This is a genomic window from Virgibacillus xinjiangensis, from assembly GCF_042643145.1.
Classification (GTDB): Bacteria; Bacillota; Bacilli; order Bacillales; family Amphibacillaceae; genus Virgibacillus_O; species Virgibacillus_O xinjiangensis.
On the sequence record NZ_JBHRSA010000055.1, the window covers coordinates 1 to 45,781 of the forward strand.

47 protein-coding genes and 1 riboswitch are annotated in these 45,781 nt (G+C 46.2%); of the genes, 7 read left to right on the top strand and 40 right to left on the bottom strand.

The window, feature by feature from the left end:
- Window positions 1-100 precede the first annotated feature (100 nt).
- From ACFOGI_RS14795 to ACFOGI_RS14810, 4 genes are all read right to left on the bottom strand, one after another.
- Window positions 101-262, bottom strand: coding sequence for a hypothetical protein (locus ACFOGI_RS14795; RefSeq protein ID WP_390274193.1), 162 nt, complete (start codon window positions 260-262; stop codon window positions 101-103).
- A gap of 176 nt (window positions 263-438) precedes the next feature.
- Window positions 439-921, bottom strand: coding sequence for a VanZ family protein (locus tag ACFOGI_RS14800; protein ID WP_390274194.1), 483 nt, complete (start codon window positions 919-921; stop codon window positions 439-441).
- 101 nt (window positions 922-1,022) lie between these two features.
- Window positions 1,023-1,355 (bottom strand): helix-turn-helix domain-containing protein, encoded by a 333-nt coding sequence (locus ACFOGI_RS14805; protein ID WP_390274196.1) that lies wholly within the window; start codon window positions 1,353-1,355, stop codon window positions 1,023-1,025.
- Between the two features lie 72 nt (window positions 1,356-1,427).
- Window positions 1,428-1,556 (bottom strand): anti-repressor SinI family protein, encoded by a 129-nt coding sequence (locus tag ACFOGI_RS14810; protein WP_390274198.1) that lies wholly within the window; start codon window positions 1,554-1,556, stop codon window positions 1,428-1,430.
- 22 nt (window positions 1,557-1,578) lie between these two features.
- A riboswitch (cyclic di-GMP riboswitch) is annotated at window positions 1,579-1,662 on the bottom strand.
- A 290-nt stretch (window positions 1,663-1,952) separates the two neighbouring features.
- Between ACFOGI_RS14810 and ACFOGI_RS14815 the strand changes: the two genes are divergently transcribed.
- On the top strand, window positions 1,953-2,903 hold the full coding sequence (locus ACFOGI_RS14815; protein ID WP_390274201.1) for an LCP family glycopolymer transferase: 951 nt from the start codon (window positions 1,953-1,955) through the stop codon (window positions 2,901-2,903).
- A gap of 116 nt (window positions 2,904-3,019) precedes the next feature.
- Window positions 3,020-5,038 (top strand): penicillin-binding transpeptidase domain-containing protein, encoded by a 2,019-nt coding sequence (locus ACFOGI_RS14820; RefSeq protein ID WP_390274203.1) that lies wholly within the window; start codon window positions 3,020-3,022, stop codon window positions 5,036-5,038.
- Between the two features lie 65 nt (window positions 5,039-5,103).
- Here the strand turns inward: ACFOGI_RS14820 and ACFOGI_RS14825 are convergent, their stop codons facing one another.
- The 7 genes from ACFOGI_RS14825 to ACFOGI_RS14855 all read right to left on the bottom strand — a co-directional run bounded on the left by ACFOGI_RS14825 (window position 5,104) and on the right by ACFOGI_RS14855 (window position 10,730).
- Complete coding sequence (locus ACFOGI_RS14825) at window positions 5,104-5,574, bottom strand: IDEAL domain-containing protein (RefSeq protein WP_390274205.1); 471 nt, start codon at window positions 5,572-5,574, stop codon at window positions 5,104-5,106.
- A gap of 162 nt (window positions 5,575-5,736) precedes the next feature.
- Window positions 5,737-6,180, bottom strand: a complete 444-nt coding sequence (locus tag ACFOGI_RS14830) for an IDEAL domain-containing protein (protein WP_390274207.1) — start codon at window positions 6,178-6,180, stop codon at window positions 5,737-5,739.
- 122 nt (window positions 6,181-6,302) lie between these two features.
- Window positions 6,303-7,346 carry a hypothetical protein gene (locus ACFOGI_RS14835; RefSeq protein ID WP_390274209.1) on the bottom strand — a complete coding sequence of 348 codons (1,044 nt, stop codon included), beginning with the start codon at window positions 7,344-7,346 and terminating at the stop codon, window positions 6,303-6,305.
- A 99-nt stretch (window positions 7,347-7,445) separates the two neighbouring features.
- Window positions 7,446-7,805: a DUF779 domain-containing protein gene (locus ACFOGI_RS14840; protein ID WP_390274212.1), complete on the bottom strand. Its 360-nt coding sequence runs from the start codon at window positions 7,803-7,805 to the stop codon at window positions 7,446-7,448.
- Between the two features lie 41 nt (window positions 7,806-7,846).
- Entirely contained in the window at window positions 7,847-9,367 is a 1,521-nt protein-coding gene (exaC, locus tag ACFOGI_RS14845; RefSeq protein ID WP_390274214.1) for an acetaldehyde dehydrogenase ExaC, read from the bottom strand.
- Window positions 9,368-9,590: 223 nt separating this feature from the next.
- Entirely contained in the window at window positions 9,591-9,773 is a 183-nt protein-coding gene (locus ACFOGI_RS14850; protein ID WP_390274217.1) for a cold-shock protein, read from the bottom strand.
- Window positions 9,774-9,851: 78 nt separating this feature from the next.
- On the bottom strand, window positions 9,852-10,730 hold the full coding sequence (locus ACFOGI_RS14855; RefSeq protein WP_390274220.1) for a LysR substrate-binding domain-containing protein: 879 nt from the start codon (window positions 10,728-10,730) through the stop codon (window positions 9,852-9,854).
- 150 nt (window positions 10,731-10,880) lie between these two features.
- Between ACFOGI_RS14855 and ACFOGI_RS14860 the strand changes: the two genes are divergently transcribed.
- Complete coding sequence (locus ACFOGI_RS14860; RefSeq protein ID WP_390274222.1) at window positions 10,881-11,894, top strand: YeiH family protein; 1,014 nt, start codon at window positions 10,881-10,883, stop codon at window positions 11,892-11,894.
- 271 nt (window positions 11,895-12,165) lie between these two features.
- Here the strand turns inward: ACFOGI_RS14860 and ACFOGI_RS14865 are convergent, their stop codons facing one another.
- The 10 genes from ACFOGI_RS14865 to putP all read right to left on the bottom strand — a co-directional run bounded on the left by ACFOGI_RS14865 (window position 12,166) and on the right by putP (window position 20,906).
- On the bottom strand, window positions 12,166-12,897 hold the full coding sequence (locus ACFOGI_RS14865; RefSeq protein ID WP_390274224.1) for a Cof-type HAD-IIB family hydrolase: 732 nt from the start codon (window positions 12,895-12,897) through the stop codon (window positions 12,166-12,168).
- 142 nt (window positions 12,898-13,039) lie between these two features.
- Window positions 13,040-13,981: a 5-oxoprolinase subunit C family protein gene (locus ACFOGI_RS14870; protein ID WP_390274226.1), complete on the bottom strand. Its 942-nt coding sequence runs from the start codon at window positions 13,979-13,981 to the stop codon at window positions 13,040-13,042.
- Window positions 13,982-14,032: 51 nt separating this feature from the next.
- Window positions 14,033-14,797 carry a LamB/YcsF family protein gene (locus tag ACFOGI_RS14875; RefSeq protein ID WP_390274228.1) on the bottom strand — a complete coding sequence of 255 codons (765 nt, stop codon included), beginning with the start codon at window positions 14,795-14,797 and terminating at the stop codon, window positions 14,033-14,035.
- Window positions 14,784-15,518, bottom strand: a complete 735-nt coding sequence (gene pxpB, locus ACFOGI_RS14880; RefSeq protein ID WP_390274230.1) for a 5-oxoprolinase subunit PxpB — start codon at window positions 15,516-15,518, stop codon at window positions 14,784-14,786. Before pxpB ends, ACFOGI_RS14875 begins: the two co-directional genes overlap by 14 nt.
- A 104-nt stretch (window positions 15,519-15,622) precedes the next feature.
- Complete coding sequence (locus ACFOGI_RS14885; RefSeq protein ID WP_390274297.1) at window positions 15,623-16,789, bottom strand: CynX/NimT family MFS transporter; 1,167 nt, start codon at window positions 16,787-16,789, stop codon at window positions 15,623-15,625.
- A gap of 140 nt (window positions 16,790-16,929) precedes the next feature.
- Entirely contained in the window at window positions 16,930-17,394 is a 465-nt protein-coding gene (locus ACFOGI_RS14890; RefSeq protein ID WP_390274232.1) for a ferritin family protein, read from the bottom strand.
- Between the two features lie 306 nt (window positions 17,395-17,700).
- Window positions 17,701-17,796, bottom strand: coding sequence for a putative holin-like toxin (locus ACFOGI_RS14895; protein ID WP_390274234.1), 96 nt, complete (start codon window positions 17,794-17,796; stop codon window positions 17,701-17,703).
- Between the two features lie 172 nt (window positions 17,797-17,968).
- Complete coding sequence (locus ACFOGI_RS14900; protein WP_390274236.1) at window positions 17,969-18,217, bottom strand: hypothetical protein; 249 nt, start codon at window positions 18,215-18,217, stop codon at window positions 17,969-17,971.
- A gap of 213 nt (window positions 18,218-18,430) precedes the next feature.
- Window positions 18,431-19,390, bottom strand: coding sequence for an agmatinase family protein (locus ACFOGI_RS14905; RefSeq protein ID WP_390274237.1), 960 nt, complete (start codon window positions 19,388-19,390; stop codon window positions 18,431-18,433).
- Window positions 19,391-19,406: 16 nt separating this feature from the next.
- Window positions 19,407-20,906: a sodium/proline symporter PutP gene (gene putP, locus ACFOGI_RS14910; protein ID WP_390274240.1), complete on the bottom strand. Its 1,500-nt coding sequence runs from the start codon at window positions 20,904-20,906 to the stop codon at window positions 19,407-19,409.
- A 375-nt stretch (window positions 20,907-21,281) separates the two neighbouring features.
- On the opposite strand from putP, the gene ACFOGI_RS14915 reads away from it, so the two are divergent.
- Genes ACFOGI_RS14915 through ACFOGI_RS14925 form a run of 3 tightly spaced genes read left to right on the top strand, consistent with a single transcriptional unit; the run spans window position 21,282 to window position 26,296 of the window.
- On the top strand, window positions 21,282-22,937 hold the full coding sequence (locus ACFOGI_RS14915; RefSeq protein ID WP_390274243.1) for a serine hydrolase: 1,656 nt from the start codon (window positions 21,282-21,284) through the stop codon (window positions 22,935-22,937).
- A gap of 14 nt (window positions 22,938-22,951) precedes the next feature.
- Window positions 22,952-25,027 carry a glycoside hydrolase family 3 protein gene (locus ACFOGI_RS14920; RefSeq protein ID WP_390274245.1) on the top strand — a complete coding sequence of 692 codons (2,076 nt, stop codon included), beginning with the start codon at window positions 22,952-22,954 and terminating at the stop codon, window positions 25,025-25,027.
- 12 nt (window positions 25,028-25,039) lie between these two features.
- Window positions 25,040-26,296 (top strand): exo-beta-N-acetylmuramidase NamZ family protein, encoded by a 1,257-nt coding sequence (locus tag ACFOGI_RS14925; protein ID WP_390274248.1) that lies wholly within the window; start codon window positions 25,040-25,042, stop codon window positions 26,294-26,296.
- 371 nt (window positions 26,297-26,667) lie between these two features.
- On the opposite strand, the gene ACFOGI_RS14930 is transcribed toward ACFOGI_RS14925, so the two are convergent.
- The 8 genes from ACFOGI_RS14930 to ftsW all read right to left on the bottom strand — a co-directional run bounded on the left by ACFOGI_RS14930 (window position 26,668) and on the right by ftsW (window position 34,778).
- The gene (locus tag ACFOGI_RS14930) at window positions 26,668-27,510 is read right to left on the bottom strand and encodes a carbohydrate ABC transporter permease (RefSeq protein WP_390274250.1); all 843 of its coding nucleotides are present in this window, start codon (window positions 27,508-27,510) and stop codon (window positions 26,668-26,670) included.
- A 42-nt stretch (window positions 27,511-27,552) separates the two neighbouring features.
- Window positions 27,553-28,446 carry a carbohydrate ABC transporter permease gene (locus ACFOGI_RS14935; RefSeq protein ID WP_390274253.1) on the bottom strand — a complete coding sequence of 298 codons (894 nt, stop codon included), beginning with the start codon at window positions 28,444-28,446 and terminating at the stop codon, window positions 27,553-27,555.
- 82 nt (window positions 28,447-28,528) lie between these two features.
- Window positions 28,529-29,836 carry an ABC transporter substrate-binding protein gene (locus ACFOGI_RS14940; RefSeq protein ID WP_390274300.1) on the bottom strand — a complete coding sequence of 436 codons (1,308 nt, stop codon included), beginning with the start codon at window positions 29,834-29,836 and terminating at the stop codon, window positions 28,529-28,531.
- Between the two features lie 135 nt (window positions 29,837-29,971).
- Window positions 29,972-30,871, bottom strand: coding sequence for an N-acetylmuramic acid 6-phosphate etherase (gene murQ / locus ACFOGI_RS14945; RefSeq protein WP_390274256.1), 900 nt, complete (start codon window positions 30,869-30,871; stop codon window positions 29,972-29,974).
- A gap of 177 nt (window positions 30,872-31,048) precedes the next feature.
- Complete coding sequence (locus ACFOGI_RS14950) at window positions 31,049-31,909, bottom strand: MurR/RpiR family transcriptional regulator (RefSeq protein ID WP_390274259.1); 861 nt, start codon at window positions 31,907-31,909, stop codon at window positions 31,049-31,051.
- Between the two features lie 9 nt (window positions 31,910-31,918).
- Window positions 31,919-32,896, bottom strand: a complete 978-nt coding sequence (locus ACFOGI_RS14955; RefSeq protein ID WP_390274262.1) for an N-acetylglucosamine kinase — start codon at window positions 32,894-32,896, stop codon at window positions 31,919-31,921.
- Window positions 32,897-33,015: 119 nt separating this feature from the next.
- Complete coding sequence (locus ACFOGI_RS14960) at window positions 33,016-33,483, bottom strand: flavodoxin (RefSeq protein WP_390274265.1); 468 nt, start codon at window positions 33,481-33,483, stop codon at window positions 33,016-33,018.
- A 173-nt stretch (window positions 33,484-33,656) separates the two neighbouring features.
- The gene (ftsW, locus tag ACFOGI_RS14965) at window positions 33,657-34,778 is read right to left on the bottom strand and encodes a putative lipid II flippase FtsW (protein ID WP_390274267.1); all 1,122 of its coding nucleotides are present in this window, start codon (window positions 34,776-34,778) and stop codon (window positions 33,657-33,659) included.
- A gap of 303 nt (window positions 34,779-35,081) precedes the next feature.
- Here ftsW and ACFOGI_RS14970 point away from each other — a divergent pair, with 303 nt between their 5' ends.
- Window positions 35,082-37,136, top strand: coding sequence for a thioredoxin domain-containing protein (locus tag ACFOGI_RS14970; protein ID WP_390274270.1), 2,055 nt, complete (start codon window positions 35,082-35,084; stop codon window positions 37,134-37,136).
- A gap of 162 nt (window positions 37,137-37,298) precedes the next feature.
- Here the strand turns inward: ACFOGI_RS14970 and ACFOGI_RS14975 are convergent, their stop codons facing one another.
- The 11 genes from ACFOGI_RS14975 to ACFOGI_RS15025 form a co-directional block, all read right to left on the bottom strand.
- Window positions 37,299-38,216 carry a type II secretion system F family protein gene (locus ACFOGI_RS14975; RefSeq protein WP_390274273.1) on the bottom strand — a complete coding sequence of 306 codons (918 nt, stop codon included), beginning with the start codon at window positions 38,214-38,216 and terminating at the stop codon, window positions 37,299-37,301.
- 3 nt (window positions 38,217-38,219) lie between these two features.
- A complete protein-coding gene (locus ACFOGI_RS14980; RefSeq protein ID WP_390274275.1) occupies window positions 38,220-39,146 on the bottom strand; it encodes a type II secretion system F family protein in 927 nt (308 codons plus the stop codon).
- Between the two features lie 6 nt (window positions 39,147-39,152).
- Entirely contained in the window at window positions 39,153-40,553 is a 1,401-nt protein-coding gene (locus ACFOGI_RS14985; protein WP_390274277.1) for a CpaF family protein, read from the bottom strand.
- Window positions 40,537-41,367 carry an AAA family ATPase gene (locus tag ACFOGI_RS14990; RefSeq protein ID WP_390274280.1) on the bottom strand — a complete coding sequence of 277 codons (831 nt, stop codon included), beginning with the start codon at window positions 41,365-41,367 and terminating at the stop codon, window positions 40,537-40,539. The genes ACFOGI_RS14985 and ACFOGI_RS14990 overlap by 17 nt, the downstream gene beginning before the upstream one ends.
- A 17-nt stretch (window positions 41,368-41,384) precedes the next feature.
- Window positions 41,385-42,368 carry a Flp pilus assembly protein CpaB gene (gene cpaB / locus ACFOGI_RS14995; RefSeq protein ID WP_390274282.1) on the bottom strand — a complete coding sequence of 328 codons (984 nt, stop codon included), beginning with the start codon at window positions 42,366-42,368 and terminating at the stop codon, window positions 41,385-41,387.
- 9 nt (window positions 42,369-42,377) lie between these two features.
- Window positions 42,378-43,289, bottom strand: a complete 912-nt coding sequence (locus tag ACFOGI_RS15000) for a pilus assembly protein TadG-related protein (protein WP_390274284.1) — start codon at window positions 43,287-43,289, stop codon at window positions 42,378-42,380.
- A 9-nt stretch (window positions 43,290-43,298) separates the two neighbouring features.
- Window positions 43,299-43,649: a TadE/TadG family type IV pilus assembly protein gene (locus tag ACFOGI_RS15005; RefSeq protein ID WP_390274287.1), complete on the bottom strand. Its 351-nt coding sequence runs from the start codon at window positions 43,647-43,649 to the stop codon at window positions 43,299-43,301.
- Between the two features lie 23 nt (window positions 43,650-43,672).
- Window positions 43,673-44,179 carry an A24 family peptidase gene (locus ACFOGI_RS15010; protein WP_390274289.1) on the bottom strand — a complete coding sequence of 169 codons (507 nt, stop codon included), beginning with the start codon at window positions 44,177-44,179 and terminating at the stop codon, window positions 43,673-43,675.
- A gap of 128 nt (window positions 44,180-44,307) precedes the next feature.
- Window positions 44,308-44,502, bottom strand: coding sequence for a Flp family type IVb pilin (locus ACFOGI_RS15015; protein ID WP_390274291.1), 195 nt, complete (start codon window positions 44,500-44,502; stop codon window positions 44,308-44,310).
- 81 nt (window positions 44,503-44,583) lie between these two features.
- Entirely contained in the window at window positions 44,584-44,778 is a 195-nt protein-coding gene (locus ACFOGI_RS15020; RefSeq protein ID WP_390274293.1) for a Flp family type IVb pilin, read from the bottom strand.
- Window positions 44,779-44,804: 26 nt separating this feature from the next.
- Window positions 44,805-45,194 carry a DUF192 domain-containing protein gene (locus ACFOGI_RS15025; protein ID WP_390274295.1) on the bottom strand — a complete coding sequence of 130 codons (390 nt, stop codon included), beginning with the start codon at window positions 45,192-45,194 and terminating at the stop codon, window positions 44,805-44,807.
- Window positions 45,195-45,781 lie beyond the last annotated feature (587 nt).

The following is a 45,781-nucleotide window of genomic DNA, read 5'->3' on the forward strand; positions in this document are numbered from 1 at the left end:
GTGAAGAAAATGAATTTCAGAAAAATGAACAAAAAAATAAGGCTGTCGAGAACTTTCTCGACAGCCTGAGACTGCATGTAAACATGCAGTCTTTTTGGCGTTATTTTACAGCATTCTGCGGGCGGATGGAGTTTTCTTCCCCCGGATTGCTCAATTCCCTGATCAACGTTTGAACCAGTTCTTGGGATGATTTGATTTTTGAGTTTTCTGTTTCATCAATGACTTTTTTCAGTAGATGTTTATATCTTTCCTGTTCTCCCATTTCACTTTCCCACCTTTGCATCAAGTAACGTTCACGTCGGTGATATTCAGATAAATAGAATCATATCATATTCTTCGGAAAAATAGGGCGGTATTTGTCTTTTTCTACACTTTTTACATGTATTTAATGAAAATCACACATTATCTCTTCAAAGTATTGGAGTTTTTGTCAGCTATTTATCTCTTCCACCTCGTAAATACAAGTAAACAGACAGCAGCCAAAAGTGCGCCGAAGCTGTCCAGAACCACATCACCGAAATAAGGGGTACGGTTAGGTGTAAAGCCTTGATGAACCTCATCTGCTACAGCATATGCAACAGTCAGGAAAAAGGATAGGGCAAGGTTTGTCCGCGATTTTAATCCAGGTGCTTTCCTCAGTGCTGCATAAAAAGCGCACATCAACAGAAAGAACACGCCGACATGGGCACCTTTGCGAATAAAAAACTCAATGAAGCCCTCTATCCCCAAGGTCTCAACACTGACAACCGACTGATGATAACGGAAAGAAATCCAGTCAACCAAAGGTTCCAGGAAAGATAGATCAACAGGAAAACTGCCAAGCAATGGTTTGATATCTTGGTTCTGATATGGAGTTGCGGATGAACGGAAAATGACTGCCATCCAGCCGATAGGCAGCAGCCAATAGAGATAATTTTTCATCATTCTCACCAAACTTTCAGGATAAGACTATTATAAAGTAAAAATGGTGGTAGTATATATGGCAATACCAACAAAAAAACCGCATGCCGATCGCATGACGGTTATTGCTTGTTTCTCCACTTATTGAATTCAAGATACTCCTTGAACTGTTCCTTCGTGACCCCGGAATCCATGGCTTCTCTCACAATGGAAATCCATTCATCATCCAGATTTGCTTCCTCGTATGTATGATCTTTTTTATCATTTTGTATGAGTTCATTTACCGGAACATCAAGAACGTTACTGATTTTTTCAATAAACTGGATCGATGGATTGGTTTGAATATTCCTTTCGATCGAGCTGAGATAGGACTTTGCGACATTGGCCCTTTCTGCCAATTCGGAAAGTGACAGCTTTTTTTCCTGTCGTAATGCTTTAATTTTGTCACCGATCACGTTCTCTCACCCGCTTTCACCCGGATTATACCACAACTAAGTGAGAGATTCTATATAAAGCACATGGTAATACTAATTCTCTCTCTCAGCCTGCTGCAGGAACGCCCGGAATTGGTCTGTACTCAATCCCTGCAGTTTTGCTTCCTTGATCAATTCCAGCCATTCTTGATCGATTGCAGTGTCCTCCATTACCTTTTCCATTATCCGTCCCCCATTTTCATGTCCAGGAAATCCGGCCGTCATGGCATCATGCTTTAGACCCGTGACTTTGCGCCCCCATCTTTCAATAGGTTTGCCACTTTTCTGGTTACTCGGCTTATTTATATGACTATTATACTATATGAATACCGGGTTCTGGGTGTCTTGTTTTGTCGGACTCGAACTAGTTTTGTAAAGATGAAGAAAGCATTTAATATACATATATACGGAAATACTTCCTAGATTAGCCCTGACAGATATATCATCACAGCTCTGCCCATCAATGAAAATCAATGATAAAGCATAGACGGATGACAGTCAGTTGGGCTATAATTTAAATAAGAACAATTAATTTTCAGCAAATTAGTCTGATGTCGTTACTGGTTTGCACAGGAGAGAATGTTTGTGAATACAAGAAAAGAAAAAAAGCAGCATAAAAAACGGCGGAAATGGCCGTTCTGGCTGGGTGGTATCCTGCTTGCATTGATTCTGCTCGCCGGGGGCTACGCCTTTTATCTCTATAATCAGCTAGGAAATACTGTAGCTACCATGCATAACCCGCTGGAAAGGGACAGCGATCCGGAACGGCAAGAAGAATTGAAGCGCCTCTTTGCTGACAAAGACGCAGTGAATGCCCTCCTGCTCGGTGTCGATGAACGAGACGGGGACAGTGGCCGATCGGATACAATGATCCTCCTTTCTGCCAATCCCAATACCGACTCCATGAAAATGCTGAGCATCCCAAGAGACACTTACGTCAATATTCCAGGACGCGGCATGGATAAGATCAATCATGCCTATGCCTTTGGTGGGGTGGCATTATCGGTGCAAACCGTCGAGGAGGCCTTCGATATTCCCGTCCATTACTATGCAAGAGTCAATATGGAAGGTTTCCAACAAGGGATTGATGCCATCGGCGGGGTAACCGTACGGAATGACATGGCTTTCTCCCAAGGGGGAACCAACTTCCCTGAAGGTGAAATACAGTTGAACGGACAGGAAGCACTGGAATACATCCGCATGCGCAAAAACGATCCGCGCGGCGACCTTGGAAGAAATGAAAGGCAGCGCCAGGTAATCACTGCGGCCATGCAACAGGCTGCCAGCTTCTCCAGTATCGGCAAAGTTGATGACATCCTCAGCATCCTTGGCTCCAATGTCCAGACTGATATGGATATGGACACGATGCAAAGATTATTCACCGACTATCGTGGAGCCCTGACCAACCAGGAAACCTTGGAAATCAGCGGCAACGGCCAAACCATTAACGGTGTTTGGTATCTAGTGGTGCCTAATTCTGAATTTGACCGGATATCAACAGAAATACAAGGTCATATGGAAGCACGATAGCAGTTATAGAGAAGTCACCTGATTCGCCTCAGTGTGACTTTTTCTCTATGGCCCTTTTATGTAAATGAGCAAAATATATTACAATAGATTTATAAAATAGATAGTGGGGGTCTAAGATGAAAAAGTTTGCAATACTAGCAACCATGATGTTAATTGTATTTCTTACTGCCTGTTCGGAAGACCAAGTCTCCCCGAATGAACGTTTCGATGAATATGTACAACAGTGGAATAGCCTGGAGTTCAACGGGATGTATGCCATGCACACCACCGAAACACGGGAGAGCTATGGTGAAGAAGAATCCACATCACGTATGGAAAAAATTTATCAAGATCTGAATGTCAATGAACTCTCTGTGAATTATGAGGCATTATCGGATGAGGAAGTGGATGCGGCATTCTCTGAAGGTATGGCCACGATCCCATACCAAGTAGAGATGGAAACCATAGCCGGCCCGGTTGTCTTCGAAAATGAAGCAACACTGGTACAGGAGGGGGAGGAAAGCGAAGAGGAAGCCAACTGGTATGTCGAATGGCACCCAGGGTTCATTTTCCCTGAACTGGAAAGCGGAGGTGAAATCAGCATACAAACAGTAGACCCGGAGCGCGGCGAAATCCTCGACCGCAATGATATGCCGCTGGCCTTGAATGATGTCGTATATAACATAGGAATCGTACCGGAACGTCTGGGAGAGAATGCCGAACAGGCAAAAGAAGAAGCAGCTGACCTGCTTCAAATGTCGGTGGAAGAAATAAACCAGGCGCTTGATGCTTCCTGGGTCCAGCCAACAACGTTCGTTCCGTTGAAAGAAATTCCCCGGGAAGATGAGCAGCTGCTTCAAGAAGTGGTCGAAATGGATGGGTTCACGTATCAAGAGTCGACCGGAAGAGTATATCCTGCAGGCGAAGCCGCCGCCCATTTGACGGGATATCTGCGGCAAGTGAACGCAGAAGACCTGGAAGAAGATGAAGAAGGAGAGTACAGTGCCAGTGATATGATCGGAAGTCGTGGTCTGGAAAGCCTGTATGAAGATAAACTCAGGGGCGAAAGAGGAGTAAAGATCCTCGCATTGAATGGTGAAGAAGAAACCGTGATCGCTGAACAGGAAGTACAGCACGGAGAAGACGTCAAACTTACTATTGATATCAATATGCAGGAAAAAGTATTCAACTCTTATGATGGAGACGCAGGAACCTCGGCCTTGTTAGACCCTAAAACAGGCGAGACCCTTGCGCTCGTCAGCAGCCCTTCCTTCGACCCGAACGAATTGATGTATCATTCGACAAACTCTCTTTGGGAGGAACTCCAGGAAGATGAACGTCAGCCATTGCTCAATCGTTTTTCTGCTACTTATGCACCAGGCTCGGTCATCAAACCGGTAACAGCAGCAATTGGTATGCAGCATGGTACCCTAGATCCTCAGGAAGGGATTGAAATAGATGGACTTACATGGAGCAATGGCGAAGGATGGGGTGAATATGAGGTCACCCGTGTATCTGAATCGGATGGACCAGTAGATTTGAAAGATGCTCTCGTCCGCTCCGACAATATCTATTTTGCCATGGAAGCTCTTGAAATGGGTGCTGATGCGCTTGTTGCAGGGTTGGAAAATTTCGGTTTCTCTGAAGACATTCCCTATGAGTATCCGATAGAAGCATCCAGTATTTCGAATGATGGAACGATTGAAGATGATGTCCTGCTCGCAAATACCAGCTATGGACAAGGCGAGATGGAAATGAGCGCCTTGCATTTGGCAGCCACATATACTCCTCTTATGAATGAAGGGAACATGATGAAGCCGGTATTGCTTGCAGACGAAGATACAGGTCAAGTCTGGGAAGAATCATTAATGACAGCCGAGCAGACAGATATCATCAATGACGCGTTAAGGGCTGTGGTTACAGAGGGGACGGCCGCTCCTGCTCAGGAATCTGACTTTCCATTATCCGGCAAGACCGGGACAGCTGAGTTGAAGCTCACAGAAGATGACCAGGATAGCGGTGTCAACAGCTGGTTTGTTGCCTATCCAAGCGATGATCAAGACTTAGTGCTTGCCATGATGGTGGAACAGACACAGGATAAAGAAAGTGGCTATGCCGTCAAAAAAGCGACAGAGCTCCTCAATGAAATAAAGTAGATCACCAAACCTAAAGAACCTGCCAGCCTGGCTACCAGGCTGGCAGGTTCTTTCATTACCGTCCTTCATCCGAGGATATCGCTATAATTTTCTTTCAGCAAGTTGCTCAGTTCCATAAAAGACCGTTCATCATGATTATCAAGTGACAAGTCAATCAAACGTAAAATATTATCCTTTTCCAGCAAACGGATAAGCTTTTCATTCTCCTGTTTCCGTGCTTGCTCCACTAATCCTGGTTTCTCGTAATAGTCTTTCACCAGGCTGTTCAACTGGGGCAGGAATTCCGGGATGGAGATCAATTCTGTCATGGTGAGGCTCAGGACATCTTCCCCTCTCTGAAAGGCATAAATATCCTTTGTATTCTCTATCCGTTTAGTCTGGCGGTTTATACGTATTTCGTTGGCATGTATAGGTATGAAGATGTATTCCATCCCGTCTATGGTCACCGTTATATCTGCTGCAGCAAGCATTACATGTATATGACGGGGAAAGGATTTAATAAAACGAGCTTTTGGAAAATCTACCATGACATTCATCTACCCACCTCACTTGTTTAATAGTAGGTCGTTCTTTTTGAAGAACTCCTATAACCCTAGTATAACCGCTTTTATTGTATATTAAAAGATTGTGACATAATTTTCAAAATAAATTGTAATAAAAAAGCATTTCCCGGTTGTATAAGGAAATGCTCCATTCATCTATAGTTGTTTGACCAGCTCATTGAATGCTTCTTCATCATGTTCATCAAGTGCCTTGTCAATCATCCGCATGATATTTTGCCTTTCGAGCTCCTGAATGATCAGGGACGTATCATCTTTCTTCTCTTTCTTGCTGGCAGTCCGTTCTTTACGATAATATGGTTCGACGATGGTATTCAACTGCATCTGAAAATCAGGAAGGGAAATCAACTCTGCCAGCGTCATATAAACGACATCTTTACCATGCTGAAAAGCGAACCTGTCATCTGTATTCACGACTTTCCGCGTTTTCCGACTCAGCCGGATTTCCTTAGCTTCTACCGGAATAAATTGATATACCTGTTTTTTAATCAGCACCGAGAAATATTGATAGGCAAGGATCACGCGGACAACATCTTTCTCAGCCTTAATATAATAAGGCTTGAGCATTTTAACAGTTACCATCCATTCCACCCCCTAATTTTATATCTAAATTTTCAGTTAATTAATTTTACATTATATTCAAATAAATGGCAAGAAAAAATTATAGGTTTTTTAAAAAATAAACGGATATCTTCTCCTTCAGCCTACGTAATTACTTTTTCCGTAAGAAATGAGGCAATATGCCTGCACTCCGTTTCCGTGAATCGGAAGGATCTCTCTACTTCTTCCAGATGAGCACCAGCCTGTTTCAAATCTTTGATTCCTTCTTTCATAAACGATTTATACCGCTGATTCACCTCTTGTATAGCATCTGCATATTTCTCATCCGTCCCAGGAGCCACTGCTTCCTTATACAGATCAATAATCAGCTCCCCTTCTCGTTCAGGAAAAAATTCATGCGGATCTGTGCTGTCAAACAGGCAAAATTCCAGTTCCCTCACCATCACCATATCGATGCTCCCGGGGTCGAAGCTGCAATGGTAGAATTCCACGTCATATCCTTTGGAACTGCATGCTTCTCCGATTTTTTTCATGAAAGTCGACTTCCCTGTTCCCGCACGGCCTTTTACATGATACACAGTGCTGATGTTTTCAATCAAATGCGGTATTTCGTTGACCACTCCTTCCGGCGTATTGGTTCCAAACAGACGATGTGGCGGATCTGTACGTTTTGGTTTATCAGGAATGCCATCCAGAAGTTTGGAAATGTAGGAAACTGCCAGCTGGTCCGCTTTTTCGAAATCCATCTCACCGATATAGATTTCCTCCAGCTCGTCATGTATTTCAAGTCCCTTTTTGAACTTTTGGTAAGCCAACTGTACAGCTTCCTCATACTTACTCTTATTTTCCATATAATCGTCCGTCAAATAGAGTTTGTCTTTCTGGAACAGACTCAAATCGATCTCTATAGCACCTGGGAGTTCCGGAGTGGACAGCACATCGTTAACGACAGCGAGTGATTTCCCCCTCATAATGATACCATCAAGATACTTGCTTCCCTTGGCACTCAGGAGCACTTCCGCCCCCTCATCATAATGGGAAATCAATTGTTTCAACACAGCAGTCTTCAGTGTTTCCGAAGGATGTTTCAGAATGATGACTTGCTTCAGTCCTTCTGTGTTGAAAGGCATGTAGTTCACAAAACCTTCCGCAGTGTTTCCGCTTACATAATATCTCAGCTTTGACAAGGTGACACATCCTTTTTCTTATGGATATGTTTATTTTATGTGTAGTTCAATATATGGGTGAATAGTAGTAGTCATGCCTGTTTTCTTCAGATGTATCGATTATTTAGCGGAAAGCTCTTTCTTTTCTTCTTCCGTAAATACTCTTGACCTTGTCAAAAAACGCTTGCCTTCCGGTCCCTCTAGGGAAAACATGCCTCCCCTGCCATCTATGGCATCGATGATCAACTGGGTATGCTTCCAGTATTCATACTGATCCTTCGAAATATAGAAGGGGGTGCCACCGATCTCTCCTAGCAAAAAATCGGAATCGCCTGTCCTGAACTCACCCCTTGGATAACACATGGGCGAACTGCCGTCACAGCAGCCGCCCGATTGATGGAACATCAATGGACCATGTATCTCCTTCAGCGAGCGGATCAATTCCAATGCTTCATCAGTCGCAGTGACACGCTGTACCATCTACATCGTCCTTTCTCTATTCTATGATTCTTCCTCAGCCTTTAGAATAGACCTGCTGCTCCTTCACTATAGCTGATCAACAGGTTTTTGGTCTGCTGGTAGTGGCTGAGCATCATCTGATGGTTCTCACGGCCGATTCCTGATTTCTTATACCCTCCGAAAGCAGCATGGGCAGGATATTGATGGTAACAGTTGGTCCATACTCTGCCGGCTTCGATTCCGCGGCCGAAACGGTAGGCAGTGTTGATATTACGTGTCCAAATGCCTGCTCCAAGCCCATACAAGGTATCGTTTGCGACTTCCATTGCCTCTTCTTTATCCTTGAAAGTCGTCACCGACAACACCGGACCGAAAATCTCCTCTTGGAAGATCCGCATTTTGTTATGGCCTTTAAAGATGGTCGGTTCGACATAGTAACCGTTCTCCAGTTCTCCTTCAAGTTTGTTTACATTCCCGCCGACAAGCACTTCCGCTCCCTCCTGCTTGCCGATATCCAGATAAGAGGATATTTTTTCCAGCTGTTCCTGGGATGCTTGAGCCCCCATCATTGTCTCCGTATCCAACGGGTGGCCAATTTTTATTTGTTTCACCCGGTCGATGACACGGTCGATGAACTTGTCGTAGATGGACTCATGGACAAGAGCGCGAGAAGGACAGGTGCATACTTCCCCTTGGTTGAGGGCAAACATGACAAAGCCTTCGATGGCCTTATCCAGGAAACCATCATCTTCATCCATGACATCCTCAAAGAAGATATTCGGTGATTTTCCACCAAGTTCCAAAGTAACTGGAATAATATTCTCAGAAGCATACTGCATGATCAGCCGTCCAGTTGTCGTCTCCCCGGTGAAGGCGACTTTGGAAATCCCAGGATTTGTTGCTAAAGGCTTCCCTGCTTCCACACCAAAGCCATTGACGATATTAAGCACACCAGGCGGCAGCAAGTCTTTGATCAGTTCGAGAAGTACGTGGATGGATGCTGGTGTCTGTTCGGCCGGCTTCAATACGACACAGTTCCCTGTCGCAAGCGCGGGAGCAAGCTTCCATGTCGCCATCAGTAACGGGAAGTTCCATGGAATAATCTGACCGACCACTCCAAGCGGTTCATGGAAATGGTATGCTACTGTATCATCATCTATTTGGCTGATTCCGCCTTCCTGCGATCGGATGGCACCGGCAAAATAACGATAATGGTCCACCGCGAGCGGCAAATCGGCTGCCAAAGTCTCCCTTACCGCCTTTCCATTATCCCAGGTTTCTGCAACCGCCAGGGTCTCGAGATTTTCCTCGATTCTATCAGCGATTTTATTCAGGATATTGGCCCGCTCGGCAACCGATGTTTTTCCCCATGATTCCTTTGCCGCATTGGCAGCATCGACTGCAGCCTGTACATCTTCTTTATTTGAGCGGGCGATCTGGCAGAACACCTCGCCATTGACTGGGCTCACATTATCAAAATACTTTCCACTTGCCGGCGGCCGGTATTCTCCACCGATGAAGTTATCATACTTTTCTTTGAAACTTACAACAGATCCTTCTGCGTTAGGGTTAGCATACCTCATTAATTTCTCCTCCTCGTTTAATGCAATCGCTTACATTATGATGATGAAGAACAGGTTGTATATCTATTATAAGTATATAAACCATTTTCGGATAATTGCAAGAATTATGCTTTCCACTAAGCAATGGAATTCAAAATAAATGGCGCTGGTTTATTCCCAGCGCCTCTTGTAAAAAATATAGTCAATCACTTTTCATGTTTCTTCCATTGTGGTGACCGGACATCTATTTTACTTCTGGAAGCACGCGTACTTCCTGTTCCATCGTTGACTTGCAAAGTGGGCATGCCGGTTTTTCTGCAAAACTGTACGACTCACGCATCCATCCTTGACAGTCATCACTGGTACATGACCAGACATTTGTTTCCACTTCTGCAACTGGCTCCTTAGGTCCTCGAGAAAATGACAATATCGCATCTCCTTTCCTGGTACTCTTTCAATTATACTCCTTTCTCATCCATAAAGAAAGGTGCTCCGGCAAAACAGACTATTCACCCAGCATTCTTACCTCATCTTCAAACACCTGCAATGCCTTCGGGTGAAATTCCTGCTCATTTTTAATGAGACTGAACTGACGCCTAAATGGTAATCCCTCCATATCCAATCTATGCAGCCGCTGTTGCTGTAATTCCTTTTTAATGGCTAGTTCGGATAGGAAGGTGATACCCATCCCTTCTTCAACGGCTTCTTTGATCGATTGGGTACTGCCAAAAGTGAGAGCCCGTTCAGGAGAAATCTGCAGGAAGGAGAATAGTTCCTCCGCCATTCTCCTAGTTCCTGACCCCTCTTCCCTGATCAGCCATGTTTCTTTTTCCAACTCTACCGGGGAATACTGCTTCCTTATCAGTTCTGGCCTATTGCCGACGACAATAAACATCCGGTCCTGAGCGAACGGCTCTACTTCTATCTTGGGCCGGTCTATTTCTCCTTCCACCAGAGCAATATCAATCTCACGCTTTTCAAGCGTGCGTGTTACTGTGTCCGTATTTCCTATCATAACGTCCGGGAGAATATCCGGATATTTATCCTGCAGCCTCTTTAATATGAGTGGCACCAGATATTCACCGATGGTATAACTTGCCCCTATCTTCAATTCTCCACCTGGTTGATTCTTCAAATCAGAAACCAGGATTTCCATTTGTTCATATTTCCTCAGAATATCCACCGCATACTGATAGATGATTTCCCCCGCCTTATTCAATTGGACAAATTTGTTGCTCCGTTCCAGGAGACGTACACCATATTCCTTCTCTAAAGCGGATATATATTGGCTTACGGCTGGCTGGGACATGTGCAGCACTTCGGCAGCCCGGGAAAAACTCTTGCGGTCAGCAACTTCCTTAAACACAACCAGCGACTGATCCATCTGGCTTCGCCTCCATTCTCTTTCAACCACATCAATCATAAGCAATACTTATTATCACTATCATTATAATTTATTTTTCTTATACTCCATACCGTTTTATACTTAGGACTATTGGAGAAGTTGATAAGGGAGATAGAGAGGAATGTTGGAATGTTACAGCAAGAGAAAACTTATGAACAAAGAATGGTTACAGGAATAGGTTTCACCTTCATTATAGCCCTTTTCGGCTATCTGTTGGCAATGCTGCCAGGATTCAGCCGTGTGGGACCACTGGCCTGTGCAATTCTCCTAGCTATCATCTACCGGCAGTTATTCGGTTATCCCGAGAAGTTTCGTTCCGGTATCCATTTTTCGACCAAATATCTACTCAGGACTGCGATCATTCTATATGGATTGAAATTGAACATCGATGTGATTTTTGAAGACGGACTAGGTCTCCTCTTGAAGGGGGCAGCAGGCATTGTGTTCTCTATCCTCTTGACGGTTTACCTGGCGAAGAAATTCAAGGCCAACACGGAGCTTGCCTTGTTGCTTGGTGCGGGCACGGGAATATGCGGGGCAGCTGCTATTGCCGCAGTATCGCCGATTGTCAAGGCAAAGGATGAAGATACGGCGATTGGAATTGGAATCATTGCACTGGTCGGTACGGTGTTTTCAGTCATTTATGCCGTAATCATGCCATTTCTGCCACTTACAGAGGTGGAATTCGGAGTGTGGGCAGGCCTCAGCCTGCATGAGCTGGCACATGTAGCCTTAGCTGCGGAACCGGCAGGAGAAGAAGCCCTTGCCATGGCCCTCCTTGCTAAACTCGGCAGGGTATTGCTCCTTGTTCCACTATGTTTCATTCTCATGTATTGGATGCGTCATAGAAAGGATAGAACGGAGGATGGCACCGCTAAGGTCAGCTTTCCTTGGTTCCTGCTCGGCTTCATTGCCATGAGTTTTTTTGGGAGCTTCGTACTGGGAAGTCATATACCAGTTACAGAAAGTATCATGAACCTGGTGGATATCCTGACCACTTTCATTCTTACCGCTGCCATGGTTGGGCTTGGATTGAATGTCAGCTTGAAGGATGTCAGGGACAAAGCTCTCAGGCCATTGCTCGCCATGCTGATCACTTCGGTAGTGTTGTCGGTTCTAATGTACAGTCTGGTGCAGCTATAAGTATCGTTTCCTAGGTTGAAAAATACCGTCGCGTGCTCCTGGCACCGCTCTGGAAATTCCACTACGCTTTCTATTTCCTGCCCCACAGGAAGCGACCTTTGCTTCCGAGGAGACTGGGCCCATGGAAAGCGAAGTGTTTGTCGCAGCGATCGCCTATCGTTCAGCTAAGCATCCACCTATACAACTAACGCTTAAAAGTGGCGGGAAATAGTTGCGGGATTGTTGAGAGAAAAACCAGCTCCACCTTTATTGGCGGAACTGGTTTTCTTTCTTACAGAGCAAATTTTTCAATAGCTTTTGCCACACCATCCAATTCATTCGTATCTGTTATGAAATCTGCAGCCTTTTTAATCGCTTCTTGGGCATTCCCCATGGCGACTCCTACTCCAGCTTCCTGGATCATCTTCATGTCATTCAGACTATCACCGACAGCCAGGACGTTTTCCATCTCAATCCCTATCTCGCTGCAGACAAATTGAAGTGCCTTTGCCTTGCTTACTCCCTGTGGATTGACTTCGATATTCGTCGGCAATGAATTGGTCATTTCCAGCCCATCCATAAACGAGAGTTCCTTGACCATTTTATCCAAGGTCGCCTCATCAAATGAATTACAGCCGAATTTGAGCCATTCATAATCATAAAAGTTCTCCGGCCTTTCTGCTCGGAAGACACGTTCTGTGGAGATCATCCACATGTCCAACTGGAGACTCTCGCCAATTTCCCACATTTTCTCGATTTTCTCTGTTTCCAACAGATGCTGCTTCAGCAACTCTTTCTCCACTGTCCAGATCTGCCCGCCATTGGCAGTAATCAGATAAGACTCCAATTTCAATGATTCTGCGTATGGATAGCAGGTGATGAATCCTCTCCCTGTACTGAGAACGACATGAATATCTTTCTCCAACGCTTGTTTGATTGCACTTTTTACTGATTCTGTCACCTCGTGCTCATGGGTCAGCAACGTGCCGTCCATATCCAGGGCGATGAGTTTAATATCCGGCATAATTAGCTCCTCCTCGATGTTCGGTTCCTATTTTTCTTCCTATTAATGACCTTTCATGCAATGCTTGAGATTTTATTTGAACCTCTCATGGCAGCAAGAACGCACGGCCAAAGCATTGCGTAAATATAATCGGCTTATCTCGTTATATGTATTGACTGAAAAGATACAGCTCATGTAAAAATTCTCTCATTCTCCGGAGTCGCTCCTGGGCATCTTCAACCGATATGGAATAGAAGCTGATTTCCCCACCAGGAGCCAATTGGGCAACGTTAGGGATATCTGCACTGGTTATTGTACCGATACGTGGATAGCCTCCGGTTGTTTGTCGGTCAGCCATTAAGATGATCGGCTGCCCATTGCCAGGGACCTGGATGCCTCCAAACGGCACGGCATCCGACCAAATCTCAGCATCCTCTCGGACCTTTATCTGCTCAGAACGCAGCCTATATCCCATCCGGTTGGAATTGGCCTCCACTCGATGGATCGTATGGAAAAACGTCTCCCTGCCAGCACTTGTAAAAGCCTCTGTATGAGGACCTTCGATGACTGCTGTCCGAATGGAATTTCCATAAACAGGGATATGCTTTCGGGCCAATCCGATGCCTTGTTCGCGAGGTTGCGGATATCCATTAAGCTTATCCATTTTCTTCAACAGGCTACCTATTCCGATGTTCCCATCTACCGAACTGCTCCCGAGGTATTCAGGAGCATCAAAACCGCCAGAAACCGCAATATAAGCCCTGGAACCTGATCGGTATTTGCCAAAAGACAATCGATCTCCTTCTTTCATTCTTCGGGTGGACCACATTTCGGTTGGGCGACCGTTCAGCTGTGCTCCAAGGTCGGCGCCTGTAATCACTATGGTAATATCCGTACATGCAATCAATTCGGGCCCCAACAGTGTCACTTCCAATGCAGCCGTTCCAGGAGGATTCCCTGCTAAAATATTGGCGATCTGCAATGCGAATGGATCCATCGCCCCTCCTGGCGGTACACCATAACGCTGAAAACCTGTCCTCCCTAAATCCTGGAAGGTTGTGTACATTCCAGGTTTGACCACTTTGAATATCTCCCTGCTCTGCATTGCAGTTCCTCCTTTGCTATAGCTTCCGACGTTAAAAGAGAGCGCCACCTGTCAGGGAGAGCCAGGGCTTGCTACCTTTATTTCCTTCTCATGAAGCGATCTCCACAGACCGTGGACAAAATGAACGGCATGGGGGCCATCCCCATGTACACAAACAGTATCCGCTTCCAGTGTTACCATCTCCCCGTTCACTGCCTCTACTACTCCTTCATTTACCATCCGCTCCACCTGTTGTACTGCTGCCTGCTGATCGGTGATCAATGCATCCGGCCTGTTCCTTGGTGTGAGGCTACCGTCTGCTAGATACGTGCGATCAGCGAACGCTTCCGAGACAGTCTTCAATCCAGCCTCATTCCCTGCGCGGATGAGTTCACTTCCAGGCAGACCATACAAGATAAGATCGGAATCCACGTCATATACTGCTTGGACTATCGCCTCAGCCAAACTCCGGTTGCGAGCTGCTTGGTTATACATGGCCCCATGCGGTTTGACATGTTTCAATGGAACATGGTTAACATGACAGAAGGCTTGCAAGGCTCCGATTTGCTGAATTAGCATCCGGTATATTTCGCCTGGAGAGTATTCTATCGCTCTCCTGCCAAACCCGGCAATGTCAGGATAGCCGGGGTGAGCCCCGACAGCCACTTTTTTCTCTTTTGCGAGCTTTATCGTCCTGTCCATCACATCCGCATCCCCTGCATGTCCTCCACAGGCGATATTTGCAGAAGTAATATAATCCATCAATTCTTCGTCGGCACCGATGGTATAAGGTCCAAAGCTTTCTCCCACATCACAATTCAGATCAATCCGTAGCATTTCCTTCACTCCCCTCTGTATGCACTACATATGTGCCCATTTCTACTTGTTCTTCCACTTGCTTGAATTCCAACGCTGAAATGCTGAAAAATTTCACCCGATCTCCTGCTTGAAGGAAGAAACCCTGTTTTCCCTTTTCTAATTGGAATAATTTCAATGGCGTCTTACCGATCAGGTTCCAGCCACCTGGTGAAGCTATGGGATAAACGCCAGTCTGTCCATGTGCAATTCCTACCGACCCTGGATCGATCTTCGGCCTCGGTTCTTGCAGTCTTGGCGTTGCAATGCGCTGATCAAGACCACCAAGATATGGAAAGCCAGGGAGAAAGCCGAGCATATAGATAAGGTATTCTGGCTGCTGATGAATCTCTATGACCTCTTCCGGCTGCAATCCATTCTCCCTTGCTACCCGGTAGAGATCCGGCCCAGAGTCACCTCCATATTGAACCGGTACATGGATCAGACGGGACTCTATCCCAGCTTCTGGGATTTCACCCGCTCCCACTTCTGCAATATTTTGCTTCATTTCCCGGTAACCGATGTAATGGGGATCATAATAGACTGTTACTGATTGATAAGCAGGAACCCATTCAATCACACCACGGATGGCAGCTTCCTCCAGTTTTCTGCAAAATCCGCGGATATTCGCATTCATTTCTTCTGATATCTCACCTGGAAAGCCGACCCTTACAGCAGAATCACCTACAGCTTGGATTCTCATCTTCACACCCTCTTTTACTCTTCAACATAATAAAATAGTATCATAGTTTTCAGAACAGATACGAGCATATCGATGAAGATTCGGAAAAGGGTTCAATGGAGGTACTATGCGTTGTCCAGTACATACCTATCCCTACCTGCTCCCATACCGAAGAGCATGATGGCAGTAGTTACCCCGATCAATGTCAGCAGCGGATAATTCCAACTTCCTGTCAGGTCATAGAGATAACCTATCAATATCGGACCGACTGCCGCCAACACATAGCCGATCGACTGTGCCATGCCTGACAACTCTGCAGCATTTCGCGCCGTCTTGGACCTCATACCGAGAAAAGCCAAGGCCAGTGCGAAGCTTCCACTGAGTGCTATCCCGATAAGAATGGTACAGATTACCATCACTGTATAAGAACTGCCGACCATCAACCCTCCATAGCCGACAGCAGAGATAGAACAAAGCACAATTACGACACCACGTTGTGATTTGAACTTTCCCGCAATTACCGGCACCAAGAAACTTGATGGCAGGCCGACAAATTGCATGAAAGACAGCATCCACCCTGCTGTTGCCATGCTAACTCCGTAGGCATGCAGGATTTCAGGCAGCCAAGAAATCGTCACATAGAAAAGAAAAGACTGGAACCCCATAAATCCAGCCACCTGCCAGGCAAGCGGTGATTTCCACATGCGATTATCCGAAAGATCAACGGCACTCATGGTCATCTCTTTGCCTGCTTTATCTTTCCGCGCTATGTAAATCCACAGGAAAATTCCTATGATGGCAGGAGTGGCCCATACCAGTAATGCAGTCTGCCAACCAAGTCCTAACCCAGTTGCAAGTGGGATACTAAGACCGGAAGCTGTAGCAGCAAATATCCCCATGGCGGTTGAGTAAATGCTCGTCATCAAGGCAACCTTTGCCGGAAACTTCTCCTTGATCACACCAGGCAAGAGGACATTGCATATGGCAATACCTATCCCGATCAATAAGGTACCGATAAAAACAAATAACATGAATGAAACCGAGCGGATGCTTATGCCGACAAACAGGACGAATAACCCTAACAGCAGGGTACGCTCATTGGTGAACCTATTTCCAAGTTTCGGAGCCACCGGGGAAATGATTGCGAATGCTACAAGCGGAAGGCTTGTCAACAAACCGGCACTCCAGTTGGAAAGCCCTAAGTCATCGCGGATCACTCCCATCAACGGTCCGACCGAAGTGATTGCTGGACGTAAATTGAACGCCACCATAATAATGCCAAGAAACAGCATGAACCGATATAAATCTACTTTTTTCTCATGACCATCCTCTATTTCCAAGCTACCGACTCCTTTCTCAACACTAAATATTAATATAGCACAAGGCTACACAAATGAAAAAAGGATGACATCATCAGCCATCCCTAACCGTTCTATAGATCACGATACATAAACCCAAAGCGTGTCGCATGTTCCATTTCGTCTGTCATTGCATGGAAAAACACGTCCCTGACTCTTCCATCCTGTGTAAGCAGGTAATTATCCCTGTAAAACTCATAAGCTTCTATTTCATCTTCGAATGCTTCACGTATACCTTCCTTGAATCCGGATATCTGCTTTTTTCTCGTTCGGTATTTGGGGCTTTTGCCTGATAATGCCCTATAAAGGTCGACAAACATTTCCAAATGCAGCCTCTCGTCCTCCAGTACATGTTCCACCTTTTCCTGTGCCATTCTGCTCGGGGCTGTTTTCCTGAGTCTTTCATAGAAGTCGATGGCTCTGCTTTCTCCTTCCATGGCCCTCAGCAATGCCTCCAACAGCTCTGTCTGCTGTCCATTTGCACGCATATATGCCTCATATCCACTATGATAATATGACGGATGCATGTAATAATACATATTCATTCTCCTTTCACATACACATAGTTACTATATGAGCAGCAAGGATATCTGTTCATCTACCCACTTGCCAGAAGAATGGCCTATTGCCCAGGAAATAAAATGACAATAGCCAGCTTTTTTCGCCATGCTGTGCAGACATATATCTTTTATTCTTGAAAAAGAACAGAATATGGTATAATGTAGGTAAAAAGATGCATAAAATAAACGGGCCACAGATGCAGCTGCGGCCCCCGAGATAAGCGGTTCCTTGAGAGGAATCGGCAGTCAGTCTGATAGGCCCCTGACGTTACCAATACACAGGGCCTATTTTTTATTGATCATTCGAATCACCAGTGTCAACAAGGCAATCAGGAAAGTACCAAAGGTGAACATCAGCGTGATTACTTCGAACGTGTTCAACTGTATCACCCCCTCCCCTATCACGAAGGGTTGGCCGACAACTCCCTAGGAACATTACCATGTGGCAAGTATATCATAAAAACACATAAAATAGAACGTTTGTTCCCTTTCAATCCATTCACCTGATCCTTATCGGTCTTTAAGCATAAAAAAAAAGCCTGCATATGCACGCTTAACCGACTCTCCAAAAGAGACAATTTCTGATCCTCCTCCTTAGCAGAGGTTCCACCCTATCAAATTTCATTTCCAGTTTATCTATATCCTTGTATAAACTGTCCAAATCACTTCCTGCATGCTTCACCTTTGCTTCCAAATCATTCAATAGTTCGTTCATCTGCTTGCTGTTCGTTTTTATCTGTTCTATCTCTTGCGACATTCTATTGCAATTGTGAAGCAGGTCTTCTATGTTTTCTCTATTCAAATTGACCCTCCTCATCCCCCATCAACTTATTTAAGATTATCACAAACTTACTTTTTGTAACAAGGGCATTTTGCATTATCTTACCCGATAAAATAGGTAAATGTGACCGATATTTACAAGAAAATCACTTCAAGTTTCAGGTGATGATAAGGGGCCTGCCTGCAACCGTAAAAAGAGGGCACCCTGTTATGAGGTGCCCTCTTTTCCTCTATTTTATTTGTTTTGATCGTGAAGGATGTTTCCTGCCAATGCATACAGTACGGCATAGGTAACAAAGTGGGAAGAGTTGTCATTCGTGTCCTGCTGTGGGTAGACTTCCACATAATCCATCCCACGGATACCCAACTTGGCAAATTCATGGACGAGTTCTAGCAGTTCAAATGAAGTGAGGCCGTTGCCATCGACCGGCCCGCCTGGATTGAATGCGAAATCCAACACATCACTGCAGATACTCAGATATACTGCTTCTGTACCTTCACTGGCGATATCATACGCTTTTTTCGCCAGGTCCTCCAATTGGTTCGAGTTGCCCGCTTTCCGGACATCCCTGACCGAAATGGTAGTGGCCCCTACTTCTTCTGCGTATTTGCCAGTTTCCGGTTTGTTTCTCGGTCCATGTATGCCCATATGCACGATGCTTTCATTTCTCACACTTTCACTTTCATAAATGCGATGGAATGGGGTGCTCCTTGCATAGAGGTCCCCTTCGTAATCCGGATGGTTGTCATAATGGGCATCAAGATGGATGATTCCCACCTGGCCATCCACTTCTTCACTCAACGCCTTGACAATCGGATACGTAATGCCATGGTCTCCCCCGAAGGCCACCGGGAATTTACCAGTTTTCCAAACATTGGAGGCGAAGCTTTCAATCCTGCGCATGGTCTCGACTGTGTCAGCAGGAACAACGTCAACATCACCTAAATCACCCAATTTATAGTGTTCCAGTACATCCATGCCGTCCAATTCCGGCAGATAGCCGGAATAACGGGCGGAACTCAGCCGAATGACTTTCGGGCCAAGTTCGGCGCCTGTATAATCACCCCATGTCACTGCACCTTCCCATGGTACTCCATATATAAGGACATCTCTATCTTCTAAATTATTATCCGATATGCTCACTTTTTTTCCGCCAAGATAGCAAGGCGTATTTCCATAGATTTTTTCGGTCATTTCTATCACTCCTTGATTATTTAACGCCGGCAACTTTGTCGTATTCATCTTGGATTTCTTTTGTAGGCCCTTTTCCAAGCAGGCTTACCAATACAATGACAAGGCTGGAAAGTACAAATCCTGGTACCATTTCATACAACGCCGATCCGGTCAGCGGCCAGAGGAACACTGTAACACCACCGACAATCAAACCGGCAACCGCTCCATTACGTGATGTTCTCCGCCAGAACAGGGAAAACAAAATGGCTGGCCCGAAAGTAGCCCCGAATCCTGCCCACGCATAAGAAACAAGATCAAGTACTGAGCTGGTTTCATTCCATGCGAGCATCAATGCAGCCACTGCAATGACCAGAACAGAAATTCGTCCTACCCATACTAATTCCTTATCACTTGCCTGCTTACGGAAATACCGCCGGTAGAAATCCTCCGATAAAGCACTGGAAGAAACAAGCAGTTGGGAATCGACAGTACTCATGATTGCAGCCAGAACTGCTGCAAGGAGAATACCCGCAATCCACGGATTATAAACGACTTGGACAAGCTGGATGAATACCTGCTCTGAGTCAGCCAGTGGTTCGTTAAAGGTTACTATTCCCAGCATACCAACAATCAACGCCCCGTACAAGGGAATTACCAGGCCTAGAGCTACACTGATCAACCTTGCTTTTCTTACTTCTTTATGGGACTTGATTGCCATAAAACGTGCCAGAATATGTGGCTGCCCGAAATAGCCAAGCCCCCATGCCAGAGCAGAAATAATGCCGACTGCGCCGATAGCTCCAGCAGGCTGCCACAACCCTCCATCCGCCCCGTCGTAGGAAGTGGCTGCGAATGCATCAACAAGGCTGCCGCTGATGGAACCGAGCTGGTTAAAGAGTTCTCCGAATCCGCCGATTTGCACAATGCCGTAGATGGATGTGAATAATAAGGCGGCAGACATCAAGACACCCTGAATCAAGTCGGTGATACTTACTGCCAAGAATCCTCCAAGAAATGTATAACCAACGATGATGATAGCACCGACCGTCAATGCGATATGATAATCAATCTCAAAGGTCCCTTGAAACAACTTCGCACCCGCTACAAGACCAGATGCAGTATAGAAAAGGAAAAATGATAAAATAAATACAGCAGAAATCACTCGTAACAGATGAGAGTTATCCCGATATCGGTTTTCCAAAAACTGCGGCAATGTGATCGAATCATTGGAGTAAGCTGTATAGATTCGGAGCCGTTTTGCTACGTATTGCCAATTGATCATTGCACCGACTGCCAGACCAATAGCGATCCACAAGCTCCACTGTCCAAGACCAGCAGCATATGCAGCACCAGGCAGTCCTATCAGGAGCCAGCCGCTGAAGTCACTCGCAGACGCAGAGAAAGCGGCTGTCCAGCTTCCCAGTCTCCGTCCGCCCAATACATAATCAGATAATGTATTGGTCATACGATAGGTGATAATCCCGATGGCAATCATCATGATCAAATAGAAAGCAAACGTAATTAATGTCGGGTTCATGAATCATCACGCTCCCTCTCTGTAAAAAAGGTGATCAATGCCCATACAACCAGCAAGGGCATTGGGACGATAAACCAGAAAGCAGACCAAAAGTCAATTGTCACTTGTTCCATAAGACCCCTCCTATTTTTCTATCTTTGATTAAAGCGCTTTCTTACCTATACATATTACCATTACATAGGAAAAATTAATACTAATAATTAATAATTGTCAGTCTTCTGCACCATTCCTTATGCCCTACTATGTAAAATAAAATTACATTAATTGGTATCTTTGTACGATAGACTATTTTACCTATAACGATTATCTTTATATTAATGTAAACGAATTCATAGAAGATTCAGTCTATGAAACTACTAAACAAGGAGGCTATATATGTTTAGGAAAATCGCCAATTCAATGCTTACATTCCTTTTCGCCCTTGCCTTGATGGCTGGGAGTATCGTTCCCGTGACAGCAGGAAAGGATGTACACCCTCGCTTTCAATGGGGAAAGCCTGGTCCTTCTTCTTCTGTCGTTCATCCCGGGTCTATACGCGGAGCAGGCATGCTGAAAGGGCCGCTACAAGAGATTGACCCTGTCATCGAAAGACATATCGAACAGGGGACGATGCCCGGTGCAGTGACACTGGTTGCCAGGAAAGGCCATATTGTACAGCATGAAGCATATGGACATGCTTACCTCTATGAAGATGACCAAGGCAATCAGACAGACGACCCCCTCCCCATGAAGAAAGACAGCATCTTCGACCTAGCTTCAATCAGCAAGATTTTCACCTCTACCGCAGCGATGATCCTGTATGAACAAGGTGCATTTGAATTGGACGACCCCGTTGCCGAGCATCTTCCCGAATTTGCCGCTAACGGGAAAGAAGATGTCACCATCAGACAGCTCATGACCCACACATCCGGCTTCACCCCATGGATACCACTTTATACGATTGGAGACAGTCGTGAAGATAGGATCCAGCATGTTCTGCACTATCCATTGGAAAACGCTCCTGGCACCACCTACACTTATAGTGATTTGAATATGATCACCCTTGGTGTGTTAGTAGAAGAACTGTCCAATCAACGTCTGGACCAATTCGTCCGTGAACGTATTACCAGCCCGCTTGGTATGACCGACACGATGTACAACCCTCCGGCAGAATTACACGACAGGATAGCTGCCACGGAATATCAACCAGGAATAGGGCGAGGACTTGTCCATGGAGAAGTACATGATGAGAGTGCTTGGTCGCTTGATGGTGTTGCTGGACATGCAGGTGTATTTTCTACTGCAACAGACCTGGCTAAATTCGCCCATATGTTTCTTCAAGATGGAAGCTATGGAGGAAAGCAGATACTTCAGCCTGAAACGGTCGAACTTCTTACCGAAAATCAAATACCCGAGTTCCCTGGTAACGAACATGGGCTTGGTTGGGAGTTGATGCAGGGCTGGTATATGGATGGGTTATCCGATTCCCAAACGATTGGGCATACTGGGTATACAGGAACTTCCCTGGTAATCAGTCAACAAAATGATACGATTGCTATTCTGTTGACAAACCGAGTGCACCCTTCCCGGAACACGGTATCCACTAATCCTGCCAGACAAGATTTTGCCGGTCTGGTCGCTGATTCCATCCCAGTCGATATTCCGAAAGGGACAGACAGCTGGTTCTCCGGGTATGGTGATGATTTAAGTCGGACATTGACCGCTGAAATGGATGTTCAGGGAGACGCCACCCTGACTTTCAATACGTGGTACAACATTGAGAATCATTATGATTACGGGAAGGTTGAATTCTCCAAAGATGGGGTGAACTGGGAAGAACTGGACGGACCGTATACCGGTGCCAGTGATCACTGGTTGCATAAAGAGTTTCATCTTCCACATGATACCAATCATATCCGTTTCACCTATCAGACAGATGGTGGCGCAAATGGACGCGGCTGGTACCTCAACAATTTGCAGATAACGGATGTTTCCGGCAATCCCATCCCATATAACATCAACACCAATGAATGGACACAACGTGACTACTAATAAGGAGGAAGCATATGAAATCTGCACGAACGTCTGCATTTCTTACCCTGGCATCGGCAGTATTATTGATGGCTCCATTTGGAACAGCCATTGAACCAGCCAAAGCAGCAGACAGCCAGGCTGCCAATAAGTTGATGATCCTTCAAAATGTTCCCGAAGCAAGTGTAGAGGTAGAAGATGGCCAAATTGATCTGACAGCATTGAATATACAGGAAGATGGCCACTTCACTTCCGTTTCCGAAAATCTTGCCTGGCAGTCCAAAAATGAGAATGTCGCTACGGTGGACAAGGACGGGACGGTCACCTTCACCGGGCAGAACGGGCGAAGTTTTATCACGGTCAGTGATGGTTCCTCCACTGACAGGATTGCCGTTCATACAAAACCATCTGGACAGATGGTAATCAAGCAGAAGGGCAGCGATTATGACTTGATTGATCAAGCGATAGACAATATGACACTGAACGAAAAAATCGGCCAAATGCTCATGCCTGACTTCCGTACATGGAACGGGCAAAACGTGACCGAAATGCTCCCTGAAATTGAACGAATTGTCCAGAAATACCATCTTGGCGGTGTCATTTTGTTCAGAGAAAATGTCGTAACCACTGAACAAACCGCAAAACTGGTGGCAGCCTATCAAGAAGCAAGTGAGAAATATGGTTTATTGATGACCATTGATCAGGAAGGCGGGGTGGTAACAAGACTCCAGTCAGGTACTGATATGCCAGGGAATATGGCCCTTGGTGCAACAAGGTCTGAAGAGCTTACCGAACAAGTGGGACGAGCCATCGGCGAGGAGCTACAATCCCTCGGCATCAACATGAACCTGGCCCCTGTCATGGATGTCAATAACAACCCGGATAATCCAGTCATAGGTGTCCGCTCCTTTGGCGAATCACCGGAGCTTGTGGCAGACCTTGGCATTTCTTATACGCAAGGACTCCAGCAAGCAGGCGTGGCCACTACAGCAAAACACTTCCCGGGACATGGAGACACATCTGTCGACTCCCATCTCGGCCTTCCAGAAGTTCCGTATGACAAGGAGAGGCTTTCCGAGGTGGAACTATATCCATTTCAAAAAGCAATGGATGCAGGTATCGACGCGATTATGACTGCTCATGTCACCTTTCCGAATATCGATGATACTAAAGTAGTTTCCCAAAAGGACGGTTCAGAAATCTCCTTGCCAGCTACCCTATCCCATAAGGTTCTTACTGGACTGATGCGCGAGGAAATGGGCTTCGATGGTGTGATTATTACAGATGCCTTGAATATGAGAGCCATCAGTGATCACTTTGGTTCGGTCGATGCAGTCAAACGGGCGGTAAAAGCAGGGACGGATATCATCCTGATGCCGGTGGGGCTGGAGGAAGTTGCCGACGGTTTACGCGAAGCAGTGGAAGACGGGGAAATCAGTGAACAACGAATAGAAGAATCGGTAGCACGTATTCTTGAACTGAAACTGAATCGGGGAATCCTCAAAGAAAAAGATCCGGCGTCAGTGGAAGCAAAGATAGCCGAAGCAGAAAACACAGTAGGTTCCCAGGCCCATAAACAGGTAGAACAGAGGGCAGCAGAGCAGTCAATCACTTTGGTTAAAAATGACGACGTCCTGCCGCTGGACCTTTCATCTGACGACCAATTGGCCGTGGTTGGAAACACCTTTAGCAGCAACCTGCACGAAGCAGTGAAAGACTATCATGGGAACACAGCATTGATTACAAGCGATGGGCCTCTCACCAAAGAGGAATTGGAAGAATTAGAGGGGATCAAAGCCATCATCGCGGGCACTTACACCTATAATGTGGCTGGCAGAAGCCCGGACAGCAGCCAAATGAGACTGGTCCACCAATTGATAGAGGAACTCGAAGTACCGGTGATCGGCATCGGCATCCGCAATCCATATGATTTGATGGCATACCCGCAAATTGATGCGTATCTTGCACAATACGGCTTTCGCAATGCAAGCTTCCAAGCAACAGCTGCAACCCTATTCGGAGACAATCAGCCATCAGGAATGCTGCCGGTGACCATACCGGATCAAGAGGGAAATGTACTGTTTGATTATGGACTTGGTCTATCATATTAAGGGGGAGAGTTGATGAAGAAAACATGGATCACCATCCTGACGTTGGTTCTGGTACTTAGCTCATTGACAGTGGTACTCGCAGACCGAGACAATGGAAATGGAAAAAAACCAAACGAATTGAAGCTTGGAGTGGAAGTGCTGCTCGATGAGCAGAAAGAACTGCTGGACGGCAAACGGGTCGGATTGATCACCAACCCGACAGGAGTCGATTCAGAGTTGAACAGTATCGTCGACCTGCTGCATAGTGACCCGGATGTGGAATTAACCGCCTTATACGGTCCAGAACACGGGGTACGTGGAAGTGCACAGGCCGGAGAATATGTAGAATTCTATGTGGATGAAAAAACGAACCTCCCTGTATACAGCCTTTATGGCCAAACACGGAAACCAACAGCAGATATGCTGGAAGATGTAGATGTTCTTCTATTTGATATTCAGGATGTCGGGACAAGATTCTACACGTATATCTATACCATGGCCTATGCTATGGAAGCTGCAGAAGAAAACGGCAAAGAATTCATTGTGCTGGACCGTCCGAACCCGCTAGGCGGCCAAAAAGTGGAAGGTCCTGTCCTGGATGAAAATTATGCTTCATTTGTCGGGAACTATCCTATCCCACTCCGACACGGTATGACAGTCGGTGAACTTGCAAAGCTATTCAATGAGGAATTCGGAATTGGTGCAGACCTGACTGTCATAGAGATGGACGGTTGGAAACGGAATATGTATTATGACCGGACAGACCTGGAATTTGTCCTGCCGTCGCCTAATATGCCGACATTCGATACAACGCTGGTCTATCCGGGTACCGCCCTGATTGAAGGGACGAATGTTTCAGAAGGACGCGGGACAACAAAGCCATTCGAACTGATCGGTGCTCCATTCATCAACAGCACGGAATTTGCCCAGGCAATGAATGAGTTGAATCTTCCCGGGGTCACCTTCCGCGCTGCATCCTTTACACCATCTTTCTCCAAGCACAGTGGTAACCTTAGTCACGGCGTTGAAATCCATGTGACCAATAAGCAGCCTTTCCAGCCGGTAACGACCGGCCTGCATATGGTTAAAACCCTGCATGATTTGTATCCAGAGGATTTCCAATTCCGTGCAGAAAACAGTGCAGGTGTATCCTTCTTTGATAATCTGATCGGAAATGGCTGGATCCGTGAGGCCATTGAAAACGGTGACTCTGTAAAGGAAATCGAGAAGCAGTGGAGAGATGAGTTAAAAGAGTTCAAACACGTACGAAAACAGTATCTCATCTATTAATCCAGCAAACAAAAACCAGCCGCCTTCGCTAAGAAGACGGCTGGTTTTTCATGAGTCTGCCTTATAGAATCAGAGATTGTTCAGCTGTTATTGTTGATTAAACATTCTGTCCACTCATGCCCCCTACTTCCAACGACAAGAATATGGGACATAAAAAAAACATCCATACCAAAGACGAAGAATCAACTATTTTAGAGGAGGAAATATACGTAAACTCATGCGAGAGGAAGGCATAGGGCGAAACTCCGAAGTGCGATAGCACGAGGGGGCTCACCAGCCGCTCGCGGAAAGCGAAGTATATTGTCCAGAACGGGTGTATACATCTACTCTTCGGAATTTCCTTTAATTAAACTATCTGCCTCCAGCTGGCTTTACCCTTTTATGGCCCCTTCCGTCATTCCCTGTGCAATCCTCCGCTGGAAGATGGCATAGAGGATGATTACCGGTACAATGGCAATTACCAGACTGGCGAATAAGGTTCCCCAGGCATTCGTATACTGTGCTTCACTGCTTATATAATCAATCGCCAGGGCCAGTGTGTAGTTTTCACTGCTCTGCAGGAAAATCAATGCCATGAAATACTCATTCCAGAATTGAATGCTGTTCATAATGGTGACCGTGATGATTCCCGACATCGACAAGGGGGTGATGATTTTCCATAACACCCCATAAGGAGATAGGCCGTCAATGGCCGCAGACTCCTCCAATGACTTCGGAATGGTACCAATGAAACTGGTCAATACAAAGATGGTAAATGGCAGCTGGCTCACTGCATATACGATGGCCAGTCCAAAGATATTATCCAGCATTCCCAAGTCCATCAAAAGGAAAAACAATGGAATCCAGCCAAGTACCATCGGGATCATCATGGCTGATACATATAAAGTGAACAGAAAACTGCTTCCTTTGAATTTGATTCTCTCAATTGCATAGGCGGTTGGTATGGCAAGAACCAAAGTCAATACTGCGCCCACCACCGTCACGATCAGACTGTTGAATACGCTTGTTCCAATATTATAGTTATTCCAGGCATCCGCATAATTCTGGAAATTGAAGGTTTCCGGCAGTCCCCATGGATTTCTGTATATCTCGGCATTCGATTTGAAAGAACCGAGAAACATCCAGAAAATAGGGTATAAAACAGCGATCGTCCATAATATGAGCGGGATTCTTATCCCCGCTCTTCCCAACATTTCTCCAACACTGCGCTTCACAGTTACTCCCCCTTTTTGCAATCCAGCATGTACCCGGCTTCGTTAATATTCCACTCTATCACGGCGCATGATCAGCTGCAGCAGGAGGACAGTGATCAAGGAGAGGGCAAGAATCATCACTCCGATGGTCGCACCATAGCCAAAGTTGTACTGGACAAAAGCCTGCTGATAGAGATAAGACCCCATGACATGGGTGGAATTATTCGGCCCGCCACCTGTCATGACTTGGACAATGATAAAAGAGCCATTTAATGTCGTAATGACAATGTAGAGAATGGAAATTTTTATCTGCGGCCATACCAGCGGCACTGTTACCTTCCAGAATTTCTGCCATTCCGTAGCACCATCAATATCAGCTGCCTCGTAATAACTTTTGGAGATATTGGAAATACCGCCCATGAGCATCAGCATGAACAGGCCGATACCTGCCCATATCGATGGCAGTACAAGACTTGGCAATGCCCAGGTTTCACTTCCAAGCCACGGCTTTGCCCAGCTGTCCAGGCCGACCGCTTCCAACCCTGAATTGATGAGTCCGAGATCCGGATTATAAATGAAGGTCCAAAGGATACCGATGACTACGACTGACATGATATTCGGGAAGAAAAATACAATCCGGTAAAAAGGGGCTTCTGTTATCTTCAGCTGTGTCAGTGCTACTGCAATGAACATGGCCATGATCATAATGCCGATCACCTTTGTCACGACCAGGAAATAGTCATGGATGATGGTGTGCGGGATAATGGCATCATTAAAAAGACGTATGTAATTATCAAACCCGATGAACTCCCGGTTTGCCGAAGAACCCGACCATTCAAAGAACGAATAATACAATCCGCTGAACAATGGGTAGAGCGTGAAAATGGCAAACATGATAAAAGTGGGTACAAGACAAACAGCAAGAAATGTATATTTTTGTTTTTTCGACTGCACCATTTCAATCACTCTCTTCTGAAAAGAAATAAATAGCATGAAAGGGAAAGACAATGATGCCCTTCCCTCCCATACCTTCCCGCTATTAGTTGCGGTATTCGGCTGCAGCCTGTTCCGCAGCTTCCACAAATTCTTCCGCTGTCATGTTTCCGAGCATCAGCGACATCAAAGCATCCCCGACAGGTGTTTCCAGATCAGCACTCATTGGATGTGGTTTATGGTAGATTTGCACCTGTTCCGGATCATTGATCATTTCATTTGCCTCCACCAAGTAAGGAGGAACATCATCACTCTGGGTCAAATCAACTTCAGTCATATTCATGATTGCACCTGTATGTTCAGAGAAGGACATGGCGTAATCCCTGGAGAACACAAACTCCACGAATGCTTTGGCAGCTTCCGGGTTCTCTGCCTCCTCGGCAATTGCCAACGGTCGCAAATCCGGTACGATAGCATATGGTTCACCGGCATCCTGCATCGGTGACGGGATGAATCCGTACTCAAAGCCTTCCGGTGTATCATTGGCCATTTCATTCGGCAGCCAGAATCCTACCGGGACAAAAGCATTTTCATGCAGAAGGAAATTCATTTGTGACTGCGTATGGTTCAACGACCCCAGTCCCGAATCAATCATGCCTTCCTGCTGCATTCTTTCTACCTTTTTCATCGTCTCCAGCACCACATCACTGGTCCAGGCGCCCTCCGCACCAGTGATCAAATCATTCAGCAGTTTGTCACCGCCGGCAGCACCGAAAGCCGGATAGAGCATGCCACGCAGGAAGTAGTATGGATGCTGTCCGCTTGTAACGAACGGCTCGATCCCTTCCGCTTCTTTAATCTCTTCCATCGAACTCATGAAGCTCTCAAAATCTGCCGGCACTTCATAGCCCTCTTCATCAAACCAAGCACGGTCATACCAAGTGCCCCATGTATCAAATACTAATGGCAAAGAATAGATTTCCCCATCATATGTTGCAGGGTCTACAATAAAACTGTCGGCAAGTTTTTCACCGTTCTCCAGCTCGATCTCATCCAGCCATTCGGTCAGATTCATGAGCTGTCCGTCTTCCACCATCTGAGTCTCGCTGGATCCTGCCCCGTCAATGTAGACGACGTCCGGCGGATTATTGGAAACCCAGCGTGTTCTCATCTCATCATTGATATTAGGACCAGCATGTTCCGTAACGGTTACATCCGGGTATTCTTCCTGGAAATCAGCGATGACCTCTTTCCACCAGGAGTCGCCGTATCCACCGACAAAATACTGGATTTCCAGTTCCCCTGAGATTTCACCATCACCTGTGCCTTCTCCACTTTCCGAACCTGTATCAGCATCATCCGCTCCGTCCCCGGAAGCCCCTTCATCCGAGGAACAGGCTGCCAGCAGTCCCATGAGCAGGACAGCAGCAAATAGAATGAGCAAACGTCCCCTTAGTAATTCCTTCAACTGATTTTCCCCCTTTTTGATAGATATATATGAAACTCATCAACAGCCATCGGGCTATTAATGCTGTTTCCCCCTTTGTTGTCATACCAGTGATTCAATTGCCTTCCTTACATAACCACCATTTCGGCTGATTGCCGCCTTGGCCGCTTCCAGTTCTGCGCCTGCCTGGATCATGACAATGGCAGGCTTCACTTCAAAGCCGGTCACGGAGAGCACTTCTTCTGCTTTCTCATAGGTCGCATTTGTCACCTCCATGACTGTCCGTTTGGCGCGTTCCATCAATTTATAATTGCTGGCATGGACGTCCACCATCAGATTTTCATGGACCTTGCCCATCTTTACCATGGAGGCGGTACTAATCATATTCAAAATCATTTTGTGGGCAGTCGCCGCTTTCATACGCGTAGATCCGGTGAGCACTTCGGGCCCGACAATCACTTCAATCCCGCAATCTGCAAAGCTCGAAATCTGTGACGATTCATTACAGGATAGGGAGATGGTGTAGGCGCCTGTTCTCCTCGCCTGCTTAAGGGCTCCAATCGGATAAGGAGTCCTGCCACTGGCGGTGATACCGAGGACCACATCTTTATCGGTCAAATTTCTCTGCAGAAGATCCCTGGCCCCCTGGTCCTCATCATCCTCAGATCCTTCTACTGCCTGGAAGAAGGCATCTGTACCGCCTGCCATGATTGTCTGTACTATATCCGGCGGGGTCATAAAGGTTGGAGGACATTCCGAGGCATCCATCACTCCCAGCCTGCCGCTTGTCCCGGCCCCCACATAGAAAAGCCTGCCGCCATTCCTCAACGCACCAGACACTTCCTCTACCGCCTTTTCCACCTGTGGCAGAACTTTCTCTACGGCATATGCGACCTGCTTATCCTCCTGATTGATGATCTTCAATATTTCCATTGCAGGCATTTGATCCAAGTTCATACTATTCGGATTTCTCTGTTCAGTCGTTAATTGGGACAATTCCATAGTCTTGTATACTCCTTATCTGTAAGTATATAGTACCGGCCGCAAGTATAAAAGCGTTTTCATAGAATTTGTGCCTGTTTGTAATTGTCTTAATTATAGGCAGGTTGAATTTTTTTGTCAATATAATATTGAATAGGTGGTAATAAAATTTTACACAAGGCACAGCAGGACAACATGTCACTGCCTGTCATGCAAAAATGATATGGCCTCCCGTGTCTGATCCAAATGGTCGACTGTATGTTTATAATCTGCTGATGAAAGACACATTAACAGAAGATCGATCATATGAAGCTGGGCAATCCTCGAAGATGTGGCGCCTGTGCGGAAGGTCGCCTCTTTTGCAGCAGAGGTATAGAGTACGATGTCCGTATAGGCTGCGATTTGTGACTTGCCATACTTCGTGATGCCGATGGTTGCTGCCTCCTGCTTTTTGGCAAGCTGCATCAATTTGACGGCTTCCGGTGTATTCCCGGAAAAGGATATACCAATCACCGCATCTTCCGGCCCTTTATTGGCAATAGCAGTCGCTGCCATATGTACATCCGAAAAGGACTGGACATTTTTATTGAGCCGCATGAACTTCTGCTCGGCATCCATTGCGGCAATATAGGAAGCACCAAACCCGAAGAATGTGAACGACTTTGCCTTGGATAAAATGTTCACTGCCTGCTCCAACTGCTCTACACTAATCATATCTGCTGTTTCATTCAGTGTCTGAACAGTATTTGCCGTCACTTTGCTGATAATATCCCTGACATTTTCGTCAGGTTCAATATCCCTGTATTCTTCAATCGAATCTTCCCGCAAATCTCCTGCGACCCGGATTTTAAGTTCCTGGAAACCTTTGAGTCCCAAGGATTTACAGAGACGTATGACTGCTGCACTGCTCGTTTGGCTTCTTTCTCCCAACGCAAGCGCGGTTAAATGGATGGATTCCTCCGGGTTTTCCAAAATATATAAGGCTATTTTCTTTTCAGACGGCGGCAGACTGTTCAGCATTTCTTTTAAAATGACCAGGCCGCCTTTAGATGTTGACATATTTGCTGTTCACCTGCTTTCCTGAAATGACTCTATTAATTGTTGGATAAAACTTTCCTTATTGGCAGTTTTGTCCATTTTGCAGGCCCCGATAAGTGAACCACCGACAGGAGGCAGGGCCGGATCAGTCCATTGGATCTCCTGTCTGTCTTCCAACAGCTTTTGAACTTTAGGCACCATCACAGCTTTGTCGGAAAAAATTCCGCCTGCCAGTACAACCGGAACCCTTTCACCCCAAGCAAACAACCTCTCAAGGAGCACCCGTATATTCCGGGCAATTTCCAAAGCTGCCTGATCAAGGATCCCTTCTGCGGCAGGGTCACCCTGCTTATAGGCATGGAAGACAATTCTGGCAGAAGAAGCTATTGCATCATTTGGTTGAGCTGCCCCGTACACCTTGTTGATCAGCTGCTGTGGCTCAGCCGCTTCGAAGTGATCATAAAGCAAGGGAAGAATCATCGTTTCCTGCCCCCTGCCGTCACAAGACTTCAGGGCTGCCAGCAGACCCTGCCGACCAATATCAAAGCCGCTCCCTTCATCCCCCAGCAAATAACCCCAGCCACTGACACGATCACTCTGCCCACAGCTGTTCAGGCCATAGGCGATTGATCCGGTACCGGCAATCTGCACAATGCCGGGGGTGCCGAACGTTCCCGAATACAAAGCATTCATAATGTCAGGCTGGACCTGCACAGCCGTCGCCTCCGACAGATGGGGGATGATTAATTCTTCCACAAGTTTCTGATTTGCTTCATGTGCCGTACCGGCCACTCCGGCAAAAACATGGGAAACATCATGCAAGCCATTGGACAGTTGTTTTTCCAATTCAGTGAATAGCTGCTTGAACTCCCCGGCAAGTACTGTTCTTTCCATTGCATTCGGGTTCGTAGGCCCGGCCTTGGCCTGAGCTATTACGCTCCCATTTTCATCCGAAGCAGCTGCCAGTGTCTTGGTGCCGCCTCCGTCTATTCCAATCACTATGCTCATTGATCTCATCCTCTATCCATGCCGTTACATTATTTAGATTATATAATATTCTCTCACACTACAAGAGTAAATGACATTTATTTTCAAGAAAAAAAGCTCTGCCCTACGGCAAAGCTCTGTTAAATGGGATGCGATTTCTGCAGAATTTTCTCCATCATCGCCTCAGCGAACATTCTGCAGCTTTTCTCATCTTCCTTGTCGGGCTCGAGATCCACTTTCAGCCGCTGGGAAAGCACTTCTGCTCCGAGCGCCTCCAGACGGTCTGCCATTAAATCCACTGCTCCACCGTACGTATCATAAAAGGAATCCGCCGAGCCGAACACACCCATTACCACTCCGTTTATATCCACTTCTTCTATATCTTCATAGAAATCCTCCACTTCGTACGGCAGCTCTCCATCATCCCATGTATAGGTACCGATCAGGACAGCATCATACGCAAGGACTTCTTTCTCATCAATTGGGTCGAATTCAAAGGATTTGACCACTATGTCATACTGTTTGCTTTGCAGGAAATCCTTGATTATTTCCATGACCTGTTCCGTATTGCCAGTGTTGCTTGCATATAACATCAGAATTCTGCTCACTACTGACACCACCTTATTACTAGTTAGTATATGTTAATTTTAATTGAAAATGATTATCATTTTCAATATTTTCTTGAGATCGTTTTCTCTTTTTGTCCGTTTTGTGTCAACCCTCCGGCCAATACAAAAAGGGAACCACCGCTCGGTTCCCTTCTAAACATCTTGTATTTCATCTATGATTGAGCTCTTTCTAGGAGCTGGTTGGACTGAAGTGATATGTTCATGAGAACACCTAGGCTGATCAACGTGATGACCATCGAGGATCCTCCATAGCTGATCAGCGGCAATGTGATGCCTGTAATTGGCATCATGCCAGAAATTGCCCCCATGTTGAGGATTGCCTGGAACGTTATTTGCACCACCAACCCAAATGCGAGCAGTCTGCCGAAATGACTGGGGGCTTGCTTGAAGATTTGGAAGCCTTTCAACAGGAAGAGCAAATACATCCCAATAACAAGCAGCAGACCAAAAACCCCCAATTCTTCGAGAATGATGGACAGGATGAAGTCGGTATGAGCTTCCGGGAGGTACCCCAGTTTTTGAATGCTGTTTCCAAGGCCTTCACCAGAAAATCCCGATGTTCCTATAGCCAGATAGGAGTTCACCAGCTGGAATCCATTTCCGTCAGGGTCTGCAAAAGGATTCATGAAGGAAGTGATCCGTTCCAGACGGTAATCAGCGGAAAACGCCAAATAAGACATTCCACTTCCTGCCACAAGGGCAAGACCGCCAAGATGGATGAACTTTGCCCCGGAGACAAGCAGTATCCCTCCGCAGGCAATAACGATGGATATGCCTGTGCCAAGATCTGGCTGGGCAAGTATTAGAAAGAAGATAAAGGCAAGCATGATCAATGGCGGCAGGAAACCATTCCGGAAATCTTCAATATAATCCTGTTTCTTGCTGTAAACCCTGGCAAAATAAAGAACCATGACAACTTTCGCTATTTCTGAAGGCTGGAAAACCAGTGGCCCGATTCCCAGCCATCTCGTGGAATAATTCCTTTCCACTCCAATTCCGGGCACAAGCACCAAGAAAAGAAGGAGAATCGTGATCCCGACGAACAATGCAATAAATTTCCCGTACAACTGATAGGGGATAAAGCTGACGATGGTAAACAGCAGCAGGCCGAGCACCGTCCAGATCAACTGTTTTGAAAAGAAATGGGAAGCATCCCCATACTCCAATGCTGCAAACACAAAACTTGCACTATAAACCATCATTACTCCAAAAGCGAGCATAGATAGAATCAGCATCAACAGCCCCGTATCCACATTCCTCAGCATTCTCCGCACAACTTCCACCTTCTTCCCGGCATTATTACCCATACTTTACCATAAATAGGAAGATACCGGGGAAAACTTTTATGAGATGAAAAAAATCATGGCGGGACAGTAGATAAACATATACAATCAGCCAGAAAGTGCATCACCCATCTACTTCCCGGTTTACGAAGGGACGTTCAAGGCAATATTTTTCTAAAGGGCTCTTTTTCGGTTGCCCTGCCTGTAAAAGTATGAACAAATAGGAATATGGAAACCTAGAAAAAAGCTGTAATATAAAGGAAAGTGCGTAAATAATAGAAAGAAGGTGCTCTAATGCCAACATCCAACCGTCTCAGCCACGAGAAATCTCCCTACTTATTGCAGCATGCTGATAACCCCGTAGATTGGTATCCATGGGGAGAGGAAGCATTCCAAAAAGCAAAGAAGGAGAACAAGCCCATCTTCCTTTCCATCGGCTATTCGACTTGTCATTGGTGTCATGTCATGGCCCATGAGAGTTTTGAGAATGAAGAAGTTGCTTCCCTTTTGAATGAAAAATATGTATCCATCAAAGTGGACCGTGAGGAGCGTCCAGATGTGGACTCCGTATATATGAAGGTTTGCCAGATGATGACGGGCCATGGCGGCTGGCCGCTGACGATCTTCATGACACCGGATCAAGTGCCGTTCTATGCCGGCACGTATTTTCCGAAAGAGAGCAAATATGGCCGTCCGGGAATCATGGATGCATTGAGGCAGCTTCATGAAAGGTACTCCAAGGATCCGGATCATATTGAAGAAGTGACAACCAGTGTAAAAGATGCCTTGAAACGGACAATGACGGAGAAAAGCCAAAAACGGCTGTCCAAGGATATCATCGACAAAGCGTATCAGCAGCTGGTTAAAAACTCCGATTTTGCCTACGGCGGGTTCGGCGAAGCACCAAAATTCCCAATGCCGCAGAATCTGCTGTTCCTGCTGAGGCATTATCACTTCACCGGTGAGACAGCTGCATTGAAGATTGCAGAAAGCACCTTGCAGTCGATGGCACAGGGAGGCATCTACGACCATATCGGTTTCGGATTTGCCAGATACTCTACCGACGAGAAATGGCTGGTCCCCCATTTTGAAAAAATGCTCTATGATAATGCCCTGCTGCTGGCTGCCTATACGGAATGCTGGCAGATTACCGGGAACCCTTCCTATAAAAAAATAGCGGAAGAAATCATCACGTTCATCCAGCGGGAAATGACTGGCGAAGAAGGAGCCTTATACTCGGCCATCGATGCTGATTCAGAAGGTGTGGAAGGAAAATATTATGTGTGGAGTTTTGAAGAAATTTACGAAGTGCTTGATGAAGATCTGGCCACCCTGTACGCGAGAACCTATAACATCCGGCCGCAGGGCAACTTTGAAGGCAAGAATATTCCCAACCTGATTGGCAGGGACTTCAGGGAACAGGCAAGCGCCAGCGGACTGTCCGTAGATGAACTGCAGCAACAGTTGGACAGGGCACGGAAGCAGCTGTTGGAAGCAAGGGAAAAGCGCGTATATCCACATGTCGATGATAAAGTCCTCAGTGGCTGGAATAGCATGATGATTGCTGCACTTGCCAAGGCAGGAAAAGCCTTCGGGAACCGGGAGTACACCAAAATGGCCGAAAAGGCCCTCACGTTTGTCGAGGAAAAATTATTTGAAGGCAAGCGCCTGATGGCCCGTCACCGTGATGGTGAAACCAAATATAAAGCATATATTGATGACTATGCCTTCCTGTTGTGGGGATATATCGAAATGTATGAAGCGACTTTTTCTGCTGATTACCTCAATAAGGCGGGGAAATTAGCGGCACAGATGATTGAATTGTTCTGGGATGAGGATAACGGAGGCTTTTATTTCAGCGGCAAGGATGGCGAGCGGCTGATTACTGAAGATAAGGAAATCTATGACGGGGCAATCCCATCCGGCAATAGCGTTGCTGCTGTCATGCTGACACGCCTCGGGCACCTGACCGGCGAAACCGATTTTCTCGATAAAGCTGATATCATGTCTTCCACCTTTTATGAGGATATCAGCCGGATGCCACCGGCCAGTCCTTATTTCCTACAGAGTCTGCAGCTCACCGAAAACCCGGTCAAGGAAGTGGTCATTCTCGGAAAAGAAGATGACAAGGATCGTACAGAATTGGTGGAGCGGCTGCAGGAACGCTTCCTTCCCCATGTCCTGCTGCTTGCAGCGGAAGATACGGATCAGCTGGCAAAGGCTGCCCCGTTCACTGCAGATTACAAGACGATCGACGGGCAGACGACCGTCTATATCTGTGAGAACTTCTCCTGCCAGCAGCCAACGACCGACCTGGAACAAGCACTCGAACAAATTATAAAGCAATAAAAAACAGGATGTCTCCCTTATTGTGGGGACACCCTGTTTTCCTTTTGCACTTTTTGCGGTTTTTCATTCTGAGCAATCTTTGCTGCCATATGCACCCTACCAGCGTAGTGTACTTTCCGCAGCGGGATGTATCGTCACAACAATCGCTTAACAGCCACAATTTTAAAATGCATCCATGAACTGCAGAACTGCCGGTCCGAGTAGAATAATGAACAATGTAGGGAAAATGAACATAACCAGCGGGAACATCATCTTGATTGGCGCCTTCATCGCGGCTTCCTCCGCACGCTGACGGCGCCTCTCGCGGATATCCTCTGTCTGGACGCGGAGGACAGATACCATCCCAATTCCGAGTTTCTCCGCCTGGATGATATTGAAAATCAGGGAACGAAGGTCGTCGGATGCCAGGCGGTCATTAATGGCAGACAGGGCTTCCTTCCTCGTACTTCCGAGGCGCATTTCTTCCAGGGAAACCTTGAATTCCTTCACAACTTCTCCCTTTTTCTTGGAGACTACCTGGCTTAAGGCGGCATCGAAACCGAGTCCAGCTTCCAGACTGATTGTCAATAGATCCAAGATATCCGGTAATTCCCGCCCTGCCAGTTCACTGCGTTTCTTAATGGTCTTTTTCAAGTACATCTTCGGAAGCATCGTCGCTAAGACGACACCGATGATGACAGCCATCGATATAGTGAAGAATCCTAGACCGGCAAGCCAGCCGATCAACAATGCAAACAGCGGCAGTCCCAGCAGCAGACCTGATTGAACAAGCTTGAATTCCACCGGACTCAGACCGAACGGCTGGCCGGCCTGCATCAACAATGTTTCAATTTTTGCGGCCTCTTCTTTCCCCAGCCTCTTATTATATTTGATTTTGAAGGAATCCAGAGTGGGCCCGATGACTCGTTCGAAGAAGGATCTGTCATCCTCTTCCATTCCCCCTGCTTCTGCGGCCGCCGGCTGAGAAAAATAGGCTTGTATCCGTTTTTGGATATGTGCCATCTTTTCCTCTCTCATGCCGAATAATGCAAAAGATAACAGGCTGACAAAGATGAAAAAGCTGCTGTACAAAACCGCCATTTGCTACACCTCAATTGTTGTTATTTTACGTATCAGTACAAAACCGATAATGCCGCCAATCAGCCCGACACCGAGCATGAAGAGGCCAATCGGATTGGTGAATAATGAACTAATGTATTCTGGGTTGATCAGAAAAATGACAAATCCCAGACCCACCGGCAGCAGGCTGATGATCATACCGGATAACCTGCCCTGTGCGGTCAAAGTTTTTATCTGGTTTTGGATTTTGCCCCTCTCCCGGATGGTTTCCACAATCTTATTCAGGAGATAGGCCAAGTTCCCTCCGACCTGGCGTTGGATAATGACAGCTTCCACCATCAGGCCCAAATCTTCACTGGGCATACGCTCTTTCCATTCCAGTAGGGCTTCCTCCATAGATGCACCGTAACGCATTTTCTTCAACACCAGTTCTACTTCCTCTTTCAACGGAGAAAAGGATTCCTCTGCAACCATTGCCAGCGACTGAGGGAGACTGAATCCGGCCCTGAGGGCTCCAACCATCGAAGTAATCATACCGGGTAACGCCTGGTTGAACTGTTCCACTCTGATTCTCTGCTTCCGTTTGAGCCAGAATTTCGGGATCATATACCCGATCGGCACACCCAGGGCAGAAAAGAGAAGGTTACCCGTAATCAGATGAAGAAGCCCTGCCAGAAACACAGCCGCCATCCACTGAAAGGCAATGAATTCCTCCGGCTTTACCGGAATCCCAGCCGTACTCAATTCCTGCTCCAGGTTGTTCTTCTTCTTGCTTTTCTTTTTATTTTTGGTCAGCAGCAAGGTGAGTTTGCGGTTCGCTTCCTTCAAGCCGTCTTTCAAAGTGACTTTATTTTTGTCGGTTGTCGGCTCTCTCCTCTTCACAGAGACTGCAACAGTGAGAAATAAGAAGAAGATGGTCAAGAACAACGAGGAAAACAGGATGAGTTTCATAGGTTTCTACACTTCCTTTTCAGAGAATATCGATGCAGGCAGATGGATGCCCTGGTTGACCATCCGGTCATAGAATTTCGGCCGGATTCCTGTAGGAACGAGTTTGCCGATGATTTTTCCATTTTCATCCACACCGGACTGTTGAAAGGTAAAGATATCCTGGAGAACGATGACGTCTCCTTCAAGCCCCTGTACTTCGGTAATATTGGTGATTCTCCTCGTACCATCCTTCAGCCTTGACTGCTGGATGATGACATCAAGAGCCCCGGCGATCTGATCACGGATTGCTTTGATCGGCAGTTCCATTCCCGCCATCAGCACCATCGTCTCCAACCTGGCAACCATATCCCGCGGGCTATTGGAGTGGCCGGTCGCGAGCGAGCCATCATGACCGGTATTCATGGCCTGAAGCATGTCCAGTGCTTCCCCGCTTCGGACCTCACCGATCACGATACGGTCGGGACGCATACGGAGAGAGTTCTTTACCAAGTCACGAATGGCAATGGCACCGTTTCCTTCAATGTTGGCAGGCCTTGTCTCCAGGGAGACCACATGGTCCTGGCCAAGCTGCAGCTCCGCGGCATCCTCGATGGTGACAATCCGGTCTTTGTTGGAGATGAATGAGGAGAGCACATTCAAAGTGGTCGTCTTACCGGAACCAGTTCCCCCGCTGACGAAGATGTTCAGCTTTGCTTCTACACAGGCCTTGATAAACGCAGCCATTTCCTCCGTCAACGTGCCGAAACGGACGAGATCATGGATGGTAAATGGATCTTTGGAAAACTTACGGATGGTAATTGTAGGGCCGCCTAATGCTAGTGGGGGGATGATTGCATTTACCCGGGAGCCATCCTGCAGACGTGCATCCACCATCGGACTGCTCTCATCAATTCTTCTTCCCAGTGGTGCAACAATTTTTTCCAATACGGCCATCACATGGTCATTATCCCGGAATTTAATATTGGTCAGCTCCAATTTCCCGTTGCGCTCGGCATATACCTGTTTCGGTCCGTTCACCATCACCTCGGACACGGATTCATCAAGCAGCAGAGGGTTGATCGGGCCATAGCCTGTCAGATCATTTTTGATTTCCTCTTTGAGGTTTTGCCAATCCTTGACAGAGCTGAGTCCTTCATTTTCATTGAGTATTTCCGAAATGATGGAGTCGAGATCATGTACAATCTCATCGATTTCTTCATCCTTGCGTTCCTTGAGGATATATTTGAAGATGAGATTTTTCAGCTCGATGTATTCAGTGGAAGGTTCCGGTACAGACACCGGTGCTGGATTCTCTTCCATAGGAGGAAGCACCAATGCTTCTGTGATTTCCGGCTGTAGATCCTGGACTGCCTTTTCCTGTGCCTCTGCTTCCTGACTTTTCGACTGTAATCTAGCTAATAGACTCATTCTTCATTCTCCTTCGTTTCATTCCTTTTAATGAAATCCTGCCGAGAATTCCTCGGCCCTTATCCTTGATTTGCTGCTGCCCCGTATCAAAACCGATAATCTCAGCCAGCTTCGAAGCTTCTGCCGAAAAGGCAAGCTTCGGACTGTTCAGGACAAGAGGCTGTCCCTGGTCAAGGGAATGATCCATCTGTTTATCATCCCTTGGGAGGTAGACCGGTGTTTCTACACCTAAGAGGTCTGAAATCTCTTCTGCCCTGATGGCGGTCGGGCTGATGAATTTATTGATGACCAACAATGCCTTCTCCTTCATGCCAAGCAAATCCAATGTCTCCAACAGGAGTTTGGTATTTTTCAAGACAGCCATCTGTGGAGTCCCGATGACAAGGATTTGATCAGCTGCTTCCAACAATCTCAGGTTAAGCTCAGTCAGCCCGGTTTGTGTATCTACTAGGGTGATGTCACTACCATGGCTGATTTTATTCAAAGCTGCTTCAAGGAAATCAGGGGAAATGAGCTCCGCATGTTCCGGGCGCAAGGGTGCAGGCAGCAGCTTGACACTGGATGTGTGTTTCATCAAATAGGCCTGGATATTATCTATATCCTTCCGCTCCGCTGCCTCTTTGATGGTGTCGTCAGGCTGCAGATCCAAGGCCAATGCTGTATCACCGAAGGAAAGGTCTGCATCCACCACCGTAACGCTGTTATTCCTTTGAGCCAGCTGTGCTGCGAGATTGACCATGACTGCTGTTTTTCCAACACCGCCTGATGCACTGACTACCACGATTTTCTTGCCTTGCCCCTGCTCTTCTCCCATTGAGTTTTCCTCCTTGCTTACTCGTTCTTATTCTTGATGATTCGGCTGCTGATCCAGCCTTCTTCCTGTTCATCCGTTTCCACCTGCAACCAGATTCTTCCTTCTTCATCCGTTTCCTGACCTTCTAGCAACGGCAGTGTTGTTTCTTCTTCCACTACCTGTATTGGTGTTCCTTCTAAGCCCGCTGTAGCACGGATGACCGACTTTGGAGGAATGGTAACGACCTCAGCTGTTATAACGGTATCCTTTTCTTCTGTTTGCTCTATATCATTCTCATCGGTGGTTTCTTCTGTTTCTTCTGTTTCTTCTGCTGCTTCTCCCGTTTCTTCGTCAGTTTCGTCTTTCTCGAGATCAGACTTACTGTAAAGAGCGAGTTGAAGTTCACCTTGGTGTTTAGAATTAATCAAATCAACCGTTTGATCTTGGTCGAGTTCCAATGTGACTGCTATATACTCTCCTTCGGTACCATCCGCTTTGGCTTCGGTCATTCTCCCACCGACTGCCAACACCCGGACTTTCTCCTCAACTACTTTTGATTCGCCAGTACTTGCAGAAGTAAGCACGACATCCACATAATCCTCTGGCTGAATCAAGTTGGAAACTCCTGTGACATAGGTAACATCAATCGATACCCCGCGGGAGCCCTCCTGTATTTTCCGGGACACTATTTCTTTTTCTTCCGCTTTATTCTGGATGCGATGGTTCATCAAGATTTCACCTTGTTTAATATCGGTCACTGTGTACTGCTCCAGTATGGTACCGGCATCCTGAACCATTTCCGGGTGTGCCTGGTCAGCAGGTATCTCTTTAGCAGCAAGCAGTTCTTCTGTAATCTGCTGATCTTTCGGGACATCGGCTGCAGCGGTGATCACACTCACCATTTCCACCTCAGGCTCTGATGCACTCGTATCCACCCCCGCACGGCTCATCAAGGAGAAAAACAGGATCGTCGTGATTAGGCCCGACAGGACAGCCAACAATAATACTTTTTTCGGTTTCATTTGCATCCCCTATTCTTCTAATTTGATCGCATATGCTCCATAATCAGGTGGATTGCTATCCCCAGCCATGCCGGAGCCAGCATACTCTATAAACTTTCCTCGTATGGAATCATCATTTTTCCCCATTTGTTCTTCCAAGTAGAAATAAGCAAACCCCGTTATCCTAACACTGCCTTGCGAAACACCATCCGTATTATAGACCAATACGAGCATAATTCTGTCGGAATCACGAGGGATATAACCTTCTATATCATTGGGACTATTGTTAATACGATGGTTAACACCATCTCTTGTCGGACCTGCAATATTCCCTGTTTGAGTATTAACAACATCCCCTACTTTTAGAGCTTCGTCAAAGCCATACTTTAGAGTCTCTTCGTAATTCTTGGCGCCCGGTCCTTGGAGAGCGAGGATGCCAAAATGTCCATTTTGCGAATCACCTGCATCCACCTTCAACTCGTAGGCATCCCCATAGACTAATTCAACTTGTTCGTGAATACCAAGCGGCACAGCTCCTTTAGCTTCCCCGATAGGATTCAATCCTGCTTTCGCCTCTACCTGGATCGGAAGGCTCTCAACCCCGAATAAGGAAGCAAAAAATAGCGGTACATCCTTTTTCAAGTTCACTTGGATTTCCGTTTCAGATATAATGGGTGGCTCTGAGAGACTCGCCTGTTCCTCATGGGAAGCAAGAATGTCATCCACGACTGTCTCCACTGCCGCCCTGTCATTAACTACTTCCTGTGCTCCTGATAATGCTGCGGCATTTGCCGTCTTCTGCAGATGGCTTTTGGAAACATATAAGTTTCCTCCATCGATAACAAGTCCGACCATCATCAGCATAGCCGCCATAGCAACAGCAACCAGGACAATGACACTTCCATCTTCTCTTTTAGGTACTATTCTATAAAGCTTTTTCATCTAGCCACCTCATTCTATGCGGATGGTCGAATCTGTACTTAGCGTAAAGGGAATGGAGGCATTCCCTAGAACATTCATAAAAGACTCAGGATATTCCAGTGTCACTGTAACTTTTTTTCCTGGCATAGGTGTCCCACCTTCATATCGGATGCTCACCTCGAGCTGACTGGCTTCCCCGGCATTGAAATGCTCTTGGGCGTACGCTCTGATTTCCTCATCACTCTCACCAAGTCCACCCTTCCGGACAGACTCCTGAGTGACCATTTCCATTTCAAGATAGGTAAAATAAATCCGTCCAAAGTCAAAGATTCCCACCAGCAACAACAGTAGAATCGGCAGAACGAGCGCAAATTCTACCATGGACTGGCCCTCCTGCTTCCTGATCATATCAGTGTCCATCCTTGGAAGATCAGTCCCATCACAGCGCCGCCGGCAATAGCTACACCATATGGATAGGTGGCAGTGAGAGACCCTCTTGCAATTCCGCCTTTGAGGACGACACCTTGTCTCAAGCTCGATAGATAGTAAACCATAGACTTGAAGATTCCTTTACGGAAAAGAATGATTCCCAAGGCCATAATCGCCCCGATGATCGCAATATAGAAGAAAGATTGGAAAACAAACGCTCCGCCCTTCATCGCACCGATCAGACCAAGCAGTTTCACATCACCAGCTCCCATTCCTCCCATAAAATAAGGAATCAGCAGCAGGCCGAATCCAATCAAAAAACCAAGGAAAGAATGGCTCAGGCCGTCCCAGCCGGACGTGGCAAAATGATAGATGAAGGTCACCATTAGTGAAGGATAAATCACTTTATTATAGATTTTTCGGCTTTTCACATCCGTGATGACACAAATTAGTAGAATTAAAATAAGGAAAATATCAATCATCCGGTCCATCCTTTCATTCGTTATTTAATTTTTAAGAAAGGCCCAATTTGAGGGCCTCCCTGTAATAACTTCTCATCTAATTTTATTATCTTTAAATAATTATTAAATTGTGTTAGAAAAGAATACTATTAAGTCCCATCCGTACCTGTAATACCGTTATTAGTTATCTTGCTTGTTATGTCTGTAAACACACCTACAATTTGATCACCTAGCGTTGCGATAACTGTAATTACTCCCACCGCTATCAACCCTAAAATCAACCCATACTCCGTCATGCCCTGTCCTTGCTCTTCTACAAATAATCCTTTAACCTTGTTTAACATGAAAATCTCTCCTCTTATATTTGAATTTTTATTTAGTGGAAATAATTTAGTAGACCATAGATATAGTAAATGGCATAACTATTAGCCCCCATCCGTACCTGTAATACCGTTATTAGTCATCTTGCTTGTTATGTCTGTAAACACACCTACAATTTGATCACCTAGCGTGGCGATAACTGTAATTACTCCCACCGCTATCAACCCTAAAATCAACCCATACTCCGTCATGCCCTGTCCTTGCTCTTCTACGAATAATCCTTTGATTTTGTTTAACATTAAAATCTCTCCTCTTATATTTTAATTTAAATGATGTCTTTCTGTTCGGCGTTTCTGTGATCTGAGTGAACCAATGCAACTGTCTGTCCAATGGCAGTGGAGGTGTTTTTGATGGTACCGGCCGGGAGCTCTATCACGGATCGTACCTGCTTGAATCTCTTTCCGATTTTCCCCTTTTCGAGATTCTCCTCGATTCCCACAATCTCTTTCTCTCTATTAAGGTATAAGATATCAATGCTATAGTTCATGAAGAATGTGTGGATCGATGCGCAGGGTGTGATATGCAGCCCTGTGCTTTCCTGCATGTTCTTGGTGAACATGAGCCCTTTCAGCCGGGACCAGAACCGGTCAGCTACTCGTACTTCCCTGGCGATAATTTCGCCTGTCTCTTTGTTTATCAGTCTGATGTTCCGCACCTCCCTGTCATTGGTGTCAGCAGCGCGTCGGCTAACTTACAATCCCTATTATGCCTTGTTGGAGGCGTAAAAAATATCCCCCAGTCTTCCTGTTATGATTTTCCATTTTTGCTAGGAATGCACTCCTATTTGACATTCTCCTATAGGACTTCATAGGAACCAGTAGGAACTAATAGGACCAAAAAAAGAGCCTTCCTAGTAGGAAGACTCTGAATTTCAATCTTTTTGGAGTTATTCTTAAGATAAACTCTTCATAGGCAGTAATAAATTTGTTCAATCAAGGAACAGACAGCTGCCTGTATAATTATGAACAGGAATCTGTGCACCTAGAGGCAAAAGAAACTCGTAAAAACATAGGTTCTCTACAAGCTGAGAGGCTAGGACTAAACTAAATCAATTTACATGAAAGGCGAACAATGAATTTTAGCGAAGGACATATACGTAGACTCCTACGGGAGGAAAGGCCTAGGTGAGACCCCGAAGTGCGATAGCACTCGGAGGCTCAGCAGCCGCCCGTGGAAATGGTGTGACCCCCAATAGTTGGAGTTTTATTAGGCAACGATTAGATCGGTATGAAGTCGGTATTG

What these genes read in the sequence shown, in the direction of transcription:
- ACFOGI_RS14795 (WP_390274193.1), bottom strand. Translation starts at nt 262, where the DNA reads ATGGGAGAACAGGAAAGATATAAACATCTACTGAAAAAAGTCATTGAT.
- ACFOGI_RS14800 (WP_390274194.1), bottom strand. Translation starts at nt 921, where the DNA reads ATGAAAAATTATCTCTATTGGCTGCTGCCTATCGGCTGGATGGCAGTC.
- ACFOGI_RS14810 (WP_390274198.1), bottom strand. Translation starts at nt 1,556, where the DNA reads ATGGAAAAGGTAATGGAGGACACTGCAATCGATCAAGAATGGCTGGAA.
- ACFOGI_RS14815 (WP_390274201.1), top strand. Translation starts at nt 1,953, where the DNA reads ATGTTTGTGAATACAAGAAAAGAAAAAAAGCAGCATAAAAAACGGCGG.
- ACFOGI_RS14820 (WP_390274203.1), top strand. Translation starts at nt 3,020, where the DNA reads ATGAAAAAGTTTGCAATACTAGCAACCATGATGTTAATTGTATTTCTT.
- ACFOGI_RS14825 (WP_390274205.1), bottom strand. Translation starts at nt 5,574, where the DNA reads ATGAATGTCATGGTAGATTTTCCAAAAGCTCGTTTTATTAAATCCTTT.
- ACFOGI_RS14830 (WP_390274207.1), bottom strand. Translation starts at nt 6,180, where the DNA reads ATGGTAACTGTTAAAATGCTCAAGCCTTATTATATTAAGGCTGAGAAA.
- ACFOGI_RS14840 (WP_390274212.1), bottom strand. Translation starts at nt 7,805, where the DNA reads ATGGTACAGCGTGTCACTGCGACTGATGAAGCATTGGAATTGATCCGC.
- exaC (WP_390274214.1), bottom strand. Translation starts at nt 9,367, where the DNA reads ATGAGGTATGCTAACCCTAACGCAGAAGGATCTGTTGTAAGTTTCAAA.
- ACFOGI_RS14855 (WP_390274220.1), bottom strand. Translation starts at nt 10,730, where the DNA reads ATGGATCAGTCGCTGGTTGTGTTTAAGGAAGTTGCTGACCGCAAGAGT.
- ACFOGI_RS14860 (WP_390274222.1), top strand. Translation starts at nt 10,881, where the DNA reads ATGTTACAGCAAGAGAAAACTTATGAACAAAGAATGGTTACAGGAATA.
- ACFOGI_RS14865 (WP_390274224.1), bottom strand. Translation starts at nt 12,897, where the DNA reads ATGCCGGATATTAAACTCATCGCCCTGGATATGGACGGCACGTTGCTG.
- ACFOGI_RS14870 (WP_390274226.1), bottom strand. Translation starts at nt 13,981, where the DNA reads ATGCAGAGCAGGGAGATATTCAAAGTGGTCAAACCTGGAATGTACACA.
- ACFOGI_RS14875 (WP_390274228.1), bottom strand. Translation starts at nt 14,797, where the DNA reads ATGCTACGGATTGATCTGAATTGTGATGTGGGAGAAAGCTTTGGACCT.
- pxpB (WP_390274230.1), bottom strand. Translation starts at nt 15,518, where the DNA reads ATGAGAATCCAAGCTGTAGGTGATTCTGCTGTAAGGGTCGGCTTTCCA.
- ACFOGI_RS14885 (WP_390274297.1), bottom strand. Translation starts at nt 16,789, where the DNA reads ATGCTGTTTCTTGGCATTATTATGGTGGCGTTCAATTTACGTCCAGCA.
- ACFOGI_RS14890 (WP_390274232.1), bottom strand. Translation starts at nt 17,394, where the DNA reads ATGTATTATTACATGCATCCGTCATATTATCATAGTGGATATGAGGCA.
- ACFOGI_RS14905 (WP_390274237.1), bottom strand. Translation starts at nt 19,390, where the DNA reads ATGACCGAAAAAATCTATGGAAATACGCCTTGCTATCTTGGCGGAAAA.
- putP (WP_390274240.1), bottom strand. Translation starts at nt 20,906, where the DNA reads ATGAACCCGACATTAATTACGTTTGCTTTCTATTTGATCATGATGATT.
- ACFOGI_RS14915 (WP_390274243.1), top strand. Translation starts at nt 21,282, where the DNA reads ATGTTTAGGAAAATCGCCAATTCAATGCTTACATTCCTTTTCGCCCTT.
- ACFOGI_RS14920 (WP_390274245.1), top strand. Translation starts at nt 22,952, where the DNA reads ATGAAATCTGCACGAACGTCTGCATTTCTTACCCTGGCATCGGCAGTA.
- ACFOGI_RS14925 (WP_390274248.1), top strand. Translation starts at nt 25,040, where the DNA reads ATGAAGAAAACATGGATCACCATCCTGACGTTGGTTCTGGTACTTAGC.
- ACFOGI_RS14935 (WP_390274253.1), bottom strand. Translation starts at nt 28,446, where the DNA reads ATGGTGCAGTCGAAAAAACAAAAATATACATTTCTTGCTGTTTGTCTT.
- ACFOGI_RS14940 (WP_390274300.1), bottom strand. Translation starts at nt 29,836, where the DNA reads ATGGGACTGCTGGCAGCCTGTTCCTCGGATGAAGGGGCTTCCGGGGAC.
- murQ (WP_390274256.1), bottom strand. Translation starts at nt 30,871, where the DNA reads ATGGAATTGTCCCAATTAACGACTGAACAGAGAAATCCGAATAGTATG.
- ACFOGI_RS14950 (WP_390274259.1), bottom strand. Translation starts at nt 31,909, where the DNA reads ATGTCAACATCTAAAGGCGGCCTGGTCATTTTAAAAGAAATGCTGAAC.
- ACFOGI_RS14955 (WP_390274262.1), bottom strand. Translation starts at nt 32,896, where the DNA reads ATGAGCATAGTGATTGGAATAGACGGAGGCGGCACCAAGACACTGGCA.
- ACFOGI_RS14970 (WP_390274270.1), top strand. Translation starts at nt 35,082, where the DNA reads ATGCCAACATCCAACCGTCTCAGCCACGAGAAATCTCCCTACTTATTG.
- ACFOGI_RS14975 (WP_390274273.1), bottom strand. Translation starts at nt 38,216, where the DNA reads ATGGCGGTTTTGTACAGCAGCTTTTTCATCTTTGTCAGCCTGTTATCT.
- ACFOGI_RS14980 (WP_390274275.1), bottom strand. Translation starts at nt 39,146, where the DNA reads ATGAAACTCATCCTGTTTTCCTCGTTGTTCTTGACCATCTTCTTCTTA.
- ACFOGI_RS14985 (WP_390274277.1), bottom strand. Translation starts at nt 40,553, where the DNA reads ATGAGTCTATTAGCTAGATTACAGTCGAAAAGTCAGGAAGCAGAGGCA.
- ACFOGI_RS14990 (WP_390274280.1), bottom strand. Translation starts at nt 41,367, where the DNA reads ATGGGAGAAGAGCAGGGGCAAGGCAAGAAAATCGTGGTAGTCAGTGCA.
- cpaB (WP_390274282.1), bottom strand. Translation starts at nt 42,368, where the DNA reads ATGAAACCGAAAAAAGTATTATTGTTGGCTGTCCTGTCGGGCCTAATC.
- ACFOGI_RS15000 (WP_390274284.1), bottom strand. Translation starts at nt 43,289, where the DNA reads ATGAAAAAGCTTTATAGAATAGTACCTAAAAGAGAAGATGGAAGTGTC.
- ACFOGI_RS15005 (WP_390274287.1), bottom strand. Translation starts at nt 43,649, where the DNA reads ATGGTAGAATTTGCGCTCGTTCTGCCGATTCTACTGTTGTTGCTGGTG.
- ACFOGI_RS15010 (WP_390274289.1), bottom strand. Translation starts at nt 44,179, where the DNA reads ATGATTGATATTTTCCTTATTTTAATTCTACTAATTTGTGTCATCACG.
- ACFOGI_RS15015 (WP_390274291.1), bottom strand. Translation starts at nt 44,502, where the DNA reads ATGTTAAACAAGGTTAAAGGATTATTTGTAGAAGAGCAAGGACAGGGC.
- ACFOGI_RS15020 (WP_390274293.1), bottom strand. Translation starts at nt 44,778, where the DNA reads ATGTTAAACAAAATCAAAGGATTATTCGTAGAAGAGCAAGGACAGGGC.